55 protein-coding genes and 1 tRNA gene (1 of these 56 cut by a window edge) are annotated in these 55834 nt (G+C 58.8%); 39 read left to right on the top strand and 17 right to left on the bottom strand.

Features of this window, described 5'->3' with window-relative positions:
* A protein-coding gene (locus ACJO3M_RS04365; protein WP_407000027.1) for an NRDE family protein crosses the window boundary here: on the bottom strand, window positions 1-542 show its 5' portion. It extends 235 nt beyond the left edge of the window; the window shows 542 of its 777 coding nt (coding positions 1-542); the start codon lies at window positions 540-542; its stop codon lies beyond the left edge, outside the window.
* 85 nt (window positions 543-627) lie between these two features.
* Between ACJO3M_RS04365 and ACJO3M_RS04360 the strand changes: the two genes are divergently transcribed.
* The 4 genes from ACJO3M_RS04360 (at window position 628) to ACJO3M_RS04345 (ending at window position 4026) form a co-directional block, all read left to right on the top strand.
* Window positions 628-1425, top strand: coding sequence for a sulfite exporter TauE/SafE family protein (locus ACJO3M_RS04360; RefSeq protein ID WP_407000025.1), 798 nt, complete (start codon window positions 628-630; stop codon window positions 1423-1425).
* Window positions 1426-1435: 10 nt separating this feature from the next.
* The gene (gene lgt / locus ACJO3M_RS04355; RefSeq protein WP_407000023.1) at window positions 1436-2224 is read left to right on the top strand and encodes a prolipoprotein diacylglyceryl transferase; all 789 of its coding nucleotides are present in this window, start codon (window positions 1436-1438) and stop codon (window positions 2222-2224) included.
* The gene (locus ACJO3M_RS04350) at window positions 2221-3060 is read left to right on the top strand and encodes a thymidylate synthase (protein ID WP_407000021.1); all 840 of its coding nucleotides are present in this window, start codon (window positions 2221-2223) and stop codon (window positions 3058-3060) included. The genes lgt and ACJO3M_RS04350 overlap by 4 nt, the downstream gene beginning before the upstream one ends.
* 450 nt (window positions 3061-3510) lie before the next feature.
* Window positions 3511-4026: a dihydrofolate reductase gene (locus tag ACJO3M_RS04345; RefSeq protein WP_407000019.1), complete on the top strand. Its 516-nt coding sequence runs from the start codon at window positions 3511-3513 to the stop codon at window positions 4024-4026.
* Here the strand turns inward: ACJO3M_RS04345 and ACJO3M_RS04340 are convergent.
* A complete protein-coding gene (locus ACJO3M_RS04340; RefSeq protein ID WP_407000017.1) occupies window positions 4005-5540 on the bottom strand; it encodes a DEAD/DEAH box helicase in 1536 nt (511 codons plus the stop codon). The genes ACJO3M_RS04345 and ACJO3M_RS04340 overlap by 22 nt on opposite strands.
* Window positions 5541-5734: 194 nt before the next feature.
* On the opposite strand from ACJO3M_RS04340, the gene ACJO3M_RS04335 reads away from it, so the two are divergent.
* Window positions 5735-6523, top strand: coding sequence for an acyl-CoA thioesterase (locus ACJO3M_RS04335; RefSeq protein ID WP_407000015.1), 789 nt, complete (start codon window positions 5735-5737; stop codon window positions 6521-6523).
* A 23-nt stretch (window positions 6524-6546) separates the two neighbouring features.
* Here the strand turns inward: ACJO3M_RS04335 and ACJO3M_RS04330 are convergent, their stop codons facing one another.
* The 3 genes from ACJO3M_RS04330 to ACJO3M_RS04320 all read right to left on the bottom strand — a co-directional run bounded on the left by ACJO3M_RS04330 (window position 6547) and on the right by ACJO3M_RS04320 (window position 8284).
* Window positions 6547-7446, bottom strand: coding sequence for a haloalkane dehalogenase (locus ACJO3M_RS04330; protein WP_407000013.1), 900 nt, complete (start codon window positions 7444-7446; stop codon window positions 6547-6549).
* A gap of 124 nt (window positions 7447-7570) precedes the next feature.
* Complete coding sequence (locus ACJO3M_RS04325) at window positions 7571-7819, bottom strand: hypothetical protein (protein WP_407000011.1); 249 nt, start codon at window positions 7817-7819, stop codon at window positions 7571-7573.
* A 120-nt stretch (window positions 7820-7939) separates the two neighbouring features.
* Complete coding sequence (locus ACJO3M_RS04320) at window positions 7940-8284, bottom strand: hypothetical protein (RefSeq protein WP_407000009.1); 345 nt, start codon at window positions 8282-8284, stop codon at window positions 7940-7942.
* A 125-nt stretch (window positions 8285-8409) separates the two neighbouring features.
* Between ACJO3M_RS04320 and ACJO3M_RS04315 the strand changes: the two genes are divergently transcribed.
* Window positions 8410-9486: an AI-2E family transporter gene (locus ACJO3M_RS04315; protein WP_407000007.1), complete on the top strand. Its 1077-nt coding sequence runs from the start codon at window positions 8410-8412 to the stop codon at window positions 9484-9486.
* A 142-nt stretch (window positions 9487-9628) separates the two neighbouring features.
* Window positions 9629-10045 carry a peptidoglycan-binding domain-containing protein gene (locus ACJO3M_RS04310; protein ID WP_407000005.1) on the top strand — a complete coding sequence of 139 codons (417 nt, stop codon included), beginning with the start codon at window positions 9629-9631 and terminating at the stop codon, window positions 10043-10045.
* Between the two features lie 71 nt (window positions 10046-10116).
* Here ACJO3M_RS04310 and ilvD read toward each other — a convergent pair whose 3' ends face one another.
* Window positions 10117-11952 carry a dihydroxy-acid dehydratase gene (gene ilvD, locus ACJO3M_RS04305; protein WP_407000003.1) on the bottom strand — a complete coding sequence of 612 codons (1836 nt, stop codon included), beginning with the start codon at window positions 11950-11952 and terminating at the stop codon, window positions 10117-10119.
* A gap of 172 nt (window positions 11953-12124) precedes the next feature.
* On the opposite strand from ilvD, the gene ACJO3M_RS04300 reads away from it, so the two are divergent.
* On the top strand, window positions 12125-13381 hold the full coding sequence (locus ACJO3M_RS04300; RefSeq protein WP_407000001.1) for an HDOD domain-containing protein: 1257 nt from the start codon (window positions 12125-12127) through the stop codon (window positions 13379-13381).
* Between the two features lie 49 nt (window positions 13382-13430).
* On the top strand, window positions 13431-14009 hold the full coding sequence (locus ACJO3M_RS04295; RefSeq protein ID WP_407000000.1) for an LON peptidase substrate-binding domain-containing protein: 579 nt from the start codon (window positions 13431-13433) through the stop codon (window positions 14007-14009).
* Window positions 14010-14018: 9 nt separating this feature from the next.
* Here ACJO3M_RS04295 and ACJO3M_RS04290 read toward each other — a convergent pair whose 3' ends face one another.
* Genes ACJO3M_RS04290 through ACJO3M_RS04280 form a run of 3 tightly spaced genes read right to left on the bottom strand, consistent with a single transcriptional unit; the run spans window position 14019 to window position 17484 of the window.
* Window positions 14019-15473 carry a bifunctional DedA family/phosphatase PAP2 family protein gene (locus tag ACJO3M_RS04290; protein ID WP_406999998.1) on the bottom strand — a complete coding sequence of 485 codons (1455 nt, stop codon included), beginning with the start codon at window positions 15471-15473 and terminating at the stop codon, window positions 14019-14021.
* Complete coding sequence (locus tag ACJO3M_RS04285) at window positions 15470-16468, bottom strand: GGDEF domain-containing protein (protein WP_406999996.1); 999 nt, start codon at window positions 16466-16468, stop codon at window positions 15470-15472. The genes ACJO3M_RS04290 and ACJO3M_RS04285 overlap by 4 nt, the downstream gene beginning before the upstream one ends.
* Window positions 16465-17484, bottom strand: a complete 1020-nt coding sequence (locus ACJO3M_RS04280; RefSeq protein ID WP_406999994.1) for a GGDEF domain-containing protein — start codon at window positions 17482-17484, stop codon at window positions 16465-16467. Before ACJO3M_RS04280 ends, ACJO3M_RS04285 begins: the two co-directional genes overlap by 4 nt.
* A 202-nt stretch (window positions 17485-17686) precedes the next feature.
* On the opposite strand from ACJO3M_RS04280, the gene ACJO3M_RS04275 reads away from it, so the two are divergent.
* From ACJO3M_RS04275 to lipB, 11 genes are all read left to right on the top strand, one after another.
* Complete coding sequence (locus tag ACJO3M_RS04275) at window positions 17687-18943, top strand: glutamate-5-semialdehyde dehydrogenase (protein ID WP_406999992.1); 1257 nt, start codon at window positions 17687-17689, stop codon at window positions 18941-18943.
* A 6-nt stretch (window positions 18944-18949) separates the two neighbouring features.
* On the top strand, window positions 18950-19600 hold the full coding sequence (gene nadD / locus ACJO3M_RS04270) for a nicotinate-nucleotide adenylyltransferase (RefSeq protein WP_406999990.1): 651 nt from the start codon (window positions 18950-18952) through the stop codon (window positions 19598-19600).
* A 70-nt stretch (window positions 19601-19670) separates the two neighbouring features.
* A complete protein-coding gene (rsfS, locus tag ACJO3M_RS04265) occupies window positions 19671-20021 on the top strand; it encodes a ribosome silencing factor (protein ID WP_406999988.1) in 351 nt (116 codons plus the stop codon).
* A 2-nt stretch (window positions 20022-20023) separates the two neighbouring features.
* Window positions 20024-20494 carry a 23S rRNA (pseudouridine(1915)-N(3))-methyltransferase RlmH gene (rlmH, locus tag ACJO3M_RS04260; protein WP_406999986.1) on the top strand — a complete coding sequence of 157 codons (471 nt, stop codon included), beginning with the start codon at window positions 20024-20026 and terminating at the stop codon, window positions 20492-20494.
* Window positions 20495-20502: 8 nt separating this feature from the next.
* Window positions 20503-22395, top strand: a complete 1893-nt coding sequence (gene mrdA, locus ACJO3M_RS04255) for a penicillin-binding protein 2 (RefSeq protein WP_406999984.1) — start codon at window positions 20503-20505, stop codon at window positions 22393-22395.
* Window positions 22395-23531 carry a rod shape-determining protein RodA gene (gene rodA / locus ACJO3M_RS04250; RefSeq protein ID WP_407000097.1) on the top strand — a complete coding sequence of 379 codons (1137 nt, stop codon included), beginning with the start codon at window positions 22395-22397 and terminating at the stop codon, window positions 23529-23531. The genes mrdA and rodA overlap by 1 nt, the downstream gene beginning before the upstream one ends.
* 138 nt (window positions 23532-23669) lie before the next feature.
* On the top strand, window positions 23670-24677 hold the full coding sequence (gene mltB, locus ACJO3M_RS04245; RefSeq protein WP_406999982.1) for a lytic murein transglycosylase B: 1008 nt from the start codon (window positions 23670-23672) through the stop codon (window positions 24675-24677).
* The gene (locus tag ACJO3M_RS04240; protein ID WP_407000095.1) at window positions 24674-25567 is read left to right on the top strand and encodes a septal ring lytic transglycosylase RlpA family protein; all 894 of its coding nucleotides are present in this window, start codon (window positions 24674-24676) and stop codon (window positions 25565-25567) included. Before mltB ends, ACJO3M_RS04240 begins: the two co-directional genes overlap by 4 nt.
* Before the next feature lie 38 nt (window positions 25568-25605).
* Entirely contained in the window at window positions 25606-26769 is a 1164-nt protein-coding gene (locus tag ACJO3M_RS04235; protein ID WP_406999980.1) for a D-alanyl-D-alanine carboxypeptidase family protein, read from the top strand.
* A gap of 34 nt (window positions 26770-26803) precedes the next feature.
* On the top strand, window positions 26804-27073 hold the full coding sequence (locus ACJO3M_RS04230) for an HP0495 family protein (RefSeq protein ID WP_406986151.1): 270 nt from the start codon (window positions 26804-26806) through the stop codon (window positions 27071-27073).
* A gap of 4 nt (window positions 27074-27077) precedes the next feature.
* The gene (gene lipB, locus ACJO3M_RS04225; protein WP_406999978.1) at window positions 27078-27716 is read left to right on the top strand and encodes a lipoyl(octanoyl) transferase LipB; all 639 of its coding nucleotides are present in this window, start codon (window positions 27078-27080) and stop codon (window positions 27714-27716) included.
* A gap of 15 nt (window positions 27717-27731) precedes the next feature.
* On the opposite strand, the gene ACJO3M_RS04220 is transcribed toward lipB, so the two are convergent.
* The gene (locus tag ACJO3M_RS04220) at window positions 27732-28823 is read right to left on the bottom strand and encodes a GGDEF domain-containing protein (RefSeq protein ID WP_406999976.1); all 1092 of its coding nucleotides are present in this window, start codon (window positions 28821-28823) and stop codon (window positions 27732-27734) included.
* Between the two features lie 262 nt (window positions 28824-29085).
* On the opposite strand from ACJO3M_RS04220, the gene ACJO3M_RS04215 reads away from it, so the two are divergent.
* Window positions 29086-30540, top strand: coding sequence for an ABC1 kinase family protein (locus ACJO3M_RS04215; RefSeq protein WP_406999974.1), 1455 nt, complete (start codon window positions 29086-29088; stop codon window positions 30538-30540).
* Here the strand turns inward: ACJO3M_RS04215 and ACJO3M_RS04210 are convergent.
* Window positions 30471-30923 carry a YqaA family protein gene (locus tag ACJO3M_RS04210; RefSeq protein WP_406986162.1) on the bottom strand — a complete coding sequence of 151 codons (453 nt, stop codon included), beginning with the start codon at window positions 30921-30923 and terminating at the stop codon, window positions 30471-30473. The two genes, ACJO3M_RS04215 and ACJO3M_RS04210, sit on opposite strands and share 70 nt — an antisense overlap.
* A 46-nt stretch (window positions 30924-30969) precedes the next feature.
* Here ACJO3M_RS04210 and ACJO3M_RS04205 point away from each other — a divergent pair, with 46 nt between their 5' ends.
* Together ACJO3M_RS04205 and ACJO3M_RS04200 are read left to right on the top strand one after the other, a co-directional pair.
* Complete coding sequence (locus ACJO3M_RS04205; protein WP_406999973.1) at window positions 30970-33096, top strand: methyl-accepting chemotaxis protein; 2127 nt, start codon at window positions 30970-30972, stop codon at window positions 33094-33096.
* 170 nt (window positions 33097-33266) lie between these two features.
* Complete coding sequence (locus tag ACJO3M_RS04200) at window positions 33267-33521, top strand: GrxA family glutaredoxin (protein WP_406999971.1); 255 nt, start codon at window positions 33267-33269, stop codon at window positions 33519-33521.
* Window positions 33522-33590: 69 nt separating this feature from the next.
* Here ACJO3M_RS04200 and ACJO3M_RS04195 read toward each other — a convergent pair whose 3' ends face one another.
* Complete coding sequence (locus ACJO3M_RS04195) at window positions 33591-34853, bottom strand: 6-phosphofructokinase (protein WP_406999969.1); 1263 nt, start codon at window positions 34851-34853, stop codon at window positions 33591-33593.
* A 156-nt stretch (window positions 34854-35009) separates the two neighbouring features.
* On the opposite strand from ACJO3M_RS04195, the gene mpl reads away from it, so the two are divergent.
* From mpl to ACJO3M_RS04175, 4 genes are all read left to right on the top strand, one after another.
* Window positions 35010-36407 carry a UDP-N-acetylmuramate:L-alanyl-gamma-D-glutamyl-meso-diaminopimelate ligase gene (mpl, locus tag ACJO3M_RS04190; RefSeq protein ID WP_406999967.1) on the top strand — a complete coding sequence of 466 codons (1398 nt, stop codon included), beginning with the start codon at window positions 35010-35012 and terminating at the stop codon, window positions 36405-36407.
* Window positions 36404-37057, top strand: a complete 654-nt coding sequence (locus tag ACJO3M_RS04185; protein WP_406999965.1) for a flavin prenyltransferase UbiX — start codon at window positions 36404-36406, stop codon at window positions 37055-37057. Before mpl ends, ACJO3M_RS04185 begins: the two co-directional genes overlap by 4 nt.
* Before the next feature lie 111 nt (window positions 37058-37168).
* Window positions 37169-38308, top strand: a complete 1140-nt coding sequence (locus tag ACJO3M_RS04180) for an acyl-CoA dehydrogenase family protein (protein ID WP_406999963.1) — start codon at window positions 37169-37171, stop codon at window positions 38306-38308.
* A gap of 139 nt (window positions 38309-38447) precedes the next feature.
* The gene (locus tag ACJO3M_RS04175; protein ID WP_406999961.1) at window positions 38448-40292 is read left to right on the top strand and encodes a hypothetical protein; all 1845 of its coding nucleotides are present in this window, start codon (window positions 38448-38450) and stop codon (window positions 40290-40292) included.
* A gap of 95 nt (window positions 40293-40387) precedes the next feature.
* On the opposite strand, the gene ACJO3M_RS04170 is transcribed toward ACJO3M_RS04175, so the two are convergent.
* Window positions 40388-40474, bottom strand: a tRNA-Leu gene (locus tag ACJO3M_RS04170).
* Window positions 40475-40727: 253 nt separating this feature from the next.
* On the opposite strand from ACJO3M_RS04170, the gene rnr reads away from it, so the two are divergent.
* The 8 genes from rnr to alr all read left to right on the top strand — a co-directional run bounded on the left by rnr (window position 40728) and on the right by alr (window position 49038).
* Complete coding sequence (gene rnr / locus ACJO3M_RS04165; protein WP_406999959.1) at window positions 40728-43301, top strand: ribonuclease R; 2574 nt, start codon at window positions 40728-40730, stop codon at window positions 43299-43301.
* A 3-nt stretch (window positions 43302-43304) separates the two neighbouring features.
* Entirely contained in the window at window positions 43305-44042 is a 738-nt protein-coding gene (gene rlmB, locus ACJO3M_RS04160) for a 23S rRNA (guanosine(2251)-2'-O)-methyltransferase RlmB (RefSeq protein WP_406999957.1), read from the top strand.
* A gap of 239 nt (window positions 44043-44281) precedes the next feature.
* Window positions 44282-44713 carry a 30S ribosomal protein S6 gene (gene rpsF / locus ACJO3M_RS04155; RefSeq protein WP_406999955.1) on the top strand — a complete coding sequence of 144 codons (432 nt, stop codon included), beginning with the start codon at window positions 44282-44284 and terminating at the stop codon, window positions 44711-44713.
* Window positions 44714-44738: 25 nt separating this feature from the next.
* The gene (rpsR, locus tag ACJO3M_RS04150; protein WP_114613426.1) at window positions 44739-44969 is read left to right on the top strand and encodes a 30S ribosomal protein S18; all 231 of its coding nucleotides are present in this window, start codon (window positions 44739-44741) and stop codon (window positions 44967-44969) included.
* A gap of 26 nt (window positions 44970-44995) precedes the next feature.
* On the top strand, window positions 44996-45862 hold the full coding sequence (locus tag ACJO3M_RS04145; RefSeq protein ID WP_406999953.1) for a hypothetical protein: 867 nt from the start codon (window positions 44996-44998) through the stop codon (window positions 45860-45862).
* Window positions 45863-45882: 20 nt separating this feature from the next.
* Window positions 45883-46329, top strand: a complete 447-nt coding sequence (gene rplI, locus ACJO3M_RS04140; RefSeq protein ID WP_406999951.1) for a 50S ribosomal protein L9 — start codon at window positions 45883-45885, stop codon at window positions 46327-46329.
* 223 nt (window positions 46330-46552) lie between these two features.
* Window positions 46553-47959 carry a replicative DNA helicase gene (gene dnaB / locus ACJO3M_RS04135; protein ID WP_406999949.1) on the top strand — a complete coding sequence of 469 codons (1407 nt, stop codon included), beginning with the start codon at window positions 46553-46555 and terminating at the stop codon, window positions 47957-47959.
* Window positions 47959-49038: an alanine racemase gene (alr, locus tag ACJO3M_RS04130; RefSeq protein WP_406999947.1), complete on the top strand. Its 1080-nt coding sequence runs from the start codon at window positions 47959-47961 to the stop codon at window positions 49036-49038. Before dnaB ends, alr begins: the two co-directional genes overlap by 1 nt.
* A gap of 14 nt (window positions 49039-49052) precedes the next feature.
* Here alr and ACJO3M_RS04125 read toward each other — a convergent pair whose 3' ends face one another.
* Entirely contained in the window at window positions 49053-49412 is a 360-nt protein-coding gene (locus ACJO3M_RS04125; RefSeq protein WP_406999945.1) for a hypothetical protein, read from the bottom strand.
* Between the two features lie 142 nt (window positions 49413-49554).
* On the opposite strand from ACJO3M_RS04125, the gene ACJO3M_RS04120 reads away from it, so the two are divergent.
* Window positions 49555-50433, top strand: coding sequence for a sugar nucleotide-binding protein (locus ACJO3M_RS04120; RefSeq protein ID WP_406999943.1), 879 nt, complete (start codon window positions 49555-49557; stop codon window positions 50431-50433).
* 35 nt (window positions 50434-50468) lie between these two features.
* Here ACJO3M_RS04120 and fnr read toward each other — a convergent pair whose 3' ends face one another.
* Both fnr and fabB read right to left on the bottom strand, forming a co-directional pair.
* The gene (gene fnr / locus ACJO3M_RS04115) at window positions 50469-51215 is read right to left on the bottom strand and encodes a fumarate/nitrate reduction transcriptional regulator Fnr (protein ID WP_406999941.1); all 747 of its coding nucleotides are present in this window, start codon (window positions 51213-51215) and stop codon (window positions 50469-50471) included.
* 143 nt (window positions 51216-51358) lie between these two features.
* Entirely contained in the window at window positions 51359-52567 is a 1209-nt protein-coding gene (gene fabB, locus ACJO3M_RS04110; protein ID WP_406999940.1) for a beta-ketoacyl-ACP synthase I, read from the bottom strand.
* 211 nt (window positions 52568-52778) lie between these two features.
* On the opposite strand from fabB, the gene ACJO3M_RS04105 reads away from it, so the two are divergent.
* Complete coding sequence (locus ACJO3M_RS04105; protein WP_406999938.1) at window positions 52779-53303, top strand: Mpo1 family 2-hydroxy fatty acid dioxygenase; 525 nt, start codon at window positions 52779-52781, stop codon at window positions 53301-53303.
* A gap of 52 nt (window positions 53304-53355) precedes the next feature.
* Window positions 53356-54138, top strand: a complete 783-nt coding sequence (locus ACJO3M_RS04100; RefSeq protein ID WP_406999936.1) for a helix-turn-helix domain-containing protein — start codon at window positions 53356-53358, stop codon at window positions 54136-54138.
* Here the strand turns inward: ACJO3M_RS04100 and ylqF are convergent.
* A complete protein-coding gene (gene ylqF / locus ACJO3M_RS04095) occupies window positions 54130-55023 on the bottom strand; it encodes a ribosome biogenesis GTPase YlqF (RefSeq protein ID WP_406999934.1) in 894 nt (297 codons plus the stop codon). The two genes, ACJO3M_RS04100 and ylqF, sit on opposite strands and share 9 nt — an antisense overlap.
* A 253-nt stretch (window positions 55024-55276) precedes the next feature.
* Between ylqF and ACJO3M_RS04090 the strand changes: the two genes are divergently transcribed.
* Entirely contained in the window at window positions 55277-55744 is a 468-nt protein-coding gene (locus ACJO3M_RS04090) for a Spy/CpxP family protein refolding chaperone (protein ID WP_406999932.1), read from the top strand.
* Window positions 55745-55834 lie beyond the last annotated feature (90 nt).

Genomic DNA, 55834 nt, shown 5'->3' with positions numbered 1-55834 from the left:
AGGGCGTCATGGAGCGGTTCTGACGACCCCGCTGACGTGTCTGCCAACGTGCGCGACATGGCGTTACGGAGCTTCAGCAGTTTTGGCCACGGAGTCTGCAACAGGTGGTTGCTGAGTCCATAGGTCCCCCGATGGACCTTGCGCCCGGGGTGGGCGTCCCGGTTACTGAAATACCAGCCGGATTGTCCATCCAGGTGGATCAGGTTGAAACCGGAATAGTCATCCTGGCGGTGCATCAACTGTTGTTCCAGTTCGGCGCCAGGCAGCCTCAGCGCCTGTAGTGGCAGCTCGCCCCGGCTGAGTCGTCCGGGCTCGGCGGTGCCCTCCCGGACGTTGGTTACCGCAGCGATCCGGCCGTCCCGGCTGACGGCCAGCCAAGTGCCGCCGGACAGCAAATCACGGCCCGCGAGGACTGGGGGCTGCCCTGCGTCCTGCCACCAGTCCATGGCAGCCGTGGGCCGGCGGAAAAATTCATCGCGATTGGCGGCAACCACCAGTGGATAGTCAGGATTCTGTCCCAGGGAAAAGGCAATCAGGCACATGGTGGTATCGATGCTCTCATAATGAACTCGGCGACGTCGGTGTGTATCATACCAGCCTTGTTTTCTGACTGCGTGTGGCTGTGCTATGACCCTGTTAAGCGTATTTGGTCTCTACCTTGCGCTCGGCGCCTTTGCCGGGACGCTGGCCGGGCTGTTCGGGATAGGTGGCGGGCTGGTTATTGTGCCTGTGCTTATCTTCAGCTTCGGGTTACAGGGTATCAGCACTGAAATCGCCGCGCACATGGCCGTTGGCACGTCGCTGGCAACCATTGTGTTCACGTCACTGAGCTCCATACGCTCTCACCACCTTCATGCGGCGGTACGCTGGGACATATTCAAACCGATGACCGCAGGCATTGTAGTCGGTGCCCTGGTGGGCGCCTGGACGGCCTCCCTGCTGAGCGGGCCGGCGCTGGAACTGATCATTGGTATCTTTGTCATTCTGGTGGCCGTGAAGATGATCCTTGAGGTAAACCCAAAGCCGGGCCGCGTCGTGCCAGGCTCCGCCGGACTCGGAGCCGCCGGTGGCGGTATCGGCTGGGCCTCCGCGATCTTCGGTATTGGCGGCGGCACCCTGACCGTGCCTTACCTGAGCTGGTGTAACGTGAACATGCAGCAGGCCGTGGGCACATCGGCTGCCTGCGGCCTGCCGATCGCGATCGCTGGCGCTCTGGGCAATATCTGGACCGGGTGGGAAAACCCAGAGTTACCGGAACTGAGCTTTGGCTTCATCTATCTGCCAGCTCTGTTCGGTATTATCCTCACCAGCGTATTGTTTGCCCGGGTCGGAGCGAATCTCGCGCACCGTTTGAACGCCCGGTTACTGAAACGCATATTCGCCATCATGCTGATCCTGGTCGGCATCCGCTTTCTTCTGAGCTGAGAGGTTATTGATGCTGCAGCACCCGCAGTTTGATCCCGTGGCCATTTCCCTGGGGCCCCTGAAAATCCACTGGTATGGACTGACCTACCTGGTCGGCTTTATTGCCGGCTGGTGGCTGGGGCGAATCCGCGCCCGCAAACCCTGGTCACCCCTGAACGAAGACCAGGTGGGCGACCTGCTGTTCTATATCGCCCTCGGCGTCATTCTTGGTGGCCGCTTCGGCTACGTGGTGTTCTATAATTTTGACGCCTTTATCGCCGACCCGCTCTGGCTGCTGCGTGTGTGGGAAGGGGGTATGTCCTTCCACGGCGGCCTGCTGGGCGTCATGTTTGCCATGTGGTGGTACGGTCGCAAAGTCGGCAGCGGTTTCTGGAAAATGGCGGACTTCGTGGCTCCGCTGGTCCCCATCGGCCTCGGAGCCGGGCGCATCGGTAACTTCATTAACGGCGAACTCTGGGGCAAGCCCACGGACGTTGCCTGGGGCATGGTGTTCCCCCAGGCGCCGGATGCGCTGGCACGCCATCCGTCCCAGCTTTACCAGTTTGCTCTCGAGGGAGTGGTGTTCTTTATCATCCTCTGGTGGTTCTCATCCAGGCCCCGCCCGCGGATGGCGGTCTCCGGCCTGTTCCTGGTCTGCTACGGCGTGTTCCGTTTCCTGGTAGAGTTCGTGCGCCAGCCGGATCCGCAACTGGGCTACCTCGCCTTCGATTGGCTCACCATGGGGCAGGTGTTGTCGTTCCCGATGATTCTGGCCGGCGCCGGCCTGATGGTTATTGCTTACCGCAGAGGTGTTGAATGAAAGCCTATCTCGACCTGATGAAAGACGTAGTAGACAACGGCCTGGACCGCGGTGACCGCACCGGCGTTGGCACCCGCTCCGTCTTCGGCCGCCAGATCCGCTTCGATTTGCAGGCAGGCTTTCCGCTGGTCACCACCAAGAAAGTCCATTTGCGCAGCATCATCCAGGAACTGCTGTGGTTCCTGCAGGGCTCCACCGACAACAACTGGCTGAAAGAGCGCAACGTTTCCATCTGGAACGAATGGGCCCTGGAAAACGGCGACCTGGGGCCGATCTATGGCAAGCAGTGGCGCAGCTGGCACTGCCCGGACGGTAGCACCGTTGACCAGATCAGCGACGTCATTGACCAGATCCGCAACAAGCCCAACTCCCGGCGCCTGATCGTGTCCGCCTGGAACCCGGCGGAGCTTCCGGACGAATCCATCGGCCCCCAGGACAACGTCCGCCAGGGCCGCATGGCACTGGCCCCGTGCCACTGCCTGTTCCAGTTCTACGTCGCCGACGGCAAGCTCTCCTGCCAGCTCTACCAGCGTAGTGCCGACCTGTTCCTGGGCGTCCCGTTCAACATCGCGTCTTACGCGCTGCTGACCCACATGATCGCCCAGCAATGTGATCTGGGGGTGGGGGAGTTCGTCCACACCTTCGGTGACTGCCATCTGTACCAGAATCACCTGACCGACGACATCGTCTTCGAGCAACTCAGGCGGGAGCCGCGGGCGCTACCCAAGCTTGTGATCAAGCGGAAGCCCGAGTCGATCTTCGGGTACGAGCTGGAGGACTTCTCGTTTGAGGGGTATGAGCCGCATCCTGTAATTAAGGCTCCCATCGCGATCTGACCTGGGCTTGGGTCCAGTCCGATGAATGTGGGGGCGGCAGGGTAGCGGGTGGGGCTTTCCGAAAAACGCCTCAAGGCATCCATGCGCGGCTTCGGCTCCGCCATCCATGGCTCCGCAGATTTTCGGAAAGCCCCACCCGCTGCCCTGCAATCTAACAAGAGGAGTTGGAATATCAGGACGATTTAACCAGGGCGTGGGCTTTTTCTACTAGTTTAAGCTTGGTTAGTGCTCCGGAAGTGGTCCTGGATCAGCTGACTGAGTAGTTAGATCGTGAGAGGGCGGGAAATAGTCTCCAAAAATCTGCGGAGCCATGGATGGCGGAGCCGAAGCCGCACACGGACGTCTTGAGGCGCTTTTTGGAGACTATTTCCCGCCCTCTTGCAGCCCCCGAAGTCCCGGGCCGAGAAGTCCAAAGTTTAAAGTCAGAAGCTTCGAACCGAGAGGTCAAAAATGAGAAAAGCCCTGATAGTCGCCATGTCCCGTAACCGGGTCATCGGCCGTAACAACAAGTTGCCGTGGTACCTGCCGGGCGACCTGCGGTACTTCAAGCAGGCCACCATGGGGAAACCGATTATCATGGGGCGGAAAACCTGGGATTCCATTGGGCGGCCATTGCCCGGGCGGATGAACGTGGTTATATCCCGGAACCCGGAATGGGAAGCGCCCGCCGGAACGGTGGCAGCAAAGTCACTGGAAGACGCGCTGGTCAAAGCTGAAGCTCAGGCTGAAATCGAGGGCGGAGACGAAGTGATGATTATCGGCGGCGGGCAGATTTACGCCGAAGCCCTGCCGATGGTGGATCGGATCTACATCACCCAGGTGCATGCAGAAGTCGAAGGAGACGCATTTTTTCCGGAAGTGAACTGGGATGAGTGGGAAGAAATCGGACGGGAGGATTTCTCCGCGTCCGATAACAACCCTTACGACTACAGTTTCGTCGTCTATCAGCGCTTGGCGTCAGCCTGACGGGCAGGGCGCTTGCCAGCGGGCTTGCCGCCCTTGCCGGGAGGCTTTCCCTTCGGGCCGGGGCCTCCGCGGCCTTTCGGACCTTTCTTGAAGCCCGGCTTGAACCCGGGCTTGCCACCCTTGCGACCATCGCCTGGACGACCGCCTTTGCGATCCCGGCGTGGTGGTGTCGCAGAAACCACGGGTAAGGCTTCCGGCTGTTCCAGAGGCATGGAGCCTGGCTGGGCCGCTTCCATCCAGCAGGCCATGGCGCCTGCCACCATCGCCATATCCATGTCATTGCGCTCGGCAATCTCGTCAAGCAGCGCCATCGCCTTGGCCAGTTTCCCGTCCTCGGCAAAGCCCAGTAACTGCGCTTCGAACTGCTGCTCACGCATCTTTTTCAGATCCGTGGGCGAGGGCAGCTCATAAGGCTCCATGGGTGAGTTGGTTGCGCGCTCAAGGGTGCGCAGCCAGCTGCGTTCCCTCGGGGTGACCAACAGGATCGCCTTGCCCACACGACCGGCGCGACCGGTACGACCAACCCGGTGGATATAGGCCTCGGTATCATAAGGCACATCGTAGTTGATAACGTGGGTAATCCGCGGCACGTCCAGGCCCCGGGCAGCGACGTCGGTAGCTACGATAATGTCTTTCTTGCCGCGCTTGAGATCTTCGACCGTTTGCTCGCGCTGACGCTGGTTCAGGTCACCGTTTAGCGGGGCAACAGCGTGCCCGCGGGCAGACAGCTTCTCGGCCAGCAGCGTGGTTTCCGCCTTGGTGCGCACGAAAATAATTGAGGCGTCAAACGGCTCTACTTCAAGAATTCGGGTCAGAGCGTCCAGTTTGCGCTCGGCATAGACCGGCAGCACGAACTGGGAAATCCGCTCTACCGTGCGGGTTTCGCTCTCGATTTTGACTTCGGTCGCGTTGCGTAGATAGGTCTGGGCGACTTTCTTGATCTGTGGCGGCATGGTGGCCGAGAACAGCGCGCGCTGGCAGTTCTCCGGTGTCTTGGCGAGAATCGCCTCCACATCGTCGATAAAGCCCATGCGAAGCATTTCGTCGGCTTCGTCCAGCACCAGGGCTTTCAGGCTGTCCAGTTTCAGGGTGCCACGGCGCAGGTGATCCAGCAGGCGACCCGGGGTACCAACGATAACCTGGGCGCCACGCTTGAGTGCCTTCAACTGGGGATAGAAATCCTGGCCGCCGTAGATTGGCAGCACGTGAAAGCGACTGAACTTGCTGGCGTAGGTGGTAAAGGCTTCGGCCACCTGGATCGCCAACTCCCGCGTGGGAGCCAGTACCAGAATCTGGGGCTCGCTTACGGAAGCGTCAATCCGACTCAGCAGGGGCAGAGCAAACGCCGCTGTCTTGCCGGTACCGGTCTGGGCGACGCCCAGAAGGTGATTGCCAGCGAGCAGGGCAGGAATGGCCTGGGCCTGTATGGGAGACGGGGTTTCATAACCGACGGCGGTCACAGCGTCGAGAACGGCTGAGTCCAGACCAAGTTCGGCAAAAGACAATTCTGACATTAATGTACTCGGAATTCGGAGGGTAAAGCATTGCGGGGCAATGCATGATGTGATCGCATTATAGCCCGTTTGCGATTGCTTTAATACGCAAAATACCTGACTTGTCGTAGGTAGTTGCCGGAGCGCCCCGTTGCGTTGCCGTACGTTATTGGGCAATCTTGGATTTTAAGATAGCAACCTAACAGGATCGACGAATGAAATTCGATGACGTGCTGGCGGCCGGCAGGGCCGGAGGGGAGTTGGTGTTTACGCCTGACTGGGCGCAGGGGCGTGCCACATTTGGTGGTATTATTGCCGCACTCGTATTCGACAAGATGGAAGAAGTGGTGGCTTCCGGACGGGCCATGCGGTCGATGCAGGTGTCTTTTGTCGGTCCGGTCACGCCGGATGTACCGGTTCAGATCGAAGCCGAGATCCTGCGGGAGGGCAAAGCCGTCAGCCAGGTTCAGGGCCGTATCCTGCAAGAGGGCGAGGCAAAGCTGGTATGTCTCGCCAGCTTTGGCGGGGATCGGGAATCGGCGGTGACCGTCAACCCGCTGCCTGCGCCGGAGGCGACGCCGGTGGACGCGTGTCAGGGTTTGCCCTACATCAAAGGCATGACGCCGGAGTTCACCCAGCATATCGAGATGCGCTGGGCGTTCGGTTCTTTCCCGTTCAGTGGCAAGGGCGGTCGTGACATGGGCGGCTGGATGCAGTTCCGGGAGCAGCCAGAGGAAATCTCCGATGCCCATATTGTTGCCCTGGTGGATGCCTGGCCTCCGGCGGTGCTACCCCACCTGAAAGAACGTGTGCCCGCCAGTTCCCTGAGCTGGGCCCTGGATATAATGCATCCCCGCCCCGCGATGGCGCCGGGAGACTGGTTGCTATACAAGGCGACGATCGACCAGGCCGGTGCAGGTTACGGACATACCCAGGCGGGCATCTGGACCAGCAAGGGCGAGTTGGTTGCGCTGAGCCGACAGACCGTCACCGTGTTTGGCTGAGGTTCCTTTCGGAGCTGGTGGCGTCAGGCCGCCAGCGCAGATTTGAGGGCATCGTTGATGATGCGTGCAAAATCATCCGGGGAGTCTTCCTGAAGGAAGTGGCCGCCCCTGAGTGTAATGTGAGGCTGGCCATAGGCTCCGGGGATGCGTCGTTGCATGTACCGGTCACCGCCCCGGGTGATGGGGTCGCCGCTGCTGAAACAGGTAATGAATGGTTTCCGCCACTTCTCCAGGACTTTCCAGGCTGCCTTGTTGGGTTCGCTGGCCGGATCATCCGGTGAGACCGGTACAAGTTTGGGAAATGCCCTGGCCCCGGCCTTGTACTCGGGGCCGGGGAACGGCGCCTCGTACGCTGCCAGTTCGGCCCGGCTGAGAGCACGTTCCGTGCCCAGTTGCACGATGCGTCCTACCGGGAACCAGGGGCTGTGGGTGGCAAAGGCTTTCCATAGCGTAAAGACCGGGGGGATGCGGGTTTCACCCGTGGGCAGCATGCCGTTGCCAACGATGATCCTCTGGAACCGGTGCGGATTTTCCGCCGCCAGGCGTAGTCCCAGCAGGGATCCCCAATTCTGGCAAACCAGTGTGATGTTGGTCAGTTCCAGGGATTCCAGCCAGCGGGTCAGCCAGTCAATGTGACGCTGGTAACTGTAGTCGCCCACATTGGCGGGTTTGTCAGACTTGCCGAACCCAATCAGGTCGGGGGCCAGAACCCGGTGTCCCGCAGATGCGACAATCGGGATCATGTGGCGATACAGGTACGACCAGGACGGCTCACCATGAAGCATGAGCACAGGCGAGGCGGTTGCCGGTCCTTCATCAACGAAATGCATTCTCAGGCCTGGTTCCACGTCCAGGTAGTGAGGTGCAAAAGGGTAGTCCGGAAGGCCGTCGAAACGGGCCTCATCGGTTCTCAGAATACGCATGCCATCGACTGTCCTGACTGAGTGGTTGCGTGGCTGTGGTGATTGCAGCCTAAACTTCATTCAGGATAAATCAGATGGGAAATTTGTGTGTTTGGTTTAGGTAACAGAGCGTTGTCTGATTGAATCAGGATGCAAGACCGAACAGCGTTTCCGGATTGTCGAACGCCGTCAAGGCGTCGTCACAGCAGTTAACAGCCCCGCAATCGTCGGCAGAGCAAAGGCCGATGGTCTGGCACTGGAAATCCTGGAAGCGCTCGCGGTCGTTTCGGAATATGCGGGCGCGGGGCAATGTCGAATGGCAATGGCCGCAAAGCAATGTGGGAACGGCGCTCCCTTCGGCCGCTACCGCGCGGTAATGTTCTGGTTTACTCATCATAGACCTCCTCAGTCTTCCTAACAGTAAGGGCCCTGTGTGACATTTCAACGACTGGGGCACCTTGTGTAACTGATGGAAAGTACGTACACAACTCCCTGAATGTTCACTTTTCCGGATTCAACTGTCGGCGTCGGGAGTCGGTCGGCGATTGGAGCGCTTGTCGTCCCAGTCCAGCTCTTTCGGGTTATACCAGCCAATCCGGCCCAGCACCTTGTCCCGGGTCGCGGGGGACAGGGTCGGCCAAAGCTCGTGAAACTCGTCCAGGCCCTGGTCCCGCTGTTTCAGTTGCTTGCTTTGCAGGCGACGAATAATGCGGGGCAGTTGCAATGCCTCGCCCAGTTGGCCTGGCACCCACACGTCCTGCCCCATCACTTTGCGACGATGGGTTCGGGCGGCCAGTACCTTATGCAGAGCGGTGGCAGCATCGAGGGCTGTTTCAGTTGTAAACTCTTCGTGATCCAAGGCTTGACCTGTTTTATTACTGATCAATAACCCACCACTATACCCTGAAAAAGCCTGCACTGGCCACGGGCCGTGTTAGGCTATGGCTCAGCTATCGGAACCACAGCTCAGAGGATGCTCAATCGATGTACGGAAAACTGGAAACACGGACTTTTCTGGCGATGCTGGTGGGGGTCTCCCTGGCATTTATCTGGTTGATGAAGCCATTCTTCGGCCCGATCTTCTGGGCGGTGGCTATTGCCCTGATCTTCTACCCGGTGCGGGAAGCGTTGTCGCGGAAAATGGGGGATCGCCCCAATGTGATTGCGCTGCTCACGCTGTTCATCTGCCTGATCATCGTTGTTATCCCGGTCATCATTCTGCTGACGTCCCTGATCGCGGAAGGGCTGGGGTTGTACCAGAAAATCCAGAGTGGTGAGATCCAGCCAGGCGAGTACCTTGATAAGGTCAACCAGTCGTTTCCGGCTATAGAGGCTTTCCTTGCGCAATTCAATATTGATTTCAGCGAACTCAGGGATCGCGCTGTTAACGCCTTTCTCGGAGGCAGTCAGTTCCTGGCCAAGCAGGCCCTGGGTGTTGGTCAGAATACCTTCCAGTTTTTCCTCGGACTGGCGCTGATGGTGTACCTCGCATTTTTCCTGATCCGGGATGGCAACAAGCTGGTGGAGTTGATGATCCGTGCTCTGCCGCTGGGGGACGAGCGGGAGCGCCTGTTGTTTGCCAAGTTCGCTGAGGTCACCCGGGCCACGGTGAAAGGTAACCTGCTGATCGCCATTATTCAGGGGGCTCTCGGGGGGCTGATTTTCTGGATACTGGGCATCACCGGGGCTCTGTTATGGGGTGTGGTGATGGCGATTGTTTCGTTGATACCCGCCATTGGCGCCTCCCTGGTATGGGTGCCTGTTGCGATTTACCTGACAGCCGTCGGGGACGTGGTTCCAGCCATTATCCTGGCTGCCTATGGCGCCATTGTGATCGGCTTGGCCGATAACGTTTTACGCCCCATCTTCGTAGGGCGTGACACCAAACTGCCGGACTATATCGTGCTGCTATCGACCCTGGGCGGTATTGTTATGTTTGGCATCAACGGGTTTGTGATGGGGCCGCTGGTTGCGGCACTGTTCATGGCGTTCTGGGGGATCTTTATCCGGGAGTTTAGTGAGGCTTCGGTGGTGGCCGGAAGTGAGGAAACTGGCCAGTAATCGGGAAAGCGTGACCGGGGTCGGGGCCGCATTCAAAGGAATTGTGTTACGCTCCCCACCACATGCCCCCTGCGGGGATAGGCTCAATACGATAAGAAGAATGAGTATCGTCATGATACCAGAAGATTTTCAGGAGAAATTGATGCGTATAAAAACAACGAACCATCGTCCGCTGGGCGCTGCCATTATCACTGCGGCGTTGACCATCGCTGCAGTACCCGCTGCGCTTGCTAACGAGACTGTGGCCCTCAAAAATGCCCTCTATGGGGCCGGTTACGACGTGAGCAACGTCAGCGGTACTATGGACGATACGACTCGTTCGGAACTGCGAGCTTTTCAGCGTGACCAGGGGCTGACAGTGAGTGGAGAACTGGATGAGGCCACCAAGTCCGCACTGGGGATGGTGCCGATGGAAGTGGCGGCCAATGCCGCGCCTGCGTCTGGTAGCGCCAATGCTACGGCTGACACTGGAGAATCCCGGGCCTCTGAGGCCAGGTCGGAGTCTGAGCAGGAAGACGCTGTTGAGGAAGACGATGACGGTGGCTGGTCACTGTTCTGACCCTGATTCCGTAACGAAAAAAGCCCGCTCAGGTAGAACCTGGGCGGGCTTTTTTGTGGGCCAGCCGTGGCTTAGTCGAGCTTGTCGAGATCCCGGACGGCGCCCTTGTCGGCACTGGTGGCCAGCAGGGCATAGGCTTTCAGTGCCGCAGAAACCTTGCGGTCACGGGGGAGCTCGGGTTTCCAGCCCTTGTCGTCGCGCTCAGCGCGCCGGCGATCCAGTTCCCGTTGGTCAATTTCCACGTTGATGCTCCGGTTCGGGATATCAATGCGGATGAGATCGCCATTTTCAATCAGGCCAATGGCACCGCCCGCCGCTGCTTCCGGTGAGGCGTGACCGATGGACAGGCCGGAAGTGCCGCCAGAGAAACGACCATCGGTCAGCAGGGCGCATTCCTTGCCCAGGCCTTTCGATTTCAGGTAGCTGGTAGGGTAGAGCATTTCCTGCATGCCGGGACCACCACGGGGGCCCTCGTAACGGATGATCACGACTTCGTGGGGCTTGACCTCGTCGCTGAGGATGCCGGCCACGGCGGAGTCCTGGCTTTCGAAAACCCGGGCCTTGCCTTCAAAGACATAGATACTTTCATCCACCCCGGCGGTTTTGACCACGCAACCGTCCATGGCAATGTTGCCGTACAGAACCGCGAGGCCGCCCTCAGACGAGTAGGCGTGCTCAACGGAGCGGATGCAGCCGCTCTCCCGGTCACCGTCCAGTGACGGCCAGCGGGTGTTCTGGCTGAACGCGGTCTGGGTGGGAATGCCAGCGGGCCCGGCCTTGTAGAATTCCACCACTTCCGCGGGCGGCTTGCGCATGATGTCCCAGGTTTCCAGGGCTTCGCGCATGGTTTTGCTATGCACCGTCGGCAGGTCGGTGTTGATCAGTCCGCCACGTTCAAGCTCACCGAGGATGCCCATAATCCCGCCAGCGCGGTGGACGTCTTCCATGTGGTATTTGGGTGAGTTGGGCGCCACCTTGCAAAGCTGCGGTACCCGGCGGGAGAGCTGATCGATTTCGTTCAGTGTGAACGGAACGCCGCCTTCCTGAGCCGCCGCCAGCAGGTGCAGGATGGTATTGGTGGAGCCACCCATGGCGATGTCCATCACCATGGCGTTCTCAAAGGCGGCCATGGAGGCGATGCTCAGGGGCAACACGCTGGCGTCGTCTTCTTCGTAATAGCGCCGCGCGTTCTCTACAATCTGGCGACCGGCGTTGAGGAATAGCTGTTCGCGGTCGGCGTGAGTGGCCAGCATCGACCCGTTGCCCGGGAGTGCCAGGCCGATGGCTTCGGTCAGACAGTTCATGGAGTTGGCCGTGAACATGCCAGAGCAGGATCCGCAGGTAGGGCAGGCACTGCGCTCGTATTCAGCGACTGTTTCGTCATCCGCGTTGGGGTCCGCAGCGATGACCATGGCATCCACCAGATCCAGTTTATGCTCGGACAGCTTGGTTTTACCGGCTTCCATGGGGCCGCCGGAGACAAAAATGGTGGGGATATTCAGCCGCATGGCGGCCATCAGCATGCCGGGTGTGATCTTGTCGCAGTTGGAGATGCAAACCAGGGCGTCAGCACAGTGTGCGTTGACCATGTATTCCACGGAATCGGCAATGATTTCCCGGGACGGCAGCGAGTACAGCATGCCGTCATGCCCCATGGCGATGCCGTCGTCCACGGCGATGGTATTGAATTCCTTGGCAACGCCGCCCGCGGCTTCGATTTCACGGCAAACCAGTTGGCCCAGATCCTTGAGGTGAACATGCCCCGGCACAAACTGGGTAAATGAGTTGGCAACCGCAATGATGGGCTTGCCGAAATCTTCGTTTTTCATGCCGGTGGCGCGCCAGAGCGCACGGGCACCGGCCATGTTACGGCCTGCGGTGGATGTCCGCGAACGATACTGAGGCATGGGGTTCTGGTCTCTCTATTGTTGCCTGTGACGGGGTTTGGGAACACAGAGGATACCAGATTCGACCCTGATCGCATGGTTGTTTTGCGGGTCCGTGTTTACAATGAGTAACAGTAGGGGCGAAACGTCGCCTGAGGCGACGGGCGAGTCAACGTGGAAGGGGAGAGTGTCTATGGCGGTCAGAGAAAGCCTGTCACTGCGTCGTCTCAAGCAGTTTCAGCCTCTTAACCGGCTGACCGATGAACAGTTGGTTGTACTTGCCAGCCGCGCCGAAAGGCGTGTACACGGGGCCGGGCAACGAGTGGTCGAACGGGGTGTCCGGGATGGGATGGACCTGTTCCTGGTGGAGGGGGCGGTTGAGCTGGAGTCGGCGGATGGCCGCAAGTCGACCATTGAGGCCGACAGTGACAAGGCGCTCAATCCCATCGCACGTCTGCAACCGAGAATTTACGATGTGACGGCGACCCAGGCCTGTGAATTTCTGGCGGTGGAGCAGGAAATCCTTAATCAGTTGCTGCGCTCGGCACCGGTTCAGCAGGTCGAGATCGAATCCTCAGCGGGATCCGAAAGCGGTGAAAGCGAGGAACATCACCTGCTGATGGAGTTCTATTCCGAACTGCGTTCCAATCAGTTGAGTGTGCCGAGCGTGCCGGATGTGGCCTGGAAGGTGCGGCGGCTTGTTGAGCGGGAAGATTCCAACGCAGAGCAGGTGGCGCAGGCGATATCCGCGGATCCCGCCATGGCCGCCAAACTGGTGCGGGCGAGCAATAGTCCCCTGTACCGTGGGTTCACCGATGTCCGCAATGTTCGGGAGGCAGTAGTGCGCCTTGGCATGCGCACTACCCGTCAGCTGGTTACGGTCTTTGCCATGCGGGAGGTGTTCAAGACCCGCCAGGCGGCTCTGCAGAAGGAAATGGACCGGCTCTGGCGTCACTCCCGGGAAGTGGCGGCCCTGTGTTGGGTGCTGGCGGACGGCGCTACCCGGCTCAATCCCGAGGAAGCTTTGCTGGCGGGGCTGCTACACGATATCGGGGTGGTTCCTGTATTGGTGCAGGCGGAGCATCACGTCAACCTGTTTGCGGATCCGGCCAACCTGAGCCACGCTATCGCCGAGCTGAGGGCGGATATCGGCACCGCCATGCTGGAGAGCTGGTCGTTCCCCGCGCCTTTTGTCGAGGCCGTGCGTCATGCCGAGGACTGGGGGTATGAAAGCCGCCAACCTGAGCCACAGCTGGTGGACGTGGTGATCGTCGCTCAGTTGCACTCAATGATCGGTTCCAGTCAGAATGCGGACCTTCCCCGGTTTGACGAGGTACCAGCCTACCGCAGGCTGGGCGAACTTGAATTGAATGCTTCCCGTAGCTTGCAGCTGCTGACAGAAGCGCGCGCCAGGGTGGACGAGGTTCACAGGCTGCTGTCAATTCACTGAGGTTATGTAATGGTTAATTCGGATTCGACTGACAGGTGACCGGCCCCAGATGAATGTACCCCTGTTTCCGCTCAACTCCATCGTCCTGCCCAAGGGGCGGATCCCCCTGCAGCTGTTCGAGCCGCGTTATATCGATATGCTGACCCGATGCCTCAAGGAGGACCGGGGCTTTGTCATCGTGATGCTTCGAGAAGGCCTGGAAACAGCCAAAGAGGCAGCCTTTTACGATATCGGTACTTATGTGCGGATCATTGATTTTCAGCAGCTGGATAACGGCTTGTTGGGTATTACGGTGGAGGGCCAGGGCAAGGTTTCCGTTATTCGAAGCTGGCAGGAGCCCGATGGGCTGAACCTGGGGGACGTTGAATGCCTGATGGACGAAATTGACTGCGAGGTCCCGGAGCGTTACACCGAACTACCCGCCGTGCTGAAAGCGCTGTTTAGACATCCCGTGATTCGTGACCTGGAAATGGACGTTGACTACAGTGATGCCCGGGATGTCGGGTGGCGTCTGACAGAGCTGTTGCCGCTGGACAAGCAGGAAAAGCAGCGGTTGGTGGAATTGCAGGATCCGATAGAACGACTGAGCCGGTTACAGTCCCTGCTTGAGGCGCTGGAGCAGGGCTGAGTGACGCGTCTAGAGCCCGGTCGACCGGTAGAAGAGCATGGCTTGCGGCCATTGGTGCCAGACATAGGCGGCGGTGAAGGCGATCCAGGCAACGATCGCCCCAAGCAGTGAGACATCCGGAGCCAGTGGTACCCGGTCATAACGACTGTAACTGGCGCGAATGTAGCCGGTAATGGCCAACCCAAGGAACAACCCCCCGATAACATCCGTGAACCAGTGCACGCCAAGATACAGTCGGCTGAAAGCCACCAGTACAACGGGCAGACTGAATGCCAGATAGGTGCGCCAGCGGCGGCGGTGTCGGGTTTCCCGGGCGACAAAATTGGCTGACAGCATGCACAGTACCGTTATGCCGGCGGTATGACCGCTGGGAAAAGCGCCCGATGACGGAGGGGCCAGGACCTCATCGGGCCTTGCTGTCCCGGTAAAGGACTTCAGCAGCCACACCAGCAGGAAGGTAAGCCCTGCAGCGGCGAGAATATGGGCAGCCCCGCCATAATAGCCCCGGAACAACAGGACAAAAGAGAGGCAGCCCGCCGCGGCAATCAGTACCGGTGCATCGCCGGTCATGGTAAAGAACAGAATGGTCGGGTCGAACAGTGGTTGTCGTAACTGCGAGAACCAGGTGGATACGGCGGTGTCGAACGGCTGTAACAGCGTGGTGCCGGTGGCCAGTTGGCTCCAGATCAGGAGCAGCGCCGTCGCGGTAACCGCCAGGGACAGAGAGGGCAGGGGGAACTCGCCCGCCTGGGCGGGGCGTTCACTGGAATAGAGCCGCCAGAACCGATGAGTGGCGTCGTACTTTTCCATTTTGCCGGCCAGCCATTGGTAAAGCCGGCTGCTGTATCCAAGTCCGAGTTGAAAGCGGAAGACGGTCAGGTAGATGACAATCAGCACGCCCATACTGATGGCGATGACCGGATAAAAGTGGGCGGGTGGTTTTATGTCACTGGCCAGTGCGCTGCCCACCAGGTAGCCCGGTATCACATAGACCGGCGCCCAGCCCAGCGCTGAGGTCAGGTTGAACAGCAGGAACCGGCGCCACGGCATCATCAATGCCCCGGCCACCAGGGGAATGACGGGCCGTATCGGGCCAACGAAGCGGCCGATAACCACGCTGACCCCACCGTACCGGTGAAAGAAATACTCACCCTTGTGGATGGCTTTCGGGTAACGGCTCAGGGGCCAGACACGGTCCAGCTTGCCCTGGCAGAGTCTTCCAAGCGCGAAACTGATGCTGTCGCCGAGAATCGCGCCCAGCGCAGCCCACAACAGGGCCTCGCCCAGGGGCATGGCGATCTGTCCGGCCAGAGCGGCGATGGCGAAAATGATGGCCACGCCGGGGATCAGTATACCGGCAATGGCCAGGGATTCGGCGAACGCGGTTGCGAATAGCGCCACGGCCAGCCATTCGGAATGGGAGGTCAGCCAGGTGGCAAGGGAGGTCAGCCAGTCACCGCTCATGATCCGGCGGCATCTCCCGGCAGAAACCAGATGGAATCCGCGCCGCGTTTGCGGGCTTCCTCCAGGGCGAGGCAGGCGCGTTTGCGCAGCGTGTCCGTGCGGGTGTCACCGGACCCGCGAGTGGTACAGCCCAGGCTGACAGTGGCCTTTCCGACCATAGCCCAGTTATGTTCGGCAATCGTTCTGCGGATGCGCTCGGCAATCACCCTGACGCCCTCTTCCGGTGTAAAGGGCAGGATCAGGAAGAATTCGGACTCATTCAGGGTATAGAGGGTATCTCCGGCACGAATGACCCCGAAAAGATGCTGGGTGACATCCCGGAACAGGGTCTGCATGCCGGGCTTGCCATGCAGGTCCTCCACTTCGTCGGCGTAATCAATGGCCAGTGTAACCACCGATAGCGAATGACCGGTGGCAATGGCACGGCTGATTTCCTTTTGCAGTGTTTCGTCCAGAAAGCGTGCGTTGTGGGCTCCGGTGACCGGGTCGGTAATGGCCAGATCTTCCGCCGACTGGGCCATGTGGTTGTAGTGCCAGATATAAAGTGCGCCGATGGTGATCAGTGCCAGGGCGCCGGTCATCACGGTGACGGTTTCCTGGAACGGCTGCCGGAACAGCAGAAAGGCGGCCAGGGCAATAAATAACAGTAGTGACAGAATAAGCCCCTGGCGCAGGGGCAGGATCAACAGGTTGAGAAGGATCAGGGGCATGCTCCAGTGGCTGATCCCCGGCGTACTCATGGTGTACATGGCGGCGATCAGCCCGCAGTTCAGAGCGGTCAGTATCGCCAGGTGTCCAGGGGCAGACAACTGATGGCGGCGGCACACAAAGGTGTAACCGGCCCCCGCGAGGGTCAGTAACGCCATGCCCGCTGCCAGGTAAAAAAGGCTATAGAATCCGTAACGAAGGTTCTGGAAGGCCAGGCTGGCTATGAACAGGGTGGCCAGACAATAACCGGCGAGATGGGTGTAGGTTCTCAGGCGTGTCTCGGTCATGCCGCGGGGCCCTCCGCATCGGCTTCCCTGTTGGGAGGTGAAGAATGGGACCAGGTGCTGTAGGACTGGGCGCGATTGCCGCCCTGCTGCTGGGCCCGGCGCAGGGCATTGGCGGCGGACTGCTGCAGGCTGTCGGCGTTGTCTCCGATGTTGAGGCCGGCAATGCCGGCGCTGACGGTTAATTCCAGGCCGTGGGAAACCAGCAGGGCCCGCAGCCCGTTGCGAATCACCTCGGCCCGGTTGGAGGCATCGGAAGTGGCAATGCCGGGCAGGATAACCAGGAACTGCAGGTCCGCGACACGATAATAGGTGTCAAAATCCCGCAGTTGCGAGTGCAGGTAGCGTCCGATACGGGGCAATATGGAGCGGATGTCTGCATCCGGATCGGTATCGCTCAGGTGGGTATCCAGCCCGAGCATGATGATGGACATGTCCGTGCCTTCCCGTTCGCTGCGCTGAATTTCCTTGTGCAGGTCGGCGGACAGATACTCGCGGCTGGCGGCCTGGGTCAGTTCATCGGTACGGCGCAGTGGCGCCAGCTGGCGGGATTTATACTCACGCAGGAATACCAGGATTGCAGCCAGCATGATCGTCAGCAGAAAGGCACTGATCATCTGGTGGCGTTCCGGCAGGCCGGCGGACCATTGGGTTGCGATCATCGTCAGCAGTGCACAGGCCAGGGTTGTGACCGTGGCCCAGGGCAGGGGCAGCAGCGCAAAAGCGAGAAGGGGGGCGGCATACAGCCAGTGCACAAGACTCCACGGGCCGGCCCACAGGCTTGTGGCCAGCAAGGCCAGGAGCGTACCAAGAACCAGTCGGTTAATCGTTGGCCAGGGGGCGCGTGAACGATGAGGATGAAAGGCGCTACCGGTAAACACCAGTGCCGTTGCGGCCAGGGCAGTAAGTGCTGTGAGGTGGTCACCGTTTACGGCGGAGAGTATGGCGATGGCAGCCAATACAATGAAGCCGGCTCTCGACAGGCGACTCAACAGGAATTTTTCGGCCATCTGGGCCATAGTATCCATCCTCTCCCGGACATCCGTTTGTGTCAGCATAACGCAGGTAGCATTGAATAGCCTGCGCCCATCGTCTGTCATTCAATGCCGAACAGGCTGTTCGGCAGCGGTATAATAATCGTTTGGGGTGCGTACTTGAAACGGGAAAGGTAAAGTTAGGGTCTTATTTGTGAATTCAGCTATCAACACCGAAGGTAATCGAATGGATATTGCAGCTTACATGGCTGAAGTGGGTCAGCAGGCACGTTCCGCGGCTACTGTCGTGGCGCGCTCGACCACGGCCGTGCGTAACCGGGCCCTGCTGGCAACCGCCGAGGCGCTGGATTCCGCCCGCAGTGAGCTGGCGGAAGCAAATGCGCGGGACCTGTCACAGGGGCGCGAGAGCGGGCTTGATGCGGCCATGCTGGATCGCCTTGAGCTGACCCCGCAGCGGATCGATACCATGATTGAAGGGTTGAAGCAGGTCGCCTCGTTACCGGACCCCATTGGTGCGATTACCGATATGACTTACCGCCCATCGGGCATCCAGGTTGGCAAGATGCGAGTGCCGCTGGGGGTGATTGGCATCATTTATGAGTCCCGTCCCAATGTAACCGTGGAAGCGGCCAGCCTGTGCCTGAAATCGGGAAACGCCACCATTCTTCGTGGCGGATCCGAATCCATCCACTCCAACCAGGCCATTGCCCGATGTCTGGCCAAGGGGCTGGCTGAAGCCGGGCTGCCGGAAACCTCGGTACAGGTCATCAAAACCACGGATCGTGCCGCCGTGGGTGAGCTGATTACCATGCCTGCGTATGTGGATGTCATCGTACCCCGTGGCGGCAAGGGGCTTATCGAGCGCATCAGCCGCGATGCCCGGGTGCCGGTGATCAAACACCTGGACGGGGTCTGTCACGTATATATTGACAGTCACGCGGACCCGGAAAAGGCGCTGAACGTTGCCGTGAACGCAAAAACCCACCGGTACGGCACCTGTAATACCATGGAAACCCTGCTGGTGGATGCCGAGATCGCCGAAGACATGCTGCCATTGTTGGCGGACGCTTTTGTGGACAAGGGCGTCGAATTGCGGGGCTGTGAGCGATCCCGCGCTATTGTGTCGTCCATGGCCGCAGCAACCGAAGCGGACTGGGAAGAGGAATACCTTGCCCCGATTCTGGCAGTCAGGGTGGTGGATGGCCTGGAGGCCGCCATTGCCCATATCAATCGATACAGCTCGCAGCATACCGACAGTATCATTACGGAAAACTACACCCGGGCGCGGCGCTTCATTACCGAAGTAGACTCCAGCTCGGTGATGGTCAACGCTTCGACCCGTTTTGCTGACGGCTTTGAATATGGTCTGGGCGCCGAAATCGGTATTTCCACCGATAAGATCCATGCCCGCGGGCCCGTCGGGCTGGAGGGTCTGACGTCCCAGAAGTACGTGGTGTTTGGTGACGGCCACATCCGGACCTGATTGCTTATGCATGTCATATACGGCGGAACGTTTGATCCCATTCATCATGGTCACCTCAGGCTCGCGATTGAGCTGAAGGAGCGCCTGGGGGTGTCGGAAGTGTCATTGGTGCCATGCCATATCCCGCCGCACCGCGGCTCGACGGACGCCAGCAGCGCTCAGCGCCTGGACTTGCTGCGACTGGCGGTCGCCGATGAGCCCGGGCTGGTTGTCGATGATCGTGAGTTGGCACGGTCGGGGGCTTCCTACACCGCTGATACCTTGCGCCAGCTGCGTGAGCAACTGGGGGAGCATGAGCCGCTGGTCATGGTGGTGGGTACGGACGCGTTCGCAGGATTCGATCGCTGGCGGGAGTGGGAGAAGATTCCGCAACTGGCCCATGTGGTTGTCGTGAAACGCCCTGGGCCAGAGCTGGAGCCGCTGGGCGTGCCGGCGAAACTGCTGCAGGAACGTGGGGTCTCAAGCGCCGATCAGCTTCACTGCGCTCCCGGCGGATACTGTCTGGAGCTGGATCCACCCCTTCTGGATATTTCCGCCACCGGCATCCGTGAAAGAATCTTGTCCGGGCGCTCGCCCCGGTATTTGCTGCCGGATCCGGTCTGGCAAAAAATTGGCCGTCTCGGGCTATACGGTGCCTGCCCTGACGAGAACTTTTAATGCTACAATCGCTTTTGAACATGACTTTTCGGGTGGCCGCCCTCGCCGCCATCCGTCCAACAGGGTGATTATGCAGGCTGAGCAACTGAAAGATCTGGTGATAGGTGCACTTGGTGAAGTAAAGGCACAGGATGTGAGCGTGATTGATGTTCGGGATCGTACCAGCGTGACGGATTACATGGTGCTGGCTTCGGGAACATCCAATCGTCATTTGAAATCACTGGCGGATTCCGTGATTGCGGAAGCGAAAGAGCAGGGAGTTCGCGCCAGTAATGTGGAAGGCAGCAACGTCAGCGACTGGATTCTCGTGGATCTGGGGGATGTTGTTGTGCATGTGATGATGCCAGCCACCCGCGAATTCTACGATCTTGAGCGTCTGTGGCGCGATGCCCCGGATCTGGGTGTTGCGGGTAGCGAATAACCATGCGATTGCGCCTGATCTGCGTGGGGCAGAAAATGCCCGACTGGGTCAGCCAGGGATACACTGATTACGCCCGCCGAATGCCGCCGGAGCTGCCATTGGAACTGGTAGAGATTCCCATGGCCCATCGGGGCAAGAATCCGGACATTGCCCGGCTGATGCAAAAGGAAAGCGATGCGGTCCTCGCTGCCGCGGGGCCCAGGGATCGTGTGGTCGCCCTGGAAGTGGGCGGGCGCCCCTGGTCGACGGAAAAGCTCGCCAGCCAGCTGGAAAACTGGCAGCAGGACGGGCGTGACGTCAGCTTCCTGGTCGGTGGTCCGGATGGACTTGCTGAAACCTGTCGACAGCGGGCAGACCAGCTCTGGTCCCTGTCGCCCCTGACGCTCCCGCACCCTCTGGTGAGAATCCTGTTGGCTGAGCAGTTGTATCGTGCCTGGTCAATCACCCGCAACCATCCGTATCATCGGGCGTAGGACGCATCATGCCCTGGGGAGAGTTCAAAGACGTAGCCGCCGAGCGGCGCCTGTTCCAGCGACGTACGCTGGTCATGGTATGCGTCGTGTTTGTCATGTTGGGGCTACTTGTAGCCAGGATGTACCAGCTCCAGATCGTTGAGCATGAAGTGTACACCACCCTCTCCGACAAGAACCGGGTCCAGGTCCAGTCGGTTGCCCCTCCCCGTGGTCTGGTCTATGACCGCAATGATGAACTGCTGGCCGAGAACCGCCCGGTGTTCGGCGTGACCCTGGTGCCCGAACGTGTTGACGGTATGGAAGAGACGCTGGCCAAGCTCGAAGCGCTTCTCGGCATTTCCGAAGAGGACGTGGAACGGTTCCAGCGTCGCCTGCGGGAACCCCGTCGACCATTCCAGCCACTTCCCCTGCGCTACGATCTCAATGAAAAAGAAATCGCCAGCCTCGCGGTTCATCGCCATGAGCTGCCAGGCGTGGAAGTGTCTGCGGAGCTTGTCCGGTACTACCCTCATAGTGAACTGACCTCCCACGCTCTGGGTTATGTGGGCCGGATTAACCGGGAGGAGCTACAACGTATTGATCCGGTTAACTATGCTGGCACCAACTACATTGGCAAATCCGGGATTGAGCGATTCTATGAGGCGCTGCTGCATGGCCAGGTGGGCTACCAGCATGTGGAGACCAATGCCCGGGGGCGAACGCTGAGGGTCCTGGAGCGGCAGAACCCGGTCCCGGGTGAAGACATCCAGTTGCATCTTGATCTCCGGCTACAGCGCCTGGCCCATGAATTGCTGGACGGCCGGCGAGGCGCCATTGTCGCGATTGAGCCGGATACCGGTGGTCTGCTGGCACTGGCCAGTGTCCCCGGTTTTGATACCAATCAGTTTGTGACCGGTATCAGTGTGGCGAACTACCGGGCCCTGAGCACCGATATCGACAAGCCCCTGTTCAACCGTGCGTTGCGTGGGCAATACCCTCCGGGGTCCACCCTGAAGCCCATGCTGGCGGTGGCTGCTCTGGACAGTGGCGCAACTACCCGGGACAAAACCATCTGGGATCCCGGTTATTTCCAGTTGAATTCCGGAGGGCGCCGCTACCGTGACTGGAAACGCTCGGGGCATGGCTGGGTCGATCTGACCGACGCGGTGGCAGAGTCCTGTGATATCTATTTTTATCAGATTGCCGTTGAGATGGGCGTGGACACCATGTACGACTATCTCTCCCGCTTCGGGTTTGGCGAAGACGCGACCCTGGATGTCTCCGGCGCACTGAACGGCCTGTTGCCCTCTCGCGACTGGAAACGAGCGGTAAGAAACGAGCCCTGGTATCCGGGGGATTCGGTCAACATGGGGATTGGCCAGGGTTTTATGCTGGCGACTCCGTTACAACTGGCGACAGCGACTTCCCTGATTGCGAACCGTGGCCGCTGGATAGAGCCGAGACTGCTGAAAAGCATCAAGGGAGATCGCTCAGCCGATGAGTTCCTGCCCCAGGGGGATCATGCCCCTCTGACGCTCAAGAATGCGGACGACTGGGAGTTTGTGGTTGATGCCATGGCAGAGGTGATGCACGGAACCAGGGGTACCGCTCGTGGTGCCGCGCGGGGCGCACCGTATCGCATGGCGGGCAAGACCGGCACGGCCCAGGTGTTCAGCCTGGCTGAAGATGAAGAATACGAGGAAGAGGATGTGCGGGAGCGTTTGCGTGATCACGCCCTGTTTGTGGGCTTTGCCCCGGTTGATGATCCCGAGATTGCCGTTGCGGTGATCGTCGAAAACGGAGGCAGTGGCAGTGGTACCGCCGCGCCAGTGGCAAGAGCAATGTTTGACGCCTGGTTGCTTGGATTCCCTGAGGAAGGTAAGGCGCTGGTGACGGGCACCACCGACGAGGGAGCTGAATGATGCTGGGGAATCGCCTGCAGTCGTCGCATCACCCGCTGTCCAGGCCACGGAGCCTGTGGTCTGCGTTTCATATTGATCCTATCCTGCTGGCCCTGCTTTTGCTTTTGATTGGCGGGGGGCTGGTGGTCCTGTACAGCGGTGCCGACCGCAACATCGAAGTCGTCAAGGCCCAGGGGATTCGCATGGGCATCGCCCTTGTGGTCATGCTGGTGTTTGCCCAATTGGACCCGGCCGTATTCCGGCGGTGGGCGCCCTGGTTGTACCTGGCTGGCCTTGCGGCTCTGGTTGCGGTTCTTCTGGCGGGGGTTGGCGCGAAGGGGGCCCAGCGTTGGCTGGCCATTCCGGGGCTGCCTCGTTTCCAGCCGTCGGAACTGATGAAACTTGTGGTGCCGATGATGGCGGCCTGGTACCTGTCGCGTCATTTCCTGCCGCCGACGCTGGCGCGAGTGGGGGGGTCCCTGCTGATTGTATTGGCGCCGATGGCCATGATTATTCTCCAGCCGGACCTGGGGACCTCTCTGCTGGTGGGTACCGCCGGTCTGTTTGTGGTGTTTTTTGCCGGTATGAGCTGGCGCCTGATCGCAGCGTTTGTAGCGATGGTCTCGGTGGCCGCGCCACTGATGTGGTTCTTTGTCATGCGCGATTACCAGAAGCAGCGGGTGTTGACCCTGCTGGACCCACAAAGCGATCCACTTGGCGCGGGCTGGAACATCATCCAGTCGAAAACCGCCATTGGCTCCGGTGGGGTTGACGGCAAGGGCTGGCTGCAGGGCACTCAGTCCCATCTTGAGTTCCTGCCGGAAAGCCACACCGATTTTATCGTCGCGGTGCTGGCTGAGGAGTTTGGTTTCATCGGCATGTTGGTGCTGATGGCTGTCTATCTGTTGATTATTCTTCGGTGCCTCTACATCGCGGCTACAGCCCAGGACTCATTCAGCCGGCTGCTGGCCGGAGCATTGACCATGACATTCTTTATCTACATCTTCGTTAACGTGGGAATGGTCAGCGGGCTGTTACCGGTGGTGGGCGTTCCGCTGCCACTGGTCAGCTATGGGGGGACCTCGAGTGTCACCCTGATGGCTGCCTTTGGTGTGCTGATGTCGATTCACACTCACCGACGAATGATCAGCGCCTGACCATGGACGGCGGGTAATGGTCCGCCGCTTGCGCTCCATGGTAATGTAGCCCCGGTTTTCAGAAAGCTGGCGAAGAAGCGGGATCCGGTGTGCCGGGATCCCGGAATTGCTTTTCGGCCATTAACTCACAGGTAAATAATGACAGCTGTCCGTTTTCCAGGTTTTATCCGCCTCGTGCCCGTCATGTTCGGGGTGTTCGCTTCTCTCGTCCATGCAGGGGGGTATGAGGCTACGCCGGAAGGCAGGCAGCTGATCGAGGAGATGGTTGCGAAGTATGGTTTTGACCAGGTCAGGGTAGAATCCCTGCTGGCCGACGCAACACGCATCGATAAAATTCTCGAATCCATCAGCCGTCCGGCAGAGAAGACCCTGACCTGGGGGGAGTACCGGCAAATTTTTCTCAAGCCGGACAGGATCAAGCGTGGCCTGGCGTTTCTTGAGGAGTATGAAGAGGTCTTCGACCGGGCGGAATCCCGGTTCGGTGTGCCCGCTACGATCATTGCGGCCATTATCGGCGTGGAAACCTGGTACGGCAACTACACCGGAAACTACCGTGTCTTGGACGCGCTGGCGACCCTGGCCTTCGACTATCCCCCCCGCAGCCGTTTTTTCCGCAGTGAGCTGGTTCAATACCTGCTGATGACGCGGGAGCAGGGGTTTGATCCCCTTGTTGTCAAAGGCTCCTATGCCGGCGCCATGGGCTATGGGCAGTTTATTTCCAGCAGTTATCGCAACTTTGCCATCGACTTTGATGATGACGGTATTGCAGACATTCTGACCAATCCGGTGGACGCCATTGGCAGTGTCGCCAATTATTTCAGCAAGCATCACTGGCGCAAAGGTGAGCCGGTTGCGGAGCGCCTGGAAAGTGACCTGCCAGAGGGTTCCCCGCTGTTGACGCGGGAACTCAAACCGCGGCTGACGGTCAGTGATTATCGCGATGCGGGACTGGAACCCAGGCAAGACGTGGAAGGGAGCGCAGCTGCCCGGGCGATCCTGTTACAGGGGGGCCAAGGACCGGAGCTATGGCTGACTTACCATAACTTTTACGTGATAACCCGCTACAATCACAGTCATCTGTACGCCCTGGCGGTCAAACAGCTGGCTGATGAACTGGACAAACACAGGAATCCTGACCAGTGGTGATCAATTTTCCGTTTTCGTTGCCGTTCCTGATCGCTGCGGCGCTGGTGTTGTCAGGCTGTGCATCTTCACCCGCACCGGAGAAGGACCATTCCTCCCGGTACACCATTTCACAGGATCGCGCACCCGCTGGTAACTTTGATGTGTCCGATCTCGGGAATGCAACGCCGCGATACGAGGCGCCCCGCTCCGCGGGCAACAAATCTTCCTACACGGTGTGGGGCAAGCAATACAGTGTAATGGCCAGTAATGACGGATACGTTGAGCGGGGCATTGCCAGTTGGTACGGCGAAAAGTTCCATGGCCATAAAACCTCCAATGGCGAGGTTTTTGACATGTATGAAATGTCGGCGGCCCATAAAAGCCTGAGAATTCCTGGCTACGCCCGGGTGACCAACCTGGACAACGGTCGTTCGGTGATTGTCCGTGTGAATGATCGGGGGCCATTTCATGGCGATCGGCTGATTGACTTATCTTATGCAGCGGCGAAGAAGCTCGGCTATCAGGGAAAAGGCACCGCCCGGGTTGAAGTGGCCGCCATTACGGTCAGGAAAGACGGTACCATGACGCTGGCTGGCCGGCCATACTCTGGCGGCGGGGAGGCGGTCCCGGTGGAAGCAGTGGCGGAGCGTTCCGAAACCCATGGAGGCGCGTCGGCCCTGTTTGTGCAGTTGGGCTCCTTTAGCAGCCGGAATCCTGCAGAAGCTCTGCTGGGCAAGGTCAAAAGTGTTATCGAGAACCCAATGCGGGTAAGGGAGGTGGATACGGTGTCCGGGCGTTTCCATCGTGTGCAGGTAGGCCCCTTCAGCACCCCGGATGAAGCCCGAAAAGCCCAGGCGAGGCTTGAAAACCAGGGATTTGGCCAGACCATATTGCTGACCGATTCCCACTAAAAAAGAATCAATACACTTAACGACGAATGAACGAACCCATGGCGACTAATCCTGTTTTCCGCGCTTTAACCGCAGTTCTGCTTCTGGTGTTGATCCCCCTGGGATCGGCCCACGCCCAGACAGTACTGATTCCCTCGCCTCCGCAAGTGGCGGGCAGCTCCTACATCCTGATGGACCCCCTCAGTGGTAGGGTCATCATGGATGAGAACAGTAACGAACGTTTACCGCCAGCAAGTCTGACCAAGATGATGACCGCCTACATCGTTGAGCGCGAGCTGGACGAAGGCCGTATCTCCATGTCGGATATGGTTCCGATCAGTGTCAATGCCTGGCGTACGGAAGGCTCGCGCACTTTTGTCCAGGAGGGGACAGAGGTCTCGGTGGAGAACCTGCTCAAGGGCGTGATTATTCAGTCGGGAAATGATGCCTCGGTTGCCCTGGCGGAGTTTATTGCCGGCAGTGAAGGTGCATTCGTTGACATCATGAACCAGCAGGCCCAACTGCTGGGCATGCAAGATACCAACTTCGAGAATGCCACTGGCCTGCCATCACCGGACCATTTCTCCACCGCCCACGATCTGGCGCTGTTGGCGAGGGCGATCATCAATGATTACCCCGAGAGTTACCCGTTGTACGCTGAGAAACACTTCACTTACAACAACATCCGCCAACCCAATCGCAACAGTCTGCTTTGGCGTGATGACAGTGTTGATGGTCTTAAAACCGGGCACACCGAAGAAGCCGGATACTGCCTGGTGGCTTCGGCCAAGCGCAATGGTACCCGGCTGATTGCCGTTGTGATGGGAACAGACAGTACGACAGCCCGGGCCCAGGAAATTCAGAAGATGCTGAACTATGGCTTCCGGTACTATGAAAGCGAGACGCTGTTTGGCGCCGGTCAGGAATTGATCGAGGCACGGATCTGGGGCGGTCGTGAAGATGAACTGTCGGTTGGTGTCACTGAAGAAGTTAATGTCACCATTCCCCGCGGTTCCCGCGACTCGCTGGAATCCACTGTGGACCTTGATTCTGTCATTAAAGCACCCATCAAGGTGGGGGATGAGCTTGGCCGTTTGCAGGTCAAACTGGGCGATGATGTAATCGTGGACCAGCCGGTACTGGCACTCAGCGACGTGCCCGAGGGCGGGCTGTTCAAGCGTCTGTGGGATGCCATCAAGCTCTTTTTTGTTCAGTTGTTCTAGTGACAACCACTGACGTCTTCGGGAGTAAGCCGGCATGAGTGAGCCGAAAGCACCTAAAATTGAGTTTCCCTGTGACTATGTCATCAAAGTGATTGGCAATTCGGCGCCGGATTTTACCGAATTCGTGGTTGAGGTCGTGGAGCAGCATGCGCCAGGTATCACCGATGCTGATGTTTCCGTCAATAAGAGCAGTGGTGGCCGTTTCTCTTCAGTGCAGCTGAAGATAGTGGCCACTGGCGAAGCCCAGCTCAAGGCGCTGTTTGAAGACCTGAAGGCCAGTGGCCGGGTCCATATGGTGCTCTGAGCCAATGTCGAAGCTGATCGTACGCACCCTGGGAGAGCAGCCATATCAGGAAACCTGGGAGGCGATGAAAACCTTCACCGCTGATCGCGATGACTCGGTCGCGGACGAACTCTGGTGCCTTGAGCACCCGAGGGTCTATACACAGGGCCAGGCAGGCAAAGCTGAACACATCCTGGCGCCCGGGGATATCCCCGTGATTCAGGTGGACAGGGGCGGGCAGGTTACTTATCACGGGCCTGGTCAGCTGGTTATCTACCTGCTGATCAACCTGCCTCGCCACAAGCTGGGTGTGCGGACATTGGTGGATCAGATTGAACAGGGCATTGTCCGTGTGCTGGCGGGCGCGGGGATCGAAGCAGCCCCCAGGCCCGATGCCCCTGGCGTTTATGTGGGTGACGCCAAAATTGCGTCCCTGGGATTGCGGGTCCGTCGTGGGTGCTCGTTCCATGGCCTGGCGCTGAACGTGGACATGGATATGGAGCCGTTCCGCCGTATCAATCCCTGTGGCTACGCCGGTATGCCTATGTGCCAGGTCAGCGACTTTGTTGCCGGTGCGACCGTGGAGGATTTTGCCGTAAAGCTTGCCGGCGAACTGGTTGCAGGGCTCGGCCACGACCATGTCGAGTACCGCTCCGGGTGGTAGAGCAACCGTGCGCGTTTAGTCCGTGAATGCCTCTTCGAACTCACAGACAGTATTTCGTCCCTGGGTTTTTGCCCGGTAAAGCCCCTCGTCCGCTCGCTGCAACAATCTGTCCACGGACTCGTCATCGCGGATAGTGGCAACGCCAACGCTGATGGTTGCTGCAATGGCCTGGCCTTCCGCGGATACGGATTTGCTGCTGACAACCTTGCGGATCCGGTTGGCGGTCTTTACTGCCTCCTCAGTGCCGGTTTCCGGCAGTAGCACCAGATATTCCTCTCCTCCCCACCGTGCCAGGGTATCCACTTTCCGGCATTGTTCTTTCAGCGTCGAGGCCACCAGTACGATCATTTCATCACCAATGTGATGGCCGTAGTTGTCATTAACGCTCTTGAAAAGATCGATATCCATCAGCAGTACCGAGAATACCCGTGAGTTTCGTTGGTAACGCTGGTATTCGTTATCCAGTTGCGACAGCACTTCGCGACGGTTGGCGAGGCCAGTGAGGGCATCGTGCTTGGCGGCATACTCAAATTCCCGCGCCAGTTTCAGGAGGCCCAGTTTACTGCGCCGCCGGCTTTGATCCAGCACATAGCAGGTGGACATCTCAAAGGCGAGCACGGCAATCATGGTCAGGCGGAAACTGGTACTGTAGGGCGCATCAAACACCAGGTCGCCAATCGGGCTGAACAGAACGGCCACGGCTGCGAGCCCGCCAGCGCAGGCAAACACCCCGACCCTGGACTGACTGATGTAGAAAATGATCGGCGGGTAGGCGAACAGCCAGATAATCGCGGAGCCATCCTCGACCGCCTGGACCGCCAGATAGGTGAACAGTGCGGTGATGATGGTGATGAAACCCCGGCGTTGCAGGGTGCTGCTGTGCCTGATCAGGTAGGCAATGCCATTGGCCGCCAGGAGCCCTGCGAATATGATCAGCACCGTTGGTGCGGTGGGGTCTCCGCGCAGGGATGAGCGATACGCGAAGAACACAAGCAGAGGCACGGCGGCGAGTGTCAGCCATCCGATCAAGGTGGGGACGGGAATCTCTCCCTTTACCCGATACTGGGACAGGTCGGTATCCGCGTTGTGTGTGGCTATGTGAGTCATTTTAAGGTCTTGTTGTTCTGGTGTTATTGTTGGGCCTGGAATGCCAGGTCCGCAGATCCATACTAGACGGATTCCTAGCTTCAAAGTGTGTAAAAACGTAAAGAGTTGCAATGAATTCATCACTATACGCCGGAAGTCCCGGTTACATTGGCCGCAAGGCCGGGAAAAGACTGGCGAATCAGTGAGGTTTGAGGCAGGCGCTATCCGTATAATGACCGAAGCAGCCTCAGGGCTGAAATGCAATGAACCGGGCGGATGATTGATGGTATCCAAAAAACGAGGAACCTCCGTTTCACGTATCAAGACCGGAAGCTTCGAACGCCGTTTGACGCTGACCCGGGCAGGGCTGTTTGCCGGCACCCGGATGGCGTCTCACATGGCAACGAACTGGTTCAGCAGCCGTGACAAGCGGGACCAGCGCCACCGCGCCATGCTGTCCAGTCAGGCCGAGTTTCTGGTGGATGAACTGGGCAAGCTGAAGGGCAGTGTGGTCAAAATCGGCCAGGTTATGGCCCTCTACGGTGAGCATTTTTTGCCTGAGGAAGTAACAGAAGCGCTGCATACCCTGGAGGACCAGACAACCTCCCTCGAGTGGTCTGCCATTGAGCGTGTCCTGAAGGATGAGCTGGGCGCCGACCGGCTGGCACAACTGGATGTCGATCCCGAACCGATCGGGGCCGCGTCACTGGGGCAGGTACACCGTGCGCGACGCAAAAGCGATGGCCTTGAACTGGTGCTGAAAGTCCAGTATCCGGGGGTGGCGGATGCGGTGGACAGTGACCTCAATGCGGTGGCCCAGCTCCTGAAAATCGCGCGGCTGGTTTCTTTTGGACCTGAATTCAACGACTGGCTGGAAGAAGTCCGGGAAATGATGCACCGGGAAGTGGATTATCGGCTGGAAGCCCGTACTACCGAAAAATTCCGCAAGATGCTGGTTGCCGATCCCAGGTTTGTTGTGCCCAGAGTGCTGCAGGAGTTCTCCACTGCCCATGTGATCGCTTCCACCTACGAACACGGCCATTCGGTCAGTTCCGTCGCTGTGCGGGAGTTGCCGCTGGAGCGGCGTTCCGAGCTGGGGATGGCGGCGCTGGAGCTGTTTTTCCGGGAGCTGTTTGTCTGGGGCGAAATCCAGACCGACCCCAATTTCGGTAACTACCGCATTCGTATCGCCGGCGAGCAGGGATCCGATCAGGATTACGACCAGATTGTGCTGCTTGATTTTGGCGCGGTGCAGGCTTATTCGCCGTCGTTCCTCGACCCGGTTATTCAGATGATTCGCGCGTCCTATGAAGGGGACTTGCCAGCGGTTGTCGAAGGGGGCGTGGAACTGCGCTTTATGAGCCGTGACTGGCCAGACGATGTGCTCGACAAATTTGGCGCTGTCTGTATGTCAGTGCTGGAACCCCTGGCCCGGGACCGAAGCCAGTGGCCGGATTATGCTGTGAATGCCGACGGGGAGTATCGCTGGAAACAGAGCGATCTGCCGTCGCGGGTGGCCCGCCAGGCGGCGCGATCTGCCATCAATCGTTATTTCAGGGTGCCGCCCAAGGAATTTGTGTTCCTGAACCGGAAACTGATTGGGGTATACACCTTTATCGCGGTGCTGAACGCGGAGTTCAACGGTGAAGAGCTGTTGCGGGCCTACCTTTACGGCGACGGTACCGATTCCGAGGGAACCCCGGCGGTTTCCAGGACCAGCCAGAGTACGAAGCCGTAACGGGCGCCCTTGCCAATCGCAACCAGTACCACGAAGTTGATCCAGGGTACGCGCATCACGCCTCCGATGAGGGTGAGCGCGTCGCCTCCCAGCGGTAACCAGCCCAATAGCAGAGACCACTGACCATAGCGGTTGAATCTGTCCCGCGCTTTCTCGAGCTGCTTCTCTGAAACCGGAAACCAGCGTTTATCCTTAAAGCGATCCACCTGCCGGCCGATAACCCCATTAACAACGGAGCCCAGAGTGTTCCCCGCGGTTGCCCAGAACCAGAGCCAGCCAAGGGGATAGCCCTGGGTTACCATAGCGCCGAGCATGACTTCGGAATACGCCGGGAGCAGGGTGGCTGCGGCAAAGGCCGTCAGGAATAGGGTCAGGTATGCCAAGTTGTTACCTCGTTTTTTACACCGCCATCGAACAGGTTCCATTGCAATGAAAGAGCTTTCGCTACGCTTCAAACTCTACGCCCTGGTTATTACGCTGCTGCTGGTGATGGGGGTCAGTATCGTGGTGACCGCCCAATTGTCGCTCAGTGACATGGAAGAGCGAATGACCACCGAAACCCGCGATACCGTGCAGGGTATTGTGATGGAGCGCCTTGGTGCAACTGCGGGCAAGTACGGGGAACTGGTCAGCGGCCAGTTTGCGACCGCCTACCGTACGCCGGAAGTGGTTCGCAACGTGATCCTCCGCAATATCCAGGCTGACAGTTCCGGCAGGATCAGTCGAATTGCTTTGCAGGAGACGGTTGGCAGGGTGCTGGAGGAACAAAAAAGCCTGAGCTCGGTCTATGCACAGTTTGAGCCGGATGCCTACGACGGGCAGGACCGGTACTTCACTGGCGGTGTGGAAGAGCACAGCAGTGATGAGGGCACCCTGGAAATCTATTTCTATCGCGCGCCCGACGGTGAGGTGGTCTTCAGTCGCACCGGGGATCCCGCCACCAAGTATCTCGACAGCCGCAATGAGTTCGGCATTCGTGAAGCGGAATGGTACCTGTGCTCCAGAGACAACAAGCAGCCTTGTATCATGGAGCCCTATGAGTATGAGATTGAGGAAGGCTATTCCGAGCTGATGACCAGTCTGGTGGTGCCGATTCTCGATGGTGGAGAGTTCGCAGGGGTAGTCGGTGTTGATATCAATCTCTCAACACTCCAGCAAACCATTCGGGAGGTCAGCAATGAGCTGTACAGTGGCAAATCCCGCGTCACGTTGCTGAGTGATAAGGGGCTGATTGCCGCCTCCAGTCACTACGACAGCCACCTTGGCCGCCCGTTGAATGAGGCTCTGCCCGAACTGGCGGGCGAGTTCGTTGATTTGCACCAGGGGGAGCGGACCTTTGACGATGGCGAGACCCTTGCCGTGTCCTATCCTGTGGAGATTGACCTGCCGGGCACACAATGGTCCCTGCTGATTGAGCTGCCCCGCGAAACCGCCCTGGCTGAGGTTTCTGCCATCACCGCCCTGTTGTCCGACGAAGTTGGCGCTACGGCCGCGCGTCAAACCCTGGTGGGCATTGTGGTGTCCGGGCTTGCCATTCTGATTCTGGTGCTGCTGGTTCGCTCTGTTACTCGCCCGCTCAACGAAATTCGTGACCGCATGAAGAATCTGGCCAGTGCCGAGGGGGATCTCACCCGCGAGCTGTCGATTGATACCCACGCCGAGCTGATTGAGCTGGCGGGCGGATTCAACGCGTTCCTTGGCCGCCTGCGGGATATGATCAACGACCTCAAGAACGTTAACGGCCAGGTTCGACAGCAGGCGACCGATGTCGGGGGTATTGCGCGGGAGACGGACGGACAGACCGAACGCCAGCATCAGGATATTGAGAGCGTGGTGACCGCCATGAACGAGATGTCGGCGGCTGCCGGAGAAGTGGCCGGGTTTGCCGGGGAGGCGGCGGAGAATGCACGCCAGGCTCAGGACGGGGTGCGCTTTACCCAGGATACTCTCACCACGGCGGTGGATGGTGTCAGCGCCCTGTCCGCGGACATGGATCAGGCCAGTACGGCGATTACCCAGGTGGCCACCCGTAGCGACGACATCAACCGCATTCTGGATGTGATTCGCGGTGTTGCCGAGCAGACCAATCTCCTGGCCCTGAATGCGGCCATAGAAGCGGCCCGCGCAGGTGAGCAGGGGCGTGGCTTTGCGGTGGTGGCGGATGAGGTACGCACACTGGCGTCCCGTACCCGACAGTCCACCGACGAGATCAGTGAGATGATCGAAGGCCTGCAGAGCGATGTGAATGGTGCAGTGTCGGTGATCCGCTCCGGTGTGGACCGTGCAACAACCGCAGTGGACGGTACCCGCGAGGCGGATCATTCCCTGGCCGCCGTGGTCGAACGCATTGGCACCATCGTGGAGCATGTAACCCAGGTGGCGACAGCGGCTGAGGAGCAGAGTTCGGTCAGCGAGGAGATCAACCGGAACCTGACGAAAATCGGGGATGCCGCCAGTGATCTGCGGGTGCTTGCACAGCGGGTGCGTGGTAGTGGTGACGCCCTGGATGAGCAGGTAGAGGTGCTGGATTCCGAGCTGGGGCGTCTGAAAACCTGACGCTGCCACAGGCTTTCCACTGTGGGATCAGGCAGTAACCAGCGTATCGGCTGGTACTATGGTGATCATTCAAACCATCAATTTTATTTTATCCGGTGGCATGACATCATGGCGGCAATAGTTATTCAGGGCGAGACCTCCGCCTGATCGTTTCGGTTAAGGAGTAATGTATGGAGCATGTGACCATCTACGGCCGCTCTTCCTGCGGTTTCTGTGTTCGTGCCAGGCAGTTGTGCGAAGTGAAGGGGATTCCCTTTACCTACGTGGACATGATTGAAGAGGGCATGTCCAAGGAGGACATCGCTGACAGGATTGGCCGGCCGGTTTATACCGTGCCCCAGATTCTGGTCGGGCAGGAGTACATCGGCGGCTCGGATGAGTTCGTGCGTTATGTGAGTGCGCAGGAGACTGCGAGAGCAAACTGATCCCTGCGGAAAGAAAAAAGGCGCCTGCGGTTATCCCGCAGGCGCCTTTTTTTGTGTCCGGGGCAGAGATCAGAGCTGGAAGTCGGTCCTGAGTTTTTTCTCCACCAGCTTGTTCTGCAGCTTTGCCACCCGGGGCAGGCCATTGTCGAACGGTGGGAAGCTTTCGCCGTAGATCAGCGGCTCGAGGTAGTCGCGGCAGTCCTGGGTGATGTGAAAGCCGTCATCCGAAATGTAATGGATGGGCATTTTCTTTTCCTGATTCGCCACTTCGCTCAGCGGTGCTTCGCCAATGTGCCAGCGATACGGTTTGGACTGTTCGCGGACAATCGTCGGCATCAGCGCCTGCTTGCCCGCCACGGCCATTTCAACCGCCGCCTTGCCCACGGCGTAGGCCTGTTCAACGTCAGTGGCAGAGGCAATATGGCGGGCGCTGCGCTGCAGGTAATCCGCCACTGCCCAGTGGTACTTGTAGCCCAGTGCCTGCTTGACCATGTTGGCCAGGGCCGGCGCCACGCCACCGAGTTGGGTGTGGCCAAAGGCATCCTTGGCGCCGGCATCGGCCAGGAAGCGGCCGTCCTCGTACTGGGCGCCCTCAGAGGCGACGATGACGCAGTAGCCGTACTCCTTCACGCAGAATTCCACCCGCGCCAGGAATGCATCCCGGTCAAACGGCATCTCCGGGAACAGGATGATGTGGGGCGGCTGGTCTGCGCCCTCGCCTGCCAGTCCGCCGGCAGCGGCAATCCAGCCGGCATGGCGGCCCATGACCTCAAGGATGAAGACCTTGGTGGAGGTTTCGCACATGGATTTGATGTCGAGGCTGGCTTCCAGGGTCGAGGTGGCAATGTACTTCGCCACGGAGCCAAAGCCGGGGCAGCAGTCGGTAAAGGGCAGATCGTTATCCACGGTCTTGGGCACGCCGATACAGGTAATCGGGTAGCCCATTTTCTCGGCCAGCTGGGATACCTTGTAGGCCGTGTCCTGGGAATCGCCGCCGCCATTATAGAAGAAGTAACCAATGTCATGGGCCTGGAACACTTCGATCAGGCGCTCGTATTCACGCCTGTTCTCGGAAATGTTCTTGAGCTTGTGACGGCAGGAACCGAAAGCCCCACCGGGAGTGTGGATCAGCGCCTGAATGGCCTCGTCGCTTTCCAGGCTGGTATCAATCAGCTCTTCCTTGAGTGCGCCAATGATCCCGTTGCGGCCGGCGTAGACCTTGCCGATGCTTTCCGGGTGTTTGCGGGCGGTCTGGATAACCCCGCAGGCGCTGGCGTTAATGACTGCGGTCACACCGCCGGATTGAGCGTAAAAAGCGTTCTTGGTGGCCATCTCGGGCTGGAGCCTCCTGCTGGTTCAGTAATTGCCGCAGATGATACGCCAAATGCCGGTTTTTTTCATGAGCAGGATTGCGGATAACGAAGCTCTTGACGGTCGGTGATGTATACGGGAGGCTTGGCACGTCCAATTCAAGAGGTCAGACCGGTCATGCATATTCATATTCTGGGAATTTGTGGCACATTCATGGGCAGTCTTGCGGTGTTGGCCCGGGAGTTGGGGCACACGGTAACGGGCTCGGATCAGGGCGTGTATCCACCCATGAGCACCCAGCTGGAAGCCCAGGGCATTGGTCTGATGGAAGGGTATCGCACAGAGAACCTGGAACCGAAGCCGGATCTGGTGCTGATCGGTAACGCCATGTCCCGCGGCAATCCCGAGGTGGAGGCTGTCCTCAACCGCAATATTGATTACATGTCCGGCCCGGAATGGCTGGCGCGGGAAGTATTGCGTCATCGCTGGGTACTGGCGGTGGCCGGTACCCATGGCAAGACCACCACCACGTCCATGCTGCTGTGGATTCTCGAGCAGGCCGGCTTTGACGCCGGTTATCTGGTCGGGGGCGTACCGAAGGATTTCCCGGTATCGGCACGCCTCGGTTCCAGTGACTTCTTTGTGATCGAGGCCGATGAATACGACAGCGCGTTTTTCGACAAGCGTTCCAAGTTCGTCCATTACCGCCCCCACACCCTGATCATGAATAACCTGGAGTTTGATCACGCTGATATCTTTGACAATGTCGAGGCCATCGAGCGCCAGTTCCATCACCTGGTCCGTACCGTGCCGTCCAACGGTCTGATCATTCGTCCCGCGAACGATGTGCATCTGGATCGCGCCCTGGACATGGGGTGTTGGAGCGCGGTGCAAAATACCGCCATTGGCAGTGAAGTCGCCTATACCACGGATTGGCGGGCGGAGTTGCTGTCAGAGGACGGCAGCCGTTTCATGGTGGTTCACCACGAGCAGCCAGTGGCCACGGTGACCTGGTCCCAGACCGGCATGCACAACGTTCGCAATGCCCTGGCGGCCATTGCCGCCGCCCGTCATGTGGGCGTCACGCCGGACCACGCCGTTGCTGCCCTGTGCCGCTTTTCCGGGGTGAAACGGCGCATGGAGCTGTTGGCTGAGATTAACGGCGTCAGCGTCTATGACGACTTTGCCCACCATCCAACTGCTATTGCCACCACCCTGGAGGGGCTGCGCAATAAAGTGGGCGAGGAGCCGGTGATCGCCTTGATCGAACCCCGTTCGAACACTATGCAGCAGGGGGTGCACCAGCAGGCGCTGCTGCCCAGTGCCGTCGCCGCCGACCATGTAATCTGGGCCAATCTGAATCAGCTGGAGTGGCTGCCGGCGCTGGTGAAGAGCTGGAAGGGCGGTGAGGGCGAAACCGTACAACACCATGTGGAAGCGAACGTGGACGCCCTGATTGAACAGACACTGGCGAATGTGAGCGGTCCCTGCCACATTGTGATCATGAGCAATGGCGGTTTCGGTGGTATTCACCAGAAACTGGTTGCCGAACTCGAACGTAGATACCCGTCATGACTGAACCTGCGGTACAACCACGAACCATCAACCTGGCCTTTACCGGTGCCTCCGGCGCCCAGTACGGTCTGCGCCTGTTGCAATGCCTGGTGGCGGCCGGCTGTAGGGTGAATGTGATGGTCAGTCGTGCCGCCCAGGTGGTGATCGCCACGGAAACCGAGCTCAAGTTGCCGGGCTCCCCGCAGGCGATGCAAGTGGCGCTGGCCGAGTATGCCCACGCGGGCCCCGGGCAATTGCTGGTATTTGGGCGGGAAGACTGGTTCGCGCCACCGGCTTCCGGTTCCGGAGAAAAAGCTCCGCTGGTGGTTTGCCCCTGCAGTACCGGCACCCTGTCAGCACTGGCCACCGGTGCCAGCAACAACCTGATCGAACGGGCCGGAGATGTGGCCCTGAAAGAGCGCCGGCAGCTGATCCTGGTGCCCCGCGAAGCGCCATACTCGGAAGTGCACCTGGAGAACATGCTGCGGCTGACCCGCATGGGCGCGGTCATCATGCCGGCCAGCCCCGGGTTCTATCACAGCCCGCAATCGGTGAGTGATCTGGTTGACTTCATTGTCGCTCGCATACTCGATCACCTGGGCCTGCCCCAGGATCTGATGCCGCGCTGGGGCGAGGAGCGCGCCAAAGGCAAGCGCGGCGATCAGCGCTAGGCGATGGTTTTGGTCAGCCCGATTGATGGTTTTCACCATTGAGCGAAACCGCCTCTGCGCAGAGACTTGGTGAACGATAACCACAACACAGGTCATTCACCGAGGTTTACCATGATTCCACGCACACTCTTTGATGCCGATCTCGAAGGCTTCCGCGATTCCGTTCGCAAATTCCTGGAGCAGGAAGCGGCTCCCTACCATGAGCAATGGGAAAAAGACGGGCAGGTCAGCCGCGAACTGTGGACCAAAGCCGGGGAGTTGGGCTTCCTGTGTCCGACCATGCCGGAAGAGTTTGGTGGTGTGGGCGCCGACTTCCGTTACAGCGCCGTGATCATGGAAGAGATTTCCTATGCCGGCCTGTCCGGTATTGGTTGGGGGCTGCATTCCGACATCGTGGCGCCTTACATCCTCAATTACGGTTCCCAGGAACAAAAGGAGCGGTACCTGCCCAAACTGGCATCCGGTGAGATGATCGGGGCCATTGCCATGAGCGAGCCAGGCGCCGGTTCTGATCTTCAGGGTGTGAGAACGACAGCGATCAAGGATGGCGACCACTATATTCTCAACGGCTCCAAGACCTTTATCACCAACGGCCAGATGGCGGATCTGGTCATTGTCGTTGCCAAGACAGATCCAAAAGAAGGCGCCAAAGGCACCAGCCTGCTGATCGTCGAAACCGCGTGGGAAGGGTTCGAGAAAGGCCAGAACCTGAACAAGGTCGGCATGAAGGCTCAGGATACCTCGGAGCTGTTCTTCCAGGATGTGAAAGTGCCGGCGGAGAACCTGCTGGGGTCCATGGAAGGGCAAGGGTTCTTCCAGCTGATGCAGGAACTGCCTGCCGAGCGCCTGCAGGTGGCACTGACTGCCGTTGCGGCAGCCGAGGCTGCCTGGCAGTGGACTCTGGATTACGTCAAGGAGCGCAAAGCGTTCTCCAAGCCGGTGATTGCATACCAGAATACCCGTTTCAAGCTGGCGGAAATGAAATCGGAAATCACCGCTGCCCGGGTTTTCTGTGATCGCTGCCTGGAGCTGCACCTGGAGAAGAAGCTCGACATTCCGACCGCGGCCATGCTGAAGCAGTGGACCACCGACATTCAGTGCAAGGTGATCGATGAGTGTGTTCAGTTGCACGGTGGTTACGGCTACATGTGGGAATACCCGATTGCCCGGGCCTGGGCGGATTCCCGCGCCCAGCGCATTTATGCCGGTACCAATGAAATCATGAAGGAAATCGTCGCCCGGTCGTTCTGATCGGGTTGGCTCCGGCGGCCATGCCCGCTGGAGCCTTCTGTTACCAAACTTTACAAATTGCCAAACCTATCAAGGTTCCCCTCTTCAACATCCCCTACAGTAGCGGCACAACCTCCAACAAGGATAACCGGTTGCTGCCATGAAACGTCTTCTTCCCCTGTCTGTGTCTATTTTTGCCCTGGCCGTGGCCGGATGTGGCAAGGAATCCGATGAGCGGCCTGTTGATGGTCGTGATTTCGACGGGGTGGGTTACAGTGAACCCGCGCCCTACACCGGAAAAGTGATTGACGGTTACCTGCGTAATGCCAGGGTGTGGCTCGATATTGACGGCGACAGCCAGTACACGCCGGGGCCGCTGACGGTGGAGTTGGCATCTGGCACCACGGTGACTCTGGCATCCGGAGAGCCGACTGCGATGTCCGGGGAAGACGGCGCGTTCGCGCTGGAGATTGAGGAGCTGGTGCAGAATTCTGCCGATGCCCCCGATATTGATCCGAGGGATTATCCTCTGTACGCCCTGGCCTTGCCGGGTAAGACGGTGGAGCAATTGCCCGGTGGTGACCGTCCCGTTGACAGCGCCTATATGATGTCGGCGCCGCCGGGTGTCAGGCAGGTGACGCCTTTGACGACGCTGGCGCGGTACCGTGGCCTGGCAGGTGCAGCGTCACTGGTGTCGGAGGGTGCCGGTTCGTCCCTGGCGGAAGTGAACCTGCTGACCGACTACATTCGGGCCGGAGATCCGCGCGCTCATGGTTACGCGCGGGCGTTTGCACGGTTCATGGCGGGGCAGTTCCCCAAGGCATACAACGAGGCACTGGCAAAAGACGCTGCTGATGGGACGGAGCGTTTCCTGAGCCCGCGGGCGGCCTATCTGCTGGGGCTGTCACTGGTCCAGAATGCCTCAGAGATTGTCGCCGTCGTGGACGATGCCGCCTCCCAGGGAGGTTACGCCAATGTCGACACCGACAGTCTGGTGTTGCCGGAAGTCGATCTGGAGTTGTCCGATCCCGTTTTGTTGACGCGTCAGGTGGTCTCGGGCCAGTCGGAATATGGTGATCTGCCTGCTAACCGCTCCTCGCTGTTAACCACGGCGGAGCTGTCCTTCGATTATGGCCCCGATGGTCGGTTGATGGCGATAGCGTCAGAAGGGTGCATGGCCCCCTCCATGCCCGAAATTGCGAGGCTGATCAACGTCGGTGGGCGAATGGCGGATCTGGATGTCCAGTGGTTGCCGTCGGTTTCCCTGTCCCTGCAAAGCCGGGTGGCTTATGACGATCCCGGGATTGATGAGCGCCTGAGTTTTGACTGGGCCAATCGCCAGGCCACTTTCGAGACCACCACGCAATGTCAGGATGGTCTGGCGGATGCCTCGGAGTTTGGCGGCCCGCCGGAAATTACCTACAGCTGGGCCATGTCCGATGGCAGGCTGGAAGGACTGGCAGCCGATTCCGCTCTTGAAAACCGGACCCTTGAGCCGGATTACACCAACGGAACCCCGTTGTTCAACGGCTATCGGCTCATGGTTGATGGTGTAGAGCAGGCGGCCATCAGCCTGGCAGGAGCATCAGGCGAGTGTGCCATTGATGAAGGCAGTGAAGGTGCGAGTCACGTGGTTTCCGCTCAGCAGGCATACAGTTACGCCGCCGCAGACGCCCCCGATGGCTACGCCAGTCTGGCCCTGGAGTTCGATACCCGGGGTGACTATGTCCGGTTGCTGCGATACTCATTTACTGACCCGAAGATGTCCGGGCTAGACCATGTGTCTGCGGAAGGCGGCTTCGACTGGATCATGTTCTATCCGCAGGAAGGCATGGGTCATTACGTGGCAGAGCAGCCCAACCTGATTGCGGATGCCTACCTTACGGATCATCGATCCACCGCGGACTGTGGTCGGGAATTTGAGGAAGTGCCGTTCGCAGTGTTCGGGCGGGTGAGTTATCAGTACCAGCGGCTCTCGGACTATCTGACAGAGCTGGTGGAATAGCCATAACCCCTGAACGATCAACGTCTGGGCGACTGGTTAGTCGTAAGCGTTTGCTGTGTTTGGGATTCTTTCTTGCCATTTCCTGGGGAAGGAAATGGTGCCGAGGAGAGGACTTGAACCTCCACGGGGTTGCCCCCACTAGCACCTGAAGCTAGCGTGTCTACCAATTTCACCACCTCGGCAGGTGATTCACAGAGTTGCCTGAAGTTTATTGAAAACTTGGCGTTTCTGCCAGCGGTGAGGTGTGTCCCTCAACCGATGGCGCGTACTTTAATGATTGCGGAAAAAGCTGTCAAACATTTTTTTCGGAAAATTATCGGGAAATTAATTGCTTTATTTTGCTGACGGTTAGGCAGGCTGGCCGAACCGGCGTTATACTCCTGAGCACATGCAATATGACCGCGTTATTTAAAGGCGGACAGGACAAGGATCCGAATGGTTTCAAGAAATAAGACGGACAGAGATCCGCACGCCAGTCGTGAGGCGGAAAAATACGACAACCCTATCCAGAGCCGGGAGTTCATTCTTGAGCATCTGAAAGAACGTGGCGCTCCGGCGACCCACGAAACCCTCTGTCAGGAACTCGGACAGAATTCCCCGGAAGGTATCGAGGCTTTACGGCGCAGGCTGATCGCCATGTGTCGTGACGGCCAGATGATCTGTAACCGTCGGGGTGCTTATTTGCCCATCGAAGAAGCCGACCTGGTCTCAGGCCGGGTGATAGGGCACAAGGATGGGTTCGGTTTTCTGGTCCCGGACGATGGCGGTAGTGACCTGTTCCTGACCGCGCGTCAGATGCGCCAGGTATTTCATGGTGATCGGGTTGCTGCCCGGGTGGACCGTGTCGATGACAAGGGACGCCGTGAGGGAGTCATTGTCGAGGTGCTGGAACACAAGACCAACCAGACCGTTGGCCGCTTTTTTCAGGAGAGCGGGATCAGCTTTGTGGTTCCGGAAAACGCCCGTATCAACCACGAGGTATTGGTGCCCCAGGAGAATTGTGGCGAGGCCCGGCACGGTCAGTATGTGGTTGTGGACATTATTCGCCAGCCGACCGTTCGTACCCAGCCACTTGGCAAGGTGGTGGAAATCCTGGGCGAACACATGGCGCCCGGCATGGAGATCGACGTTGCCATTCGCTCCTATGATATTCCCCACAGCTGGCCGCCTGCCGTCGGCGAACAGGCGGCGAAGATTGCCGAAGAGGTCGAAGAGAAAGACAAGGCCAACCGGGTGGATATCCGCAATCTGCGTCTGGTGACGATTGATGATGAAACCGCGCGGGACTTTGATGACGCGGTATACTGCGAGCCGCGCTCGCGTGGCGGTTATCGCTTGCTGGTGGCGATTGCCGACGTGTCACATTATGTCCGGCCGGGAACGCCGCTGGACGATGAAGCCGTCAATCGCAGTACTTCTGTCTACTTCCCGGACCACGTGGTGCCGATGCTGCCGGAGAAGCTCTCCAACGGGTTGTGCTCCCTGAACCCGGGAGTTGACCGGCTGTGCATGGTGGCGGATATGACCATCAGTGCGGCGGGTAATATCAGCAGTTACAGCTTCTATCAGGCGGTGATGTACAGCCATGCTCGGCTGACCTATAACAAGGTCAGTTCCATGCTGGAACACCCAGACTCGGAGCAGGGCTACAAACTGTGTGAGCAGTACGCCCATGTGCTGCCGCAGCTGCACAACCTGTATGGTTTGTACCAGCTGCTGCGGAAAGCGCGCACCGAGCGCGGCGCGATTGATTTTGAAACCACCGAAACCAAAATCGTATTCGATGCCGAGCGCAAGATTGAAGAAATCGTGCCGGTGCAACGCAACGAAGCCCATAAGATCATCGAGGAATGCATGCTGTGCGCGAACGTTGCCACCGCTCGCTTCCTCAAGAAATACAAGTTGCCGGCGCTGTACCGGGTTCATGATGGCCCCTCGGAAGAGCGCCTGAATGCGGTCAGGTTGTTCCTTGGCGAGCTGGGCCTTCAGCTCGGTGGCGGCGATAGCCCGACCTCGGCGGATTACCAGGAGTTGTTGTCTCATATTTCTGACCGCTCGGATGCGAATGTGATCCAGACCGTGATGTTGCGGTCACTGAGCCAGGCGGTTTACAGCCCGGAAGAGGGCGGCCACTTTGGTCTTGGCTTTGCCGGTTATGCCCATTTCACGTCGCCCATTCGCCGCTATCCGGACTTGATCGCCCATCGGGCCATCAAGTCCATTATCCATAGTGAAAATCCTGCAAAAGATGTCGTAAAGCCGCCCAGGCGTGACCCGGAGCTGGCAGAATATCCCTACGACTTTGCCAGTATGGAGCGACTTGGCGAGCATACCTCCATGGCCGAGCGGCGTGCGGATGATGCTACCCGCGATGTCATGGCCTGGCTCAAATGTGAATACCTCAGCGACCACGTTGGCGAAGAGTTTGACGGGGTTATTGCCGCGGTAGTGCCGTTTGGCTTCTTTGTGGAGTTGTCTGGCGTTTACATCGAAGGGCTGGTCCATGTGTCTACCCTCAGTGGTGACTTCTTCCATCATGATGCGGCCAAGCACCGCCTGATCGGTGAGCGTACCGCCCAGAGTTTCCGCCTTGGCGACGAGGTGCGGGTCAAGGTGGTTCGGGTTGGTATGGAGGACCGCAAAATAGACCTTGAACTGATCAGCGAGCCTCATCTTCGGCAAGCCGACCGGGATGCGCTGGACGTGACCCGCAAGGAACCTCGCGGCAAGGCGAAAGGCCGAGGTAAGGGTGGGTCGAAGGGCGCCCCCAAGGGTGCGGCAAGGGATGGCAAGTCCAGATCCAGGCCCCGTTCCGATGCCGGTGAGAAGCCCGCCGCTAAAAAGCGCCCGGCCAAAGCCGCAGGTGACAAGCCCAAGGGCAAGCCAGCGGCAAAGGAACAGGGTTCGGGCAATGAGCCAATGTCCGCCCGGGATGAGCTGGTGGCGCAGGCTGCCAAGCTGGCCCTTGGCAAGGACAAGAAACGGAAACCCCGCAAGTCAGGAAAATAACCAGTGTCCGGAGAATTCATATTTGGTTGGCACGTGGTTGAGGCCGTCCTCAAGCGCGAGCCGGAGCGGCTGCAGCAGGTCTGGATACAGACGGGGCGTCAGGACAAACGGGTAAAAGGCATCACTTCTGCTCTTGATGATCTCGGTGTTCGCTGGAGCGTTGTGCACCGGAAGGAGCTGGATGAGAAAGTATCCGGTGTCCATCAGGGGGTTGTGGCAGCGGTGTCTGAAAGCCGGGAATGGGGCGAAGACGACTTGATGGCTATGCTCGCCGGGTCCGACAAGCCGCCGTTTCTTCTGGTGCTGGACGGTGTGACCGATCCTCATAACCTGGGGGCCTGCATGCGAACGGCGGATGCCGTCGGCGTGCAGGCGGTGATTGTCCCCAAGGACAAGTCAGCAACCCTGACGCCGGTGGCCCGCAAGGTCGCCTGTGGCGCAGCGGAAACCGTGCCCTTCGTGCGGGTGACCAATCTGGCGCGTTGCCTGCGAACCCTTAAGGATGAGGGGGTTTGGCTAATCGGCACCGCAGGAGAAGCGGACAGCACCCTGTACCAGGCAAACTTTACCGGTTCCGTGGCTCTGGTCATGGGGGCTGAGGGCAAGGGCATGCGGCGACTGACCCGGGAACACTGCGATGCCCTGATCAACATTCCGATGCAGGGGCACGTGGACAGCCTGAATGTGTCCGTGGCGACAGGCGTCTGTCTGTACGAAGCGCTGCGCCAGAGGCTTGCATAGAATGCCCGACACGCCTAGAATACGGCACCCCTTTTTATAGGGGTAGTGTTGTATTGCCTGAATTCCGGGCAGCAACATGGCGCTTTTGATCAGGCCTTTCTGTAATGCCTCATTGATAAAGCAAAAGAAACCGGCAGCGAGACTGCCACCTCCTTGCTTTCATATTTGATGGCCCCGGGTGCTTTGTTTGATTTGCCCGTCCATTCAAGGGGAAGCTGTTTAAACCGTAGGGAGAACTCATGCGTCACTACGAAATCGTATTTATGGTACACCCGGATCAGAGCGAGCAGGTGCCCGCGATGATCGAGCGTTATACCAACGTCATCACTGAAGATGGCGGCAAGGTACATCGCCTGGAAGATTGGGGCCGTCGTCACCTGGCTTACCCGATCAACAAGATCCACAAGGCTCATTACGTGCTGATGAACGCTGAATGTTCACAGGCCGCTATGGACGAGCTGACCCACAACTTCCGGTTTAACGATGCCATCATCCGTGACCTGATTCTGCGTCGCGATGAGGCTGTTACCGATCTGTCTCCGATGAAAGCTGCTGAGTCCCGTGAGGACCGTCGCTCTGGTGGAGATGAGCGTCCGGCACGTCGTCCGGCCGAATCTGAAGAGCGTCAGGAAGAGCGTCAGAAGGCTGAGACCCAGGACGAAGAAGAGTAATTAACCGGAGTTGAGGAGTTAAGTTATGGCTCGTTTTTTCAGACGTCGTAAGTTCTGCCGCTTCACGGCAGAAGGTGTTAAAGAGATCGATTACAAGGATCTGGACACCCTGAAAGGTTATGTCACAGAAACCGGCAAGATCGTGCCCAGCCGCATCACCGGCACCAAAGCACGTTATCAGCGTCAGCTGGCTACCGCTATCAAGCGTGCCCGCTACCTGGCACTGCTGCCGTACTCGGACAGCCACGATAATTAATTAACAGATAAACAGGACTTGGGACCATGCGTGCACTGGCACAGTTTGTAATGCGCGGTCCCCTGCAGGCAGGCGGGGTTGCGGCAGTCACTACTGCGATACCCCTGCTGTTCTGGGTTGGAGCTGCCGTTATTGGCCTGGTGATTCTCAGGCTGGGTATCGGCCAGGGGCTGAATGTCGGCCTCTGGGCATTGCTTCCGGCACTTGGCTGGAGCTGGTTCGGACAGGATCCGACGGCGCTTGCGGTCATGCTCGAAGTGATGTTGATGGCCTCCATACTCAGGCTGTCCCTGTCCTGGGAAAGAGCCCTCCTTGGGGGGAGCTTTCTGGCGATTGTCGCGGGGCTGATGTTGCCCGTGATATACCCGGAGTTACTGGACGATCTGGTCCGCACCGGGGTCAGTTTTTACGAGCAATACAATGCCGAGGTGGCCCGCAGTCTGGGCGATGAGCTGGAGACAGTGATTCGGGACACCATGAGTGCCAGCATGGCCGGTACTTACCTGGTAACAGGTGTGGCAATGACCATGTTGGCAAGATCCTGGCAGGCCGGGCTTTATAACCCTGGCGGGTTCCGGAAAGAGTTTCATGCTTTCCGGCTGTCACCGGTGGTCGCCGTACTGTGTGCGGTTACCATGGTGGTGGGGCCCTTTCTGGGGCTGAATTCCATGCTGTTGGGATGGGCTGGGGGCATGCCGCTGCTTGTTGCGGGCCTGGCGCTTATTCACGGTCTGGTTGGTCGTAAAAATCTGAATGGTCAGTGGCTGGTGTTGTTTTACATAGCACTGGTGCTAACGGCCCCAAGCCTGATGATTCTGTTAGTGTTTCTGGCGTTTGTGGATAGCTGGCTGGATATCCGGGGGCGAATCAAGCCCGCCGGGCCGGCTGAATAAAGCACGAAGAGGTTAACGAGATGGAAGTTATTCTGCTCGAGAAAGTAGCAAACCTTGGTTCACTCGGTGACAAGGTCAAGGTAAAGGCCGGTTACGGTCGTAATTTTCTGCTGCCATATGGCAAAGCCGTTGCAGCCACTGCTGAAAACCTGAAGGCCTTTGAAGAGCGCCGTGCAGAGCTGGAAAAAGCCGCCGCTGAAAAGCTGGCAGCTGCCCAGACCCGCGCCGAAGCTCTGGAAGGCGCTTCCGTCACCATCACCTCCAAGGCTGGTGAAGAAGGCAAGCTGTTCGGTTCTATCGGTGTGCGCGACATTGCTGATGCCGTGACTGCCGACGGTACCGAAGTAGAGAAGAGCGAAGTTCGTCTGCCCGAAGGTCCGCTGCGCGTGACCGGCGAGTACGACATTGAGCTGCAGCTGCACTCTGACGTTACCGTTGTTATCAAGCTGGTCGTTGTTGCCGAGTAATCGGCGGCCAGGGCTTGGCAACCCGGTGTTACCGCCGGATTGCTGATCCTGCCAGTGGCGATGTGGGTGTCTCCGGATGGTTCGGGGCGCCCGCTGTACAGGCCCGGTTCCGCGAAAGCGGTTCCGGGCCTGTTGCTTTCTGGTATGCTCTTGGGAGCTCTCCCATCGAGGATGCAAACCGCTTAAACTGTCGCTGAAATGATCCTTAACTGAAGATGTGTTCATGGCCAATCCTAATCTCAAGCCCGCAAAAACAGATATAGAAACCAGCCGCATCAAAGTGCCGCCACACTCGGTCGAAGCTGAGCAGGCCGTGTTGGGTGGTTTGATGCTGGACAACCGCCGGTTTGACGAGATCAGTGAGGTGATTTCCGCCGCTGATTTCTATCGCCAGGACCATCGCCTGATTTTCGCGGCGGCGGAGCGCCTTGCCAGTGAAAGCGAACCGCTGGACGTGGTCACTCTGGCAGAATTCCTGGAGCGTGCGGGCGATATTGAAGACGCAGGTGGGTTGTCCTACCTGGCTGAAATGGCGGAAAAAACGCCGGGTGCGGCCAACATTCGTGCCTATGCCGATATCGTCAAAGAGCGGGCGGTCTTACGCAGCCTTGTGGAGGTTTCGGGTCAGATTGCGGACTCCGCTTTCAATCCGCTGGGACGTACCAGTGCGGAAGTTCTGGATGAGGCTGAGCGAAGCGTATTTAAAATTGCTGAATCCCGTGCCAAAGAAGGTTCTGGCCCGCAGGCGATCAATCCCATTCTGACCAAGGCTTTGAGCAGAATTGAGGAGTTGTTCGAGTCGGGCGAGCAGACGACCGGTTTGACCACCGGTTTCCGGGATCTGGATGAGCAGACCTCCGGTATGCAACCGGCGGACCTGATCATCGTTGCGGGGCGCCCGTCCATGGGTAAAACCACCTTTGCCATGAACATTGTGGAGAACTCGCTGATCAGTACCGGCACGCCGGTCCTGGTGTTCAGTATGGAAATGCCGGCAGACGCGCTTGCCATGCGTATGTTGTCCTCCCTTGGGCGGATCGACCAGACCAAGGTGCGGAGCGGCAAGCTGGAAGAAGATGACTGGCCACGACTCACCTCGGCGGTCAGCCTGTTGAAAGACAAGCCGCTCTATATTGATGACACTCCCGGACTGAGCCCCACTGAAATGCGTTCCCGTGCCCGCCGTATTGCCCGCGAGAACGATGGCAAGATCGGCCTGATCATGGTGGATTACCTTCAGTTGATGCGGGTGCCGGGTAACACTGAGGGCCGGACGGCGGAAATCTCCGAAATCTCCCGCTCGCTGAAAGGGATTGCCAAAGAGCTGAGTTGCCCGGTGGTGGCGCTGTCACAGCTGAACCGTAGTCTGGAGCAGCGCCCCAACAAGCGCCCGGTCAACTCGGACCTGCGGGAATCCGGTGCGATCGAGCAGGACGCCGACGTCATCATGTTTGTGTACCGGGATGAGGTCTACAACGAAGACACCCCGGACAAGGGCATTGCCGAGATTATTATCGGTAAGCAGCGTAACGGTCCTATCGGCACCATTCGCCTGGCGTTTATCGGCAAATACACCAAGTTCGAAGACCTGGCCCATGGGGATTATGGCGATTACGGTGGTGAGTACTGATGCCGAGAAGTACCATCGCCCGCGTTAACCTGGAGGCGCTGCGCCATAATTATCGATTAGCCTGTGAACGCGCAGGTCCCGCCCGGGCCATGGCGGTGATCAAGGCCGATGGATACGGCCATGGTATCCGGCAGGTTGCCAGGGCACTGGCCGGGGAGGCGCCCAGGTATGGGGTTGCCAGCCTTGAGGAAGCGATGGCCGTTCGGGACGAAGGACTCACCCAGCCGGTGATAATGCTTCAGGGTACCCATGCGCCCGAAGATGTCGCCCTGTGTGCCCATCGGGGCTTCCAGCCCGTCATGCACAGTGATTACCAACTGGCGTGGCTAAGGGAGGCTGAGTCCACTCCGAATTTCTGGCTGAAAGTGAATACCGGGATGAACCGATTGGGGTTCCCGGCGGATAATCTGGCGGGAAGGGTGGAGGCATTGCTGTCATCACCGGCCACGAAGTCCGCGTTGCAGGGGTTTGTCACCCATTTCGCGTGCGCTGATGACCATGACAGCAGCTTTACCCGGGAGCAAACGCAGCGTTTCAAGGCAGCGGTTTCATCCTGGCCGGATCTTGAAAGAAGCGTTGGTAATTCCGCCGCGCATTTTTTGCCGGAACAGGAACTGTTTGACTGGAGCCGCCCGGGCATCATGCTCTACGGTGCATCGCCGGTTATTGGTGTGACGGGGCCGGAACTGGGCCTGAGAGCGGCGATGACTCTGGAAGCTCCGTTAATTGCCCGGCGTGTACTCAAGGCGGGTGACAGTGTCGGGTACGGTTCCTCCTGGGTCGCTGACAAAGAGACGCCGATGGGGATAGTCGCTGTGGGGTATGGTGACGGTTACCCTCGCCACGCTGGCACGGGGACGCCGGCAGCGGTAAACGGTAAGCGCATCCGTCTGATTGGCCGGGTTTCCATGGATATGCTGGCGGTGGATCTGTCGGAGGCGCCAGAAGCGCAGGCCGGGGATCGGGTAGAGTTGTGGGGAAATCAGGTCAGCGTGGATGAAGTGGCCGGCCATGCCGGTACCATTGGCTATGAGTTGCTGACAGGGGTAACAGCCCGGGTGCCCAGGCTGTACCGGTAAGCTGGCAGGCGAACTCAGGCGGCAGCCTCTGGCTCGTGGATGATTTCCTCGACGAAGTCCAGAATGGAGTGCAGGCTGCGATCGTCGAGCTTTTTCAGGACTTTATGAATCACCATCTTGCTGCCCTTGAGCATGCTGCCAATGCCCATTTTGGCCATGCTCATCATCATGTTGCCGGCGTTGAGACGGCGCAGGGGTTCAAGGAAGAAGAAGTCGAGACCTTCTTCGGTCATTTCCACGATCAGGTTGTAAAGCCTGTCGATGGCTTCCTTGTCGGCCTTGCCGCGCCCACGCAGTTCTTCAACGGTGAGCAGGGCGCGGGTGCGCAGTTCATCGGGAATCGGGGCTACAATGTGGCTCTGTTGTTTCAGCATGTCGGATCCTGTTGTTGTATGCTCTTCAGGTTCTAATGGGGCAGTTGCGTAGTATTGTAAGTTGGTCACCGGTGGTGCCATTGGCTTGATCGTTATCGGGTGACCGTCACATTTGTGATATTTCGGGAGGCGCGGGACGCTTGTGCATGTTGTTGTAGTTCATGATTACGGATCATTGGGGCGGATTTTGCTGGAGCGGTTGCGGAATACACCGCTCCATGTCAGCCCGCTGCTGGTCAGTGATCCGGACAAGGCTGACCTGTCCGCCCTCGAAGAGTGGATTCCGGCGGATACGGACCTGATCGTCAATGCCCTGTGGCTGACGGATCCCGAGGCCGCAGAGCAGGATCCCGAGGGTATTCACAAGGCGGCCTTTTCCCTGCCCATAGCGCTGGCGGAGTTCGCCGGTGAACGCAATATGGCGCTGTTGCAGCTGTCCTCCTGTTACGTTTTTGATGGCCGCAAGCAGAGCGCTTACATATCTTCAAATCCGGGTCATCCCTGCAATGAGCTTGGTAACTGGCAGTGGGAGTGCGAGCAGGCCCTGAGAACCCTGCTACCCCGTCATATCATCCTGCGTACCGGTTGGAGCCTCGGGCGTTTCATTCGCAAGGTGCAACAGGGAACCGCTCCGGGGGATACTTTGCGGCTACCGGGCCGGTGTCGGGGGCAGCCAGTGACGGTGCGGGATCTGGCCCGGGTAATGAAGGCGGTGATCCTGCAGATTGATTGCGGGGCAGAAGTGTGGGGAACCTATCAGTATGCTGGCGCCGAGGAAATTTCCCTCTATGAGCTGGGGCTGGCAATTGCCGGTCTGCCGGGCATTCCGGCGGGAATACGGGTGGTTGACGACACCCCGGAATGGGCCACATGGGAGCCCGCCAACGCCACTCTGATCTGTACCAAAATCCGCAATACGTTTGGCATCAAGCAGCTACCCTGGCGTTCCGGATTGTCTGATGAGTTGGAAGCTTTGTCATTGTCCAATGGCAGGCAGCCAACGGATACGACCGCCCACTGAGGGGCATCCAGGGCAGTGTTATTCCCTGTCGGGGCTCAGCAGCCCTGACGGGAGAACTCCGGAAGAACCTTCCTTACCGCTTCAATATCCAGAATCTCCACTTCGCGGCCTCGGGTCCTGATCAGGCCCTGGTTCTGAAATCGGGTAAAAACCCGGCTCACGGTTTCTACCGCAAGGCCCAGGAAATTTGCAATATCATTGCGCGCCATGGGCATGCTGAATGTCGTGGGAGACATGCGCCGGCGCTGGAAACGGCTGGAAAGGGAGAGCAGAAAAGCGGCGATGCGTTCCTCGGCGGTGTTCTTGCTCAGCAGCATGACCAGTTGATGGCTGTTGCGGATCTCCTGGCTCATCAGCTGGTACATGTGATGCTGAAGCTCGGGCATGGCGCCGGTCAGCTCTTCCAGCTTCTCTACCGGGAATTTGCACACACTGGTGCGCTCCAGCGCTTTTGCGGTGCAGGCGTAGCGTTTGCCACTCATACTGTCCAGTCCCACCAGCTCTCCAGGCAGGAAGAAGCCGGTCACCTGTTCCTGGCCGCTCTCGGTGATGATTGAGGTTTTCACGGCGCCGCTACGCACGGCAAAGCATGAGCGAAAGGGGGTGTCCTGTTCGAAGATGTGTTCGCCGCGATTGAAGATGCGGCCCTGCTCCACAATATCTTCCAGTCGGTCGAGCTCATTGTCCTCAATGGCAAGGGGAAGACACAGGTTGCTGAGGCCGCAGTTGTGGCAGGAGGCCTTGAGTGCGGGAGCGAGTTTAATGTTCATTGCTCTGGCCATGGCGGAGGAACGGTCCATATTGAGTCATATCAAGTATGTACCCTAATACGGAAAGCCCGCCGTGCCAATGATGAAACGCTGGACCGCGGATAAAAAGTCGGCACGCAGAGAGCCACCACGGTGAGAGGCTCTCCGCCAGGGGCTTACACCTTCTGGAATATCAGTGATGCGTTGGTGCCGCCAAAGCCGAAGCTGTTGGACATAACCGTGTTCAGCTCGGCGTCCTGTGCGTTCGGCCCGACAACGGGCATATCACTGATTTTCTCATCCGGGTTGTTGAGATTGGCAGTGCCGGCAATGAAACCGTTCTGGAGCATCAGCAGGGAATAAATCGCCTCATGCACGCCGGAAGCGCCCAGGGAATGGCCAGACAGGGATTTGGTGGATGAAATCCGCGGAACCCGGTCACCAAAAACGTTGCGAACCGCGCCCAGCTCAGCGACGTCGCCCACAGGCGTACTGGTGCCATGGGCGTTAATATAATCCACCGGTGAATCGATGGTCGCCAGGGCCTGCTTCATGCAGCGCGTGGCGCCTTCGCCGGAAGGAGCGACCATGTCGTGCCCGTCGGATGTGGCGCCGTAACCGGTCAGCTCAGCGATGATTGTCGCGCCGCGCTTGCGGGCGTGCTCCAGCTCTTCCATCACCAGCATACCGCCGCCACCGGCGATCACGAAGCCATCCCGACCGCTATCAAACGGGCGGGAAGCCGTTTCCGGGGCATCATTGTATTTGGTGGACAGCGCGCCCATGGCATCAAACAGCATGGTCAGGCTCCAGTCCTCTTCCTCGCCGCCGCCGGCAAACACGATATCCTGCTTGCCGGACTGGATCTGCTCCATGGCGTGGCCGATGCAGTGGGCGCTGGTGGCGCAGGCCGAGGACATGGAATAGTTAACCCCCCGGATCTTGAAGGCAGTGGCCAGGCAGGCGGAGACTGTGCTGGTCATGATGCGCGGGACCATATAGGGCCCGATGCGCTTGACGCCTTTCTCCCGCATCAGGTCGACTGCCTCGACCTGGCTGGCGCTGGAGGCCCCGCCGGAGCCGGCAATCAGGCCGGTGCGATCGTTGGAAACCAGGTCTTCGGTCAGACCGGCGGATTCCACGGCCTGCTGCATGGCCAGATAACTGTACATGGCTGACTGGCCCATGAAACGACGCAGTTTGCGATCAATCACACTGGTATCCGCATCCACCGAACCGCAAATCTGGCTGCGGAACCCCAACTCCTTGTAGGTATCGCTGAAACGAATGCCGGATTTGCCGTTTTTCAGGCTGTCCAGTACCGCATCGGCGGAGTTACCCAGGCACGAAACAATGCCCATACCGGTGACGACAACGCGTCTCATACTTTCCTCCTCAGGAGCCCTCCGGCGTGCCGGTAGGTGCTCTGTTCGTTCACTGATCTTACCTGACAGTTTAGGCGCTTTGTCGCGCGGGTGATATTTGACCTTGGTAAGGGGCGCTGCAGACGGGACATCCGATAGCTGTTACGTACAAGGCAGGGCAGGTTGGTCCTGATAACATGACACTTATCAATTACAACAAGAGGATATTTCTGTGCGTAGCTTGTCCCGGTTTCTTCATGATTACGGCGATAGCCACCAGAACCCCGTTAACCAGTGGGTCCATATTGTCTGTGTGCCTGCCATCATGATCTCAACGCTTGGTCTGTTTTGGTTGATACCGGTGGGCCATTGGCTGGGTTTGTCTGGTGCAGCGGCTGAGTGGGTTAATGGCGCCACCATACTGGCGGTGCTGTCGGGCATCGTGTACCTGCGACTGTCCGTGTGGGTGTTTGTGCTGATGGCTGCATGGTTTGCGTTGTCGGCCTGGATTATCCAGAGCGTGATTGCCAGCGGCTGGTCATTGTTCTGGACCAGTCTTGTGGTCTGGGTCCTGGCCTGGGTGGTGCAGGTGTGGGGCCACAAGGTAGAGGGCAAAAAACCGTCTTTTGTTGAGGATCTGGTCTTTCTGCTGATCGGTCCCATTTTTGTGAGCATCGAGTTTGCCGCCAAACTGGGCATTCCGGTACCCCATGCCCAGGGCTCACATTCCACCAGCAAGCCCGCCCAGGGTCACTGATACGCACTGATTGGGGTATGCTTGATAGCAGAATCCTGATCCGGTGCATTCTATGACGTGTAATTCCGCGGGGCGCCCGCCCGCATCCGACAGCCCCCAGGGCACCCTGTTCCTGTGGTCGGACCATTGGCAGGTGGTCGGGCGGCTGATGCCGAACCGGCCCCATCGACACATCAGCGCATCGCTGTTGGTGGGGCTGGACCAGGCATTTCAGCTGCAGGTGGACGGCCATTGGCGCCGTACGCGGGCTGCCATTGTGTCACCCGATGTCATTCAGGCACTCGATCCTGGTCATACCCATATGTGGATTGTCCAGATGGATCCCGACAGCCGCCATTGGCGCGCCCTGCGCCATCTGGTTGGTGATTCAGGTTCCGCTGACCTGAATCTGGATCGCCTTGACGTACCATCCGTTCAGGGGTTGGATTGCGAAGCAGCGAAGCGCTGTCTGGAGGGCTTGTTGACTATCGCCGGACGTCCGGCGGAACCACTGGACGAGCGGGTATCACGGGTCTGTGACATTCTGCGAAAGGAGTTGCCGGAGAAGTTGGACGTCAACCTGCTGGCCGGGTACGTCGGACTGTCCGCGTCGCGGTTGAGCCACCTGTTCCGTCAGCAGACCGGGGTGCCGCTGCGTCGTTTCCTGCTGCACCTGAAAATGAACCGGGCACTGGCATTCTGGGAGCCGGGCAAGTCGGTGTCGCGGCTGGCAACAGAAGCCGGATTCTATGATCAGCCGCACCTGGTCAGAACCGCGCGGGAAATGTTCGATGCCTTGCCTTCGGAATACGTCACCACCGGCTGGTTCCGGGTGTGTCGGTGCCCATCAGCCTGATTGATCGGCTTCTTTGGCCAGCCTCGCGGCCTCGGCTTCCCGGGCTTCCCGCTCAATCATCTCCGGTGTCTCCAGCGAGATACGCCCCAGGGTGCCCGCGCGCAGCTCATTCAGCAGAACCTCGGATACCTTGTGTAGATCCGGGATGCCTCCCCGCGCAAAGAACCGGCGCTTGCCCGCAATGGCGTCCATTAGTGCCAGGCCATCAACCGGAAGGTCTTCAAAGCCGTAGCGCTTCTTGATCAGCTCAGGATATGCCTGCAGCAGGTAGTCCGCCTCAAACAGGGCCACGTCTTCAAAATCAATCACCGCACTGCGAATGGCGCCGGTAATCGCGAGACGATAGCCACAGGCTTCCGGCGACAGCTTGGGCCAGAGGAAGCCCGGGGTGTCGTACAGGAGGATGTTGTCCGGCAGCTTGATGGCCTGCTGGGCGCGGGTCACCGCCGGTTCGTTACCGGTCTTTGCCGCCGGGCGTCCGGCCAGGGTATTGATCAAGGTAGACTTCCCCACGTTGGGAATGCCGAGGATCATCACCCGCAGCGCACTTTTCTGCCGGTCGTGGCCCGGAGTCATCGCGGCGGCGAGTTTTAGGATGTCCATGGCCTCACCGCGCTGGTTGTGGGTGAGGGTGATGGCGCGCACCCCCCGTTCCTTTTCCAGCCAGTCCTGCCACCGGGCGGTAATGTCAGGATCCGCCAGGTCGCGCTTGTTGAGTACCTTGATCAGCGGCGTATCGCCCCGCAGGTTGGGAACCAGAGGATTTTCGCTGCTAAAAGGAATGCGGGCGTCGACGACCTCAATGATAAGGTCCATCTGCGGCATTACTTTTTTGATCTCCTTGCGGGCCTTGTGCATATGCCCGGGAAACCAGTTGATGGCCATGTTGATACTCCAGAATTGGCTGAACGGCGCCATTATGGACGGGAATGACCAAATTTTCACATTTGATTGAAACCGCCGGTGCTGCGGCATCCGGGCGGGTGGTTTGAGAAGTATGTACAAAAAGAGGGGATATCGGGGTGAAAGCGGAGGGCATTTTGTTTTAGGGTGGTGGACCTGAACCGAGAAACCAATGATGATCAGCGGTTTGACGTCACTATATCGCGTGGTTACCGCTTAATTTACGGAGAAATTTATGAAGCTTGTAAAACTGTTTGGTATTGCCCTTCTGACTATCGGTCTGGCCGGCCCAGCCATGGCTCAGGACATGAGTCAGCAGGGTGGCGCCCAGGCACCTCAGGGTGACCAGGTAGATCAACTGGCCGAGTTGGTGGGTCTGAGCGATGACCAGCAGACAGAAATTCGCGGCATCATCGAAGAGATGCAGGGCCAGATTCAGGGTCTTCAGGCGGAAGCACAGCAGCTGCAGCAGGCCATCCAGGCCGAGATCAAGCCGGACTATGACGAAGACACCATCCGCGACAACGCCGAGAAGCTGGGTGACCTGACTGGTGAAATGACCGCGCTGTCTACTCTGATGCAGGCCAAGGTCGACGCTGTGTTCACTGAAGAGCAGCGCGCGGAGCTGGACAAGCGCATGCAGCAAATGCAGCAGCAGATGCAACAACAGCGTCAGATGCAGCAGCAAATGCAGCAGCAGTAAAAGTCTGACCTGAAAAAAAGCCGCCACGGTTTCTGGCCGTTGGCGGCTTTTTTGTTTCTAGCCTGCGACTTGTGGTGCGGGCATGGCGGG

The sequence above is a fragment of the Marinobacter alkalisoli genome, from assembly GCF_045449795.1.
Taxonomy (GTDB): Bacteria; Pseudomonadota; Gammaproteobacteria; order Pseudomonadales; family Oleiphilaceae; genus Marinobacter.
Note: the sequence above shows the minus strand (reverse complement) of the source record. Positions and strands in the feature narration are given on the sequence as shown.

Bases quoted from the DNA above. Each gene is read 5' to 3' on its own strand.
- ACJO3M_RS04360 (WP_407000025.1), top strand. From the start codon at position 628: ATGACCCTGTTAAGCGTATTTGGTCTCTACCTTGCGCTCGGCGCCTTT.
- lgt (WP_407000023.1), top strand. From the start codon at position 1,436: ATGCTGCAGCACCCGCAGTTTGATCCCGTGGCCATTTCCCTGGGGCCC.
- ACJO3M_RS04350 (WP_407000021.1), top strand. From the start codon at position 2,221: ATGAAAGCCTATCTCGACCTGATGAAAGACGTAGTAGACAACGGCCTG.
- ACJO3M_RS04345 (WP_407000019.1), top strand. From the start codon at position 3,511: ATGAGAAAAGCCCTGATAGTCGCCATGTCCCGTAACCGGGTCATCGGC.
- ACJO3M_RS04340 (WP_407000017.1), bottom strand. From the start codon at position 5,540: ATGTCAGAATTGTCTTTTGCCGAACTTGGTCTGGACTCAGCCGTTCTC.
- ACJO3M_RS04335 (WP_407000015.1), top strand. From the start codon at position 5,735: ATGAAATTCGATGACGTGCTGGCGGCCGGCAGGGCCGGAGGGGAGTTG.
- ACJO3M_RS04330 (WP_407000013.1), bottom strand. From the start codon at position 7,446: ATGCGTATTCTGAGAACCGATGAGGCCCGTTTCGACGGCCTTCCGGAC.
- ACJO3M_RS04325 (WP_407000011.1), bottom strand. From the start codon at position 7,819: ATGAGTAAACCAGAACATTACCGCGCGGTAGCGGCCGAAGGGAGCGCC.
- ACJO3M_RS04315 (WP_407000007.1), top strand. From the start codon at position 8,410: ATGTACGGAAAACTGGAAACACGGACTTTTCTGGCGATGCTGGTGGGG.
- ACJO3M_RS04310 (WP_407000005.1), top strand. From the start codon at position 9,629: ATGCGTATAAAAACAACGAACCATCGTCCGCTGGGCGCTGCCATTATC.
- ilvD (WP_407000003.1), bottom strand. From the start codon at position 11,952: ATGCCTCAGTATCGTTCGCGGACATCCACCGCAGGCCGTAACATGGCC.
- ACJO3M_RS04300 (WP_407000001.1), top strand. From the start codon at position 12,125: ATGGCGGTCAGAGAAAGCCTGTCACTGCGTCGTCTCAAGCAGTTTCAG.
- ACJO3M_RS04295 (WP_407000000.1), top strand. From the start codon at position 13,431: ATGAATGTACCCCTGTTTCCGCTCAACTCCATCGTCCTGCCCAAGGGG.
- ACJO3M_RS04290 (WP_406999998.1), bottom strand. From the start codon at position 15,473: ATGAGCGGTGACTGGCTGACCTCCCTTGCCACCTGGCTGACCTCCCAT.
- ACJO3M_RS04285 (WP_406999996.1), bottom strand. From the start codon at position 16,468: ATGACCGAGACACGCCTGAGAACCTACACCCATCTCGCCGGTTATTGT.
- ACJO3M_RS04280 (WP_406999994.1), bottom strand. From the start codon at position 17,484: ATGGCCCAGATGGCCGAAAAATTCCTGTTGAGTCGCCTGTCGAGAGCC.
- ACJO3M_RS04275 (WP_406999992.1), top strand. From the start codon at position 17,687: ATGGATATTGCAGCTTACATGGCTGAAGTGGGTCAGCAGGCACGTTCC.
- nadD (WP_406999990.1), top strand. From the start codon at position 18,950: ATGCATGTCATATACGGCGGAACGTTTGATCCCATTCATCATGGTCAC.
- rsfS (WP_406999988.1), top strand. From the start codon at position 19,671: ATGCAGGCTGAGCAACTGAAAGATCTGGTGATAGGTGCACTTGGTGAA.
- rlmH (WP_406999986.1), top strand. From the start codon at position 20,024: ATGCGATTGCGCCTGATCTGCGTGGGGCAGAAAATGCCCGACTGGGTC.
- mrdA (WP_406999984.1), top strand. From the start codon at position 20,503: ATGCCCTGGGGAGAGTTCAAAGACGTAGCCGCCGAGCGGCGCCTGTTC.
- rodA (WP_407000097.1), top strand. From the start codon at position 22,395: ATGCTGGGGAATCGCCTGCAGTCGTCGCATCACCCGCTGTCCAGGCCA.
- mltB (WP_406999982.1), top strand. From the start codon at position 23,670: ATGACAGCTGTCCGTTTTCCAGGTTTTATCCGCCTCGTGCCCGTCATG.
- ACJO3M_RS04235 (WP_406999980.1), top strand. From the start codon at position 25,606: ATGGCGACTAATCCTGTTTTCCGCGCTTTAACCGCAGTTCTGCTTCTG.
- ACJO3M_RS04230 (WP_406986151.1), top strand. From the start codon at position 26,804: ATGAGTGAGCCGAAAGCACCTAAAATTGAGTTTCCCTGTGACTATGTC.
- lipB (WP_406999978.1), top strand. From the start codon at position 27,078: ATGTCGAAGCTGATCGTACGCACCCTGGGAGAGCAGCCATATCAGGAA.
- ACJO3M_RS04220 (WP_406999976.1), bottom strand. From the start codon at position 28,823: ATGACTCACATAGCCACACACAACGCGGATACCGACCTGTCCCAGTAT.
- ACJO3M_RS04215 (WP_406999974.1), top strand. From the start codon at position 29,086: ATGGTATCCAAAAAACGAGGAACCTCCGTTTCACGTATCAAGACCGGA.
- ACJO3M_RS04205 (WP_406999973.1), top strand. From the start codon at position 30,970: ATGAAAGAGCTTTCGCTACGCTTCAAACTCTACGCCCTGGTTATTACG.
- ACJO3M_RS04200 (WP_406999971.1), top strand. From the start codon at position 33,267: ATGGAGCATGTGACCATCTACGGCCGCTCTTCCTGCGGTTTCTGTGTT.
- ACJO3M_RS04195 (WP_406999969.1), bottom strand. From the start codon at position 34,853: ATGGCCACCAAGAACGCTTTTTACGCTCAATCCGGCGGTGTGACCGCA.
- mpl (WP_406999967.1), top strand. From the start codon at position 35,010: ATGCATATTCATATTCTGGGAATTTGTGGCACATTCATGGGCAGTCTT.
- ACJO3M_RS04185 (WP_406999965.1), top strand. From the start codon at position 36,404: ATGACTGAACCTGCGGTACAACCACGAACCATCAACCTGGCCTTTACC.
- ACJO3M_RS04180 (WP_406999963.1), top strand. From the start codon at position 37,169: ATGATTCCACGCACACTCTTTGATGCCGATCTCGAAGGCTTCCGCGAT.
- ACJO3M_RS04175 (WP_406999961.1), top strand. From the start codon at position 38,448: ATGAAACGTCTTCTTCCCCTGTCTGTGTCTATTTTTGCCCTGGCCGTG.
- rnr (WP_406999959.1), top strand. From the start codon at position 40,728: ATGGTTTCAAGAAATAAGACGGACAGAGATCCGCACGCCAGTCGTGAG.
- rpsF (WP_406999955.1), top strand. From the start codon at position 44,282: ATGCGTCACTACGAAATCGTATTTATGGTACACCCGGATCAGAGCGAG.
- rpsR (WP_114613426.1), top strand. From the start codon at position 44,739: ATGGCTCGTTTTTTCAGACGTCGTAAGTTCTGCCGCTTCACGGCAGAA.
- ACJO3M_RS04145 (WP_406999953.1), top strand. From the start codon at position 44,996: ATGCGTGCACTGGCACAGTTTGTAATGCGCGGTCCCCTGCAGGCAGGC.
- rplI (WP_406999951.1), top strand. From the start codon at position 45,883: ATGGAAGTTATTCTGCTCGAGAAAGTAGCAAACCTTGGTTCACTCGGT.
- dnaB (WP_406999949.1), top strand. From the start codon at position 46,553: ATGGCCAATCCTAATCTCAAGCCCGCAAAAACAGATATAGAAACCAGC.
- alr (WP_406999947.1), top strand. From the start codon at position 47,959: ATGCCGAGAAGTACCATCGCCCGCGTTAACCTGGAGGCGCTGCGCCAT.
- ACJO3M_RS04125 (WP_406999945.1), bottom strand. From the start codon at position 49,412: ATGCTGAAACAACAGAGCCACATTGTAGCCCCGATTCCCGATGAACTG.
- fnr (WP_406999941.1), bottom strand. From the start codon at position 51,215: ATGGCCAGAGCAATGAACATTAAACTCGCTCCCGCACTCAAGGCCTCC.
- fabB (WP_406999940.1), bottom strand. From the start codon at position 52,567: ATGAGACGCGTTGTCGTCACCGGTATGGGCATTGTTTCGTGCCTGGGT.
- ACJO3M_RS04100 (WP_406999936.1), top strand. From the start codon at position 53,356: ATGACGTGTAATTCCGCGGGGCGCCCGCCCGCATCCGACAGCCCCCAG.
- ylqF (WP_406999934.1), bottom strand. From the start codon at position 55,023: ATGGCCATCAACTGGTTTCCCGGGCATATGCACAAGGCCCGCAAGGAG.
- ACJO3M_RS04090 (WP_406999932.1), top strand. From the start codon at position 55,277: ATGAAGCTTGTAAAACTGTTTGGTATTGCCCTTCTGACTATCGGTCTG.